68 protein-coding genes and 1 riboswitch (1 of these 69 only partly in view) are annotated in these 52,872 nt (G+C 64.7%); of the genes, 39 read left to right on the top strand and 29 right to left on the bottom strand.

The features are described 5' to 3' along the window. Positions 1 to 274, top strand: partial view of an MFS transporter gene (locus AC6H0R_RS14190; RefSeq protein ID WP_497582019.1) — the final stretch only. The gene continues 1,607 nt to the left of window position 1, outside the view; the window shows 274 of its 1,881 coding nt (coding positions 1,608-1,881); its start codon lies beyond the left edge, outside the window; it ends in the stop codon at positions 272 to 274. A 58-nt stretch (positions 275 to 332) separates the two neighbouring features. Here AC6H0R_RS14190 and AC6H0R_RS14185 read toward each other — a convergent pair whose 3' ends face one another. The 27 genes from AC6H0R_RS14185 to AC6H0R_RS14055 all read right to left on the bottom strand — a co-directional run bounded on the left by AC6H0R_RS14185 (position 333) and on the right by AC6H0R_RS14055 (position 22,837). Next, positions 333 to 467, bottom strand: a complete 135-nt coding sequence (locus tag AC6H0R_RS14185; protein WP_497582018.1) for an entericidin A/B family lipoprotein — start codon at positions 465 to 467, stop codon at positions 333 to 335. Between the two features lie 364 nt (positions 468 to 831). Continuing rightward, positions 832 to 1,152, bottom strand: a complete 321-nt coding sequence (locus AC6H0R_RS14180; protein ID WP_497582017.1) for a hypothetical protein — start codon at positions 1,150 to 1,152, stop codon at positions 832 to 834. A 142-nt stretch (positions 1,153 to 1,294) separates the two neighbouring features. After that, positions 1,295 to 2,512 (bottom strand): glycosyltransferase family 4 protein, encoded by a 1,218-nt coding sequence (locus AC6H0R_RS14175; protein WP_497582016.1) that lies wholly within the window; start codon positions 2,510 to 2,512, stop codon positions 1,295 to 1,297. After that, positions 2,509 to 3,648, bottom strand: coding sequence for a non-hydrolyzing UDP-N-acetylglucosamine 2-epimerase (gene wecB / locus AC6H0R_RS14170; protein WP_497582015.1), 1,140 nt, complete (start codon positions 3,646 to 3,648; stop codon positions 2,509 to 2,511). The genes AC6H0R_RS14175 and wecB overlap by 4 nt, the downstream gene beginning before the upstream one ends. Then, a complete protein-coding gene (locus tag AC6H0R_RS14165; protein WP_497582014.1) occupies positions 3,645 to 4,538 on the bottom strand; it encodes a dTDP-4-dehydrorhamnose reductase family protein in 894 nt (297 codons plus the stop codon). The genes wecB and AC6H0R_RS14165 overlap by 4 nt, the downstream gene beginning before the upstream one ends. Before the next feature lie 4 nt (positions 4,539 to 4,542). After that, complete coding sequence (locus tag AC6H0R_RS14160) at positions 4,543 to 5,577, bottom strand: polysaccharide biosynthesis protein (protein ID WP_497582013.1); 1,035 nt, start codon at positions 5,575 to 5,577, stop codon at positions 4,543 to 4,545. Beyond that, positions 5,577 to 6,755, bottom strand: a complete 1,179-nt coding sequence (locus AC6H0R_RS14155) for a glycosyltransferase (protein WP_497582012.1) — start codon at positions 6,753 to 6,755, stop codon at positions 5,577 to 5,579. Before AC6H0R_RS14155 ends, AC6H0R_RS14160 begins: the two co-directional genes overlap by 1 nt. Then, entirely contained in the window at positions 6,752 to 7,648 is an 897-nt protein-coding gene (locus AC6H0R_RS14150) for an NAD-dependent epimerase/dehydratase family protein (RefSeq protein ID WP_497582092.1), read from the bottom strand. Before AC6H0R_RS14150 ends, AC6H0R_RS14155 begins: the two co-directional genes overlap by 4 nt. Positions 7,649 to 7,658: 10 nt before the next feature. Further along, positions 7,659 to 9,041, bottom strand: coding sequence for a hypothetical protein (locus AC6H0R_RS14145; protein WP_497582011.1), 1,383 nt, complete (start codon positions 9,039 to 9,041; stop codon positions 7,659 to 7,661). A 47-nt stretch (positions 9,042 to 9,088) separates the two neighbouring features. After that, positions 9,089 to 10,015, bottom strand: a complete 927-nt coding sequence (locus AC6H0R_RS14140; RefSeq protein WP_497582010.1) for a glycosyltransferase — start codon at positions 10,013 to 10,015, stop codon at positions 9,089 to 9,091. Further along, positions 10,012 to 11,340 carry an oligosaccharide flippase family protein gene (locus AC6H0R_RS14135; protein ID WP_497582009.1) on the bottom strand — a complete coding sequence of 443 codons (1,329 nt, stop codon included), beginning with the start codon at positions 11,338 to 11,340 and terminating at the stop codon, positions 10,012 to 10,014. Before AC6H0R_RS14135 ends, AC6H0R_RS14140 begins: the two co-directional genes overlap by 4 nt. Before the next feature lie 448 nt (positions 11,341 to 11,788). Then, a complete protein-coding gene (locus tag AC6H0R_RS14130) occupies positions 11,789 to 11,923 on the bottom strand; it encodes an entericidin A/B family lipoprotein (protein WP_497582008.1) in 135 nt (44 codons plus the stop codon). Between the two features lie 330 nt (positions 11,924 to 12,253). Next, positions 12,254 to 12,640 (bottom strand): acyl-CoA thioesterase, encoded by a 387-nt coding sequence (locus tag AC6H0R_RS14125; RefSeq protein ID WP_497582007.1) that lies wholly within the window; start codon positions 12,638 to 12,640, stop codon positions 12,254 to 12,256. Between the two features lie 139 nt (positions 12,641 to 12,779). Beyond that, entirely contained in the window at positions 12,780 to 13,412 is a 633-nt protein-coding gene (locus tag AC6H0R_RS14120) for a phage virion morphogenesis protein (RefSeq protein ID WP_497582006.1), read from the bottom strand. Between the two features lie 120 nt (positions 13,413 to 13,532). Beyond that, positions 13,533 to 14,867: a phage minor head protein gene (locus tag AC6H0R_RS14115; RefSeq protein WP_497582005.1), complete on the bottom strand. Its 1,335-nt coding sequence runs from the start codon at positions 14,865 to 14,867 to the stop codon at positions 13,533 to 13,535. 175 nt (positions 14,868 to 15,042) lie between these two features. Then, on the bottom strand, positions 15,043 to 16,515 hold the full coding sequence (locus AC6H0R_RS14110; protein WP_497582004.1) for a DUF935 domain-containing protein: 1,473 nt from the start codon (positions 16,513 to 16,515) through the stop codon (positions 15,043 to 15,045). Continuing rightward, complete coding sequence (locus AC6H0R_RS14105) at positions 16,508 to 18,130, bottom strand: hypothetical protein (protein ID WP_497582003.1); 1,623 nt, start codon at positions 18,128 to 18,130, stop codon at positions 16,508 to 16,510. The genes AC6H0R_RS14110 and AC6H0R_RS14105 overlap by 8 nt, the downstream gene beginning before the upstream one ends. Continuing rightward, positions 18,130 to 18,696: a DUF3486 family protein gene (locus AC6H0R_RS14100; RefSeq protein ID WP_497582002.1), complete on the bottom strand. Its 567-nt coding sequence runs from the start codon at positions 18,694 to 18,696 to the stop codon at positions 18,130 to 18,132. The genes AC6H0R_RS14105 and AC6H0R_RS14100 overlap by 1 nt, the downstream gene beginning before the upstream one ends. A gap of 5 nt (positions 18,697 to 18,701) precedes the next feature. Further along, positions 18,702 to 19,007 (bottom strand): hypothetical protein, encoded by a 306-nt coding sequence (locus AC6H0R_RS14095; protein WP_497582001.1) that lies wholly within the window; start codon positions 19,005 to 19,007, stop codon positions 18,702 to 18,704. Further along, positions 19,004 to 19,336, bottom strand: coding sequence for a hypothetical protein (locus AC6H0R_RS14090; RefSeq protein ID WP_497582000.1), 333 nt, complete (start codon positions 19,334 to 19,336; stop codon positions 19,004 to 19,006). Before AC6H0R_RS14090 ends, AC6H0R_RS14095 begins: the two co-directional genes overlap by 4 nt. After that, a complete protein-coding gene (locus AC6H0R_RS14085) occupies positions 19,320 to 19,850 on the bottom strand; it encodes a hypothetical protein (protein ID WP_497581999.1) in 531 nt (176 codons plus the stop codon). The genes AC6H0R_RS14090 and AC6H0R_RS14085 overlap by 17 nt, the downstream gene beginning before the upstream one ends. Further along, complete coding sequence (locus AC6H0R_RS14080; protein WP_497581998.1) at positions 19,844 to 20,563, bottom strand: transglycosylase SLT domain-containing protein; 720 nt, start codon at positions 20,561 to 20,563, stop codon at positions 19,844 to 19,846. The genes AC6H0R_RS14085 and AC6H0R_RS14080 overlap by 7 nt, the downstream gene beginning before the upstream one ends. After that, on the bottom strand, positions 20,560 to 20,712 hold the full coding sequence (locus AC6H0R_RS14075) for a hypothetical protein (protein ID WP_497581997.1): 153 nt from the start codon (positions 20,710 to 20,712) through the stop codon (positions 20,560 to 20,562). Before AC6H0R_RS14075 ends, AC6H0R_RS14080 begins: the two co-directional genes overlap by 4 nt. A 1-nt stretch (position 20,713) precedes the next feature. Beyond that, positions 20,714 to 21,043, bottom strand: coding sequence for a putative holin (locus AC6H0R_RS14070; RefSeq protein WP_497581996.1), 330 nt, complete (start codon positions 21,041 to 21,043; stop codon positions 20,714 to 20,716). 94 nt (positions 21,044 to 21,137) lie between these two features. Further along, positions 21,138 to 21,461, bottom strand: coding sequence for a hypothetical protein (locus AC6H0R_RS14065; protein ID WP_497581995.1), 324 nt, complete (start codon positions 21,459 to 21,461; stop codon positions 21,138 to 21,140). Between the two features lie 62 nt (positions 21,462 to 21,523). Then, entirely contained in the window at positions 21,524 to 22,234 is a 711-nt protein-coding gene (locus AC6H0R_RS14060; RefSeq protein ID WP_497581994.1) for a hypothetical protein, read from the bottom strand. 57 nt (positions 22,235 to 22,291) lie between these two features. After that, complete coding sequence (locus tag AC6H0R_RS14055; protein ID WP_497581993.1) at positions 22,292 to 22,837, bottom strand: helix-turn-helix domain-containing protein; 546 nt, start codon at positions 22,835 to 22,837, stop codon at positions 22,292 to 22,294. Between the two features lie 122 nt (positions 22,838 to 22,959). Between AC6H0R_RS14055 and AC6H0R_RS14050 the strand changes: the two genes are divergently transcribed. The 18 genes from AC6H0R_RS14050 to AC6H0R_RS13965 all read left to right on the top strand — a co-directional run bounded on the left by AC6H0R_RS14050 (position 22,960) and on the right by AC6H0R_RS13965 (position 32,583). Further along, complete coding sequence (locus tag AC6H0R_RS14050; protein WP_497581992.1) at positions 22,960 to 23,151, top strand: DNA-binding protein; 192 nt, start codon at positions 22,960 to 22,962, stop codon at positions 23,149 to 23,151. A gap of 106 nt (positions 23,152 to 23,257) precedes the next feature. Continuing rightward, a complete protein-coding gene (locus AC6H0R_RS14045; protein ID WP_497581991.1) occupies positions 23,258 to 23,722 on the top strand; it encodes a hypothetical protein in 465 nt (154 codons plus the stop codon). Continuing rightward, on the top strand, positions 23,722 to 24,030 hold the full coding sequence (locus AC6H0R_RS14040) for an IclR family transcriptional regulator (RefSeq protein WP_497581990.1): 309 nt from the start codon (positions 23,722 to 23,724) through the stop codon (positions 24,028 to 24,030). The genes AC6H0R_RS14045 and AC6H0R_RS14040 overlap by 1 nt, the downstream gene beginning before the upstream one ends. 32 nt (positions 24,031 to 24,062) lie before the next feature. Next, complete coding sequence (locus AC6H0R_RS14035; protein WP_497581989.1) at positions 24,063 to 24,962, top strand: hypothetical protein; 900 nt, start codon at positions 24,063 to 24,065, stop codon at positions 24,960 to 24,962. Between the two features lie 6 nt (positions 24,963 to 24,968). Further along, positions 24,969 to 26,726 carry a transposase family protein gene (locus AC6H0R_RS14030; protein WP_497581988.1) on the top strand — a complete coding sequence of 586 codons (1,758 nt, stop codon included), beginning with the start codon at positions 24,969 to 24,971 and terminating at the stop codon, positions 26,724 to 26,726. Positions 26,727 to 27,025: 299 nt separating this feature from the next. Beyond that, positions 27,026 to 27,925 (top strand): ExeA family protein, encoded by a 900-nt coding sequence (locus tag AC6H0R_RS14025; RefSeq protein WP_497581987.1) that lies wholly within the window; start codon positions 27,026 to 27,028, stop codon positions 27,923 to 27,925. Between the two features lie 2 nt (positions 27,926 to 27,927). Further along, a complete protein-coding gene (locus AC6H0R_RS14020) occupies positions 27,928 to 28,260 on the top strand; it encodes a hypothetical protein (RefSeq protein WP_497581986.1) in 333 nt (110 codons plus the stop codon). After that, positions 28,257 to 28,514: a hypothetical protein gene (locus AC6H0R_RS14015; protein WP_497581985.1), complete on the top strand. Its 258-nt coding sequence runs from the start codon at positions 28,257 to 28,259 to the stop codon at positions 28,512 to 28,514. Before AC6H0R_RS14020 ends, AC6H0R_RS14015 begins: the two co-directional genes overlap by 4 nt. Next, on the top strand, positions 28,507 to 28,851 hold the full coding sequence (locus tag AC6H0R_RS14010) for a hypothetical protein (protein ID WP_497581984.1): 345 nt from the start codon (positions 28,507 to 28,509) through the stop codon (positions 28,849 to 28,851). The genes AC6H0R_RS14015 and AC6H0R_RS14010 overlap by 8 nt, the downstream gene beginning before the upstream one ends. Before the next feature lie 13 nt (positions 28,852 to 28,864). Then, positions 28,865 to 29,485 (top strand): DUF3164 family protein, encoded by a 621-nt coding sequence (locus AC6H0R_RS14005; RefSeq protein ID WP_497581983.1) that lies wholly within the window; start codon positions 28,865 to 28,867, stop codon positions 29,483 to 29,485. Position 29,486: 1 nt separating this feature from the next. Beyond that, complete coding sequence (locus AC6H0R_RS14000) at positions 29,487 to 29,939, top strand: hypothetical protein (RefSeq protein ID WP_497581982.1); 453 nt, start codon at positions 29,487 to 29,489, stop codon at positions 29,937 to 29,939. After that, positions 29,939 to 30,631 carry a DUF2786 domain-containing protein gene (locus tag AC6H0R_RS13995; protein ID WP_497581981.1) on the top strand — a complete coding sequence of 231 codons (693 nt, stop codon included), beginning with the start codon at positions 29,939 to 29,941 and terminating at the stop codon, positions 30,629 to 30,631. The genes AC6H0R_RS14000 and AC6H0R_RS13995 overlap by 1 nt, the downstream gene beginning before the upstream one ends. A 4-nt stretch (positions 30,632 to 30,635) precedes the next feature. Then, positions 30,636 to 30,884, top strand: coding sequence for a hypothetical protein (locus AC6H0R_RS13990; RefSeq protein WP_497581980.1), 249 nt, complete (start codon positions 30,636 to 30,638; stop codon positions 30,882 to 30,884). Between the two features lie 2 nt (positions 30,885 to 30,886). After that, the gene (locus AC6H0R_RS13985; protein ID WP_497581979.1) at positions 30,887 to 31,264 is read left to right on the top strand and encodes an ASCH domain-containing protein; all 378 of its coding nucleotides are present in this window, start codon (positions 30,887 to 30,889) and stop codon (positions 31,262 to 31,264) included. Continuing rightward, positions 31,261 to 31,602: a hypothetical protein gene (locus tag AC6H0R_RS13980; RefSeq protein WP_497581978.1), complete on the top strand. Its 342-nt coding sequence runs from the start codon at positions 31,261 to 31,263 to the stop codon at positions 31,600 to 31,602. The genes AC6H0R_RS13985 and AC6H0R_RS13980 overlap by 4 nt, the downstream gene beginning before the upstream one ends. Further along, positions 31,599 to 31,727: a hypothetical protein gene (locus AC6H0R_RS13975; RefSeq protein ID WP_497581977.1), complete on the top strand. Its 129-nt coding sequence runs from the start codon at positions 31,599 to 31,601 to the stop codon at positions 31,725 to 31,727. The genes AC6H0R_RS13980 and AC6H0R_RS13975 overlap by 4 nt, the downstream gene beginning before the upstream one ends. Before the next feature lie 5 nt (positions 31,728 to 31,732). Next, positions 31,733 to 32,164: a regulatory protein GemA gene (locus AC6H0R_RS13970; RefSeq protein ID WP_497581976.1), complete on the top strand. Its 432-nt coding sequence runs from the start codon at positions 31,733 to 31,735 to the stop codon at positions 32,162 to 32,164. Further along, entirely contained in the window at positions 32,161 to 32,583 is a 423-nt protein-coding gene (locus AC6H0R_RS13965) for a Mor transcription activator family protein (RefSeq protein WP_497581975.1), read from the top strand. Before AC6H0R_RS13970 ends, AC6H0R_RS13965 begins: the two co-directional genes overlap by 4 nt. A 101-nt stretch (positions 32,584 to 32,684) precedes the next feature. On the opposite strand, the gene AC6H0R_RS13960 is transcribed toward AC6H0R_RS13965, so the two are convergent. Beyond that, on the bottom strand, positions 32,685 to 33,221 hold the full coding sequence (locus AC6H0R_RS13960; RefSeq protein ID WP_497581974.1) for a hypothetical protein: 537 nt from the start codon (positions 33,219 to 33,221) through the stop codon (positions 32,685 to 32,687). Positions 33,222 to 33,288: 67 nt separating this feature from the next. Between AC6H0R_RS13960 and AC6H0R_RS13955 the strand changes: the two genes are divergently transcribed. The 19 genes from AC6H0R_RS13955 to AC6H0R_RS13865 all read left to right on the top strand — a co-directional run bounded on the left by AC6H0R_RS13955 (position 33,289) and on the right by AC6H0R_RS13865 (position 50,815). Next, on the top strand, positions 33,289 to 34,284 hold the full coding sequence (locus AC6H0R_RS13955; RefSeq protein ID WP_497581973.1) for a hypothetical protein: 996 nt from the start codon (positions 33,289 to 33,291) through the stop codon (positions 34,282 to 34,284). A 41-nt stretch (positions 34,285 to 34,325) separates the two neighbouring features. Continuing rightward, on the top strand, positions 34,326 to 35,285 hold the full coding sequence (locus AC6H0R_RS13950) for a major capsid protein (RefSeq protein WP_497581972.1): 960 nt from the start codon (positions 34,326 to 34,328) through the stop codon (positions 35,283 to 35,285). A gap of 75 nt (positions 35,286 to 35,360) precedes the next feature. Further along, a complete protein-coding gene (locus tag AC6H0R_RS13945; protein WP_497581971.1) occupies positions 35,361 to 35,882 on the top strand; it encodes a ComEA family DNA-binding protein in 522 nt (173 codons plus the stop codon). Between the two features lie 43 nt (positions 35,883 to 35,925). Further along, positions 35,926 to 36,294, top strand: coding sequence for a DUF2190 domain-containing protein (locus AC6H0R_RS13940; RefSeq protein WP_497581970.1), 369 nt, complete (start codon positions 35,926 to 35,928; stop codon positions 36,292 to 36,294). Positions 36,295 to 36,302: 8 nt separating this feature from the next. Next, entirely contained in the window at positions 36,303 to 36,806 is a 504-nt protein-coding gene (locus tag AC6H0R_RS13935; RefSeq protein WP_497581969.1) for a gp436 family protein, read from the top strand. Then, entirely contained in the window at positions 36,803 to 37,288 is a 486-nt protein-coding gene (locus AC6H0R_RS13930; RefSeq protein ID WP_497581968.1) for a phage tail terminator protein, read from the top strand. Before AC6H0R_RS13935 ends, AC6H0R_RS13930 begins: the two co-directional genes overlap by 4 nt. 11 nt (positions 37,289 to 37,299) lie before the next feature. Beyond that, positions 37,300 to 38,094, top strand: a complete 795-nt coding sequence (locus AC6H0R_RS13925; protein WP_497581967.1) for a phage tail tube protein — start codon at positions 37,300 to 37,302, stop codon at positions 38,092 to 38,094. Positions 38,095 to 38,219: 125 nt separating this feature from the next. Next, a complete protein-coding gene (locus AC6H0R_RS13920) occupies positions 38,220 to 38,744 on the top strand; it encodes a DUF6631 family protein (protein ID WP_497581966.1) in 525 nt (174 codons plus the stop codon). Beyond that, positions 38,744 to 38,878, top strand: coding sequence for a hypothetical protein (locus AC6H0R_RS13915; RefSeq protein WP_497581965.1), 135 nt, complete (start codon positions 38,744 to 38,746; stop codon positions 38,876 to 38,878). The genes AC6H0R_RS13920 and AC6H0R_RS13915 overlap by 1 nt, the downstream gene beginning before the upstream one ends. Before the next feature lie 2 nt (positions 38,879 to 38,880). Continuing rightward, positions 38,881 to 41,931 (top strand): phage tail length tape measure family protein, encoded by a 3,051-nt coding sequence (locus AC6H0R_RS13910; RefSeq protein WP_497581964.1) that lies wholly within the window; start codon positions 38,881 to 38,883, stop codon positions 41,929 to 41,931. Then, positions 41,932 to 43,155: a hypothetical protein gene (locus AC6H0R_RS13905; protein ID WP_497581963.1), complete on the top strand. Its 1,224-nt coding sequence runs from the start codon at positions 41,932 to 41,934 to the stop codon at positions 43,153 to 43,155. Continuing rightward, the gene (locus AC6H0R_RS13900; RefSeq protein WP_497581962.1) at positions 43,155 to 44,183 is read left to right on the top strand and encodes a hypothetical protein; all 1,029 of its coding nucleotides are present in this window, start codon (positions 43,155 to 43,157) and stop codon (positions 44,181 to 44,183) included. The genes AC6H0R_RS13905 and AC6H0R_RS13900 overlap by 1 nt, the downstream gene beginning before the upstream one ends. Before the next feature lie 6 nt (positions 44,184 to 44,189). Further along, complete coding sequence (locus tag AC6H0R_RS13895) at positions 44,190 to 45,911, top strand: hypothetical protein (protein WP_497581961.1); 1,722 nt, start codon at positions 44,190 to 44,192, stop codon at positions 45,909 to 45,911. Then, a complete protein-coding gene (locus tag AC6H0R_RS13890) occupies positions 45,901 to 46,722 on the top strand; it encodes a phage/gene transfer agent baseplate hub protein (protein WP_497581960.1) in 822 nt (273 codons plus the stop codon). Before AC6H0R_RS13895 ends, AC6H0R_RS13890 begins: the two co-directional genes overlap by 11 nt. A gap of 10 nt (positions 46,723 to 46,732) precedes the next feature. Continuing rightward, the gene (locus tag AC6H0R_RS13885) at positions 46,733 to 46,966 is read left to right on the top strand and encodes a hypothetical protein (protein ID WP_497581959.1); all 234 of its coding nucleotides are present in this window, start codon (positions 46,733 to 46,735) and stop codon (positions 46,964 to 46,966) included. A 2-nt stretch (positions 46,967 to 46,968) separates the two neighbouring features. Continuing rightward, entirely contained in the window at positions 46,969 to 47,202 is a 234-nt protein-coding gene (locus tag AC6H0R_RS13880; RefSeq protein WP_497581958.1) for a hypothetical protein, read from the top strand. After that, on the top strand, positions 47,192 to 49,753 hold the full coding sequence (locus AC6H0R_RS13875) for a hypothetical protein (protein ID WP_497581957.1): 2,562 nt from the start codon (positions 47,192 to 47,194) through the stop codon (positions 49,751 to 49,753). Before AC6H0R_RS13880 ends, AC6H0R_RS13875 begins: the two co-directional genes overlap by 11 nt. A 131-nt stretch (positions 49,754 to 49,884) precedes the next feature. Then, positions 49,885 to 50,088 carry a Com family DNA-binding transcriptional regulator gene (locus AC6H0R_RS13870; protein WP_497581956.1) on the top strand — a complete coding sequence of 68 codons (204 nt, stop codon included), beginning with the start codon at positions 49,885 to 49,887 and terminating at the stop codon, positions 50,086 to 50,088. Continuing rightward, positions 50,054 to 50,815: a DNA adenine methylase gene (locus tag AC6H0R_RS13865; RefSeq protein ID WP_497581955.1), complete on the top strand. Its 762-nt coding sequence runs from the start codon at positions 50,054 to 50,056 to the stop codon at positions 50,813 to 50,815. Before AC6H0R_RS13870 ends, AC6H0R_RS13865 begins: the two co-directional genes overlap by 35 nt. Before the next feature lie 94 nt (positions 50,816 to 50,909). Here the strand turns inward: AC6H0R_RS13865 and AC6H0R_RS13860 are convergent, their stop codons facing one another. After that, a complete protein-coding gene (locus tag AC6H0R_RS13860; protein WP_497581954.1) occupies positions 50,910 to 51,287 on the bottom strand; it encodes an acyl-CoA thioesterase in 378 nt (125 codons plus the stop codon). A gap of 100 nt (positions 51,288 to 51,387) precedes the next feature. Further along, positions 51,388 to 51,592: riboswitch (cobalamin riboswitch) on the bottom strand. 238 nt (positions 51,593 to 51,830) lie between these two features. On the opposite strand from AC6H0R_RS13860, the gene AC6H0R_RS13855 reads away from it, so the two are divergent. Beyond that, the gene (locus AC6H0R_RS13855; RefSeq protein WP_497581953.1) at positions 51,831 to 52,736 is read left to right on the top strand and encodes an FkbM family methyltransferase; all 906 of its coding nucleotides are present in this window, start codon (positions 51,831 to 51,833) and stop codon (positions 52,734 to 52,736) included. Positions 52,737 to 52,872: the final 136 nt, after the last annotated feature.

Raw genomic sequence — 52,872 nt, 5'->3', positions numbered from 1 at the left:
AGGCCACATCACCGAAACGGGTGAGCTGCAGCGCTTTCGCGGTGGTATCGCACGCATTGTCGAACGCACGCCGGTGCAGGTGGTGCCAATGGCCTTGCGGGGTATGTGGGGCAGTTTCTTCAGCCGCAAACATGGTCCGGCCATGACGAAGCCTTTCCGGCGCAAGCCGTCGTCGCGTGTGGAGCTGGTGGTGGGGGCGCCGTTGTCGGCGGAAGTCGCCACGCCCGAGGTTTTGCAGGCGCTTGTTGCTGAACTCAGAGGGGAGTCTTGTTAGGGCGTGGCGATGAGGGGAAGGGCCAGTCAGTGCGGCCGGCCCGCGTCTTTCAGATTGGCTAGCGGGCAGCGTCCTGAATCTTCTCGCCGCCGCGTTCGATGTCCTTGCCGGCGCCTTCCATCGTGTTGCAACCGCCGATCACAAAGGCTGCTGCCAGCAGGGCCAGCGTCAGTTTCCAGGTCTTGTTTTTCATGCTTTTTCCTCTCGGGTTGTCGGGGCCGCTTGTCTGGTGCCTTGGGCAAGAGCCAGCGGATCCCGCCGCAAACCGGCGCTCTCGCTGCCGGCATTGCTCTTGGAGCATACCGGACGGCCGGACTATAGGGCGCTGTTGTTGATGGGGTCACCGCGCGGTCTGGGCGAGTGATGTGCCTGTTGAGTGTTGGGTGCCGCCGCATCCATTGGTGGCTACGCTCAAGCGCCTGTCGCAAAGACTGAGCCGGCCCGGGCTGCTCGCCGGTGCCGGCTCGATACTGCATGCGGAATAGGCCGCACCGGAATCTGACTTCCACGCCTGCCTGCCGCCCGACAGATTGTCGAACAGCATCGCTCTGCGCGAATCAACGCAGGTTGATGACGATCGGCGGCACGCGGAATACGACGGCCGGTTCGTAGTAGTGGCGCGGTGCCGGGGTGTAGTAATGGTGCTGATACACCACCTTGGGTGCCGGACGGTAGTAGTGCTGCTTCACGTGATGATGGGATTTGCCGTGCTGGTAGTGGTGACGATCCTTGCGGTCGTGCCTGTGGTCGCGGTGTTCCTTGCGCGGGTGGTCGTAGCGGCGATCATCGCGATCGGCCATTGCCGGCAGCGAAGCGGCGAACAGCGCGCTACCCAGTACCAGCGGCAAGACAAGCTGACGTAGTTTGATGGCTTTCATGGGAGCCTCCTCTCATTGGTCCGCACGGCGGGATGTCGCGCAGCCACAACGCCAGACTAGGGGGCGGCAAGTATCCGGGCTGTAATGGCTCGCTACGGGGTGTTTCCAATGTATCCGTGGCGCGATCAGCGAGACGCGTGGATCAAGGCGCAGCCGTGGTGTCTGGCTCGGTCAGCCATGTTTCGAGGCGATCGACAATAGCCGGGAAGCCGAACTCCCGGTCGTAGTACGCGCGAGCAAATGCCCCCATCCTGACCCGTGCTTCGTGAGGCAGTGCGCGTAAATGCCGGATGTTGGCTGCCAGCGCCCGAGCGTCGCCGGCAGCGCAGGTGAGGCCGGCTTGCGCTTCCTCGACCACGCGCGCGCCTTCGCCATCCAGCATGGCCAAAATTGGCACGCCGGAAGCAAGATAGGTTTGCACCTTGCTGGGGATGGTCAGCGCAAACAGCGGGTCCGGCTTCAGGGAAACCAGCAGCGCATCGGCCCGGGCAAGGAAGTCCGGCATTTCCGCTGCGGGAAACCGGCCGTGGAAGCTCACTACTTGCTGGAGCCCGCGCCTTGCTGCTTCGGCCTGCAGCCAGCCGGCTGCGCTGCCGTCGCCGACGAAATGCCAGCGTACGTCCTCGCCCCTCAGATGCTCGATGGCCGCCAGAACGGCCGGGAAATCCTGTGCCTCGCCCAGATTGCCCAGGTAATAGATGTCGAAGGTGCCGGAATTCTGCCGTGGCTCGGCGGCCGCCTGTCCTGGAGCATGCGTGTCGGCCCAATTGGGCATGTATCGGATTGGCAGCGTCGCGGGAGCGCGCTCGCGCAACTGCGGAATGAATGCGGAGGACTGCACCAGCAGGAGGTCCGTGTGCCGGTAGACCCACGCCATGAAACGCCCGACCACCCCCAGCAGTGCGCGAGAGCGAATGGCCCTGACGGCGCGGAGGGATTCGGGCCACAGGTCCTGCACCCAGAAGACCCGTCTTGCGCGCTTGAGGCGACCCAGCACCACGGCCGGGAGCCCGATGGTGCCCGGTGATACCTGGAAGGTGAAGATGCAGTCGAACGCCTGCCCGCGCAAGCGCCAGGGGCCGATCACCGATGCGCTCAGGGCATGGCTCAGGTAATTCAAAGCGAGCCGCAGGCGCCCCGTGCCGCGGGGCAGCATGGGGACGCGCACGATGTTGACCTTGCCGTAGCGCGAGAATGTGCCGGGATTGGCGCGAAACGCCTCATCGACCCGGCCGGCCGGGTAATTCGGGATGCCCGTCAGAACGGTGACTTCATGCCCGCGCTCCGCCAGTTCCGCGGCCAGGTCATTGATGCGGAAATTCTCGGGCCAGAAGTATTGGCTGAGGATCAGAATCCTCATCGGCCAGATTCTTTGTGCCAGACCACGCGGTTCACGTAATCGGTGTAGCTGTGCAGGATGCGCAGGACCTTCTCGGATACATTGTCCACGGCGTAGTCGGCGACCATCCGCAGCTGTCTCTCCTGCCCACGCCCTTGCCCTTCGAGAATCGCCAGGCCCTGCTGGATACGCTCGGGGTTGAGGCCCACCATCATCACGGCTGCTTCCTCGAAGCCTTCCGGGCGTTCGTGGGCTTCACGCAGATTGAGGGCGGGGAAGTTCAACAACGAGGACTCTTCGGTGATGGTGCCGCTGTCCGAGAGTACCGCCCGCGCCTCGCACTGCAGGCGGACGTAATCGAGAAAGCCGAGCGGTTTGAGCAGGCGCACCTGCGCTGAGAACTGCAGCCCCAGTCGCTCGATGTGCTTGCGCGTGCGCGGGTGCGTAGACAGGATCACCGGTCTGTTGCTGTCGTCCGCGAGGCTGGAAAGCGTATCGGCGAGTTGCTTCAGACGTTCCGGCGAATCAACGTTCTCCTCGCGATGTGCGCTGACCAGATAGAAGGCCTGCGGTGTCAGTTCAAGCTCGTCAAGCACGCGGGATGCGTCGATCTTGGGGCGGTAATGCGCGAGCACTTCCCGCAGCGGGCTGCCGGTCTTGATTACGCGGTCGGGCGGCAGACCTTCTCGCAGCAGATACTCCCGGGCGATATCGCTGTAGGTCAGGTTGATGTCGGCAATGTGGTCGACGATCTTGCGGTTGATCTCTTCCGGTACGCGCTGATCGAAGCTGCGATTGCCGGCTTCCATGTGGAAGATCGGTACCTTGCGACGTTTTGCCGCGATGGCTGCAAGGCTGCTGTTGGTGTCCCCGAGGATCAGCACGGCATCGGGTTGCTCACGCTCCAGCAGCTCATCGACAGCCGCGATGATCCGGCCTATGGTTGCCGCCGGCGTTGCCTGCGCGGCGTCCAGCAGCACGTCCGGCCGCCGCAGGTCGAGCTGCTCGAAAAGCACCTCGCTGAGTTCATAGTCATAGTTCTGGCCCGTGTGGACCAGGCAATGCTCGCAGTGCCGATCGAGCACGGCGATGATTCGCGACAGGCGAATGATTTCCGGGCGCGTGCCCAGAATGGTCATGACCTTCAGGCGTTTCACGAAAGTCCTCCCGATGTCGCGCGCAGCGGCGCGTAAGTGCTTGCGTAGTCGGTGTGCATGGTCGCGACCAGGCTTTCCCAGTCCGGCGGGGTGTAGTTCAGCGTGTGGCGCAGACGATCCGAGTTGAGGGATCGGTCCAGCCTGGGCTCATGCACTTGCTCGATGCCCGGATCGTGGCCGTACTGGCGGGCCACCATGCGCAGCAGGCGGTGCTTGTCGATCGGCTCGGCGCTCAGGTGGTAGAGCCCCTGCAGCTCGCGACATGGCAACACGCGCTCGACCAGCAGCCGGGCGACTTCCACGGTCGGCAGGCCGGAGAAAACGGCCCCGGCAAAGCCCTTCACGGGCTGATGCTGGCTGAGGAACCAGTCGATCAGGCTCACCTGATGGATTAGCGCGTGGCCGATGATCGAAGTGCGCAGTGTCAGGTGGTCGTCGTAGTCGACCTCGCCCAGGCGTTTGCTGCGCCCGTACAGATCGTCGGCGTCGGAAGCCTCGCTCTCGCGATAGTCGCCGCGCGTACCGGCAAACACGCAGTCGGTCGAGAAGTGGATCAGCCGGGCGTGGAGTGCCGAGCACAGCCGCGCCAGGCGATGCGGCAGCAAGGCGTTCAGTTCGATGGCGGCCACCGCGTCGTTGGCGTTTTCCAGTTGCTTGACCAGGCCGACGCAGTTGATCACGACATCCGGCAGGACGCGCTGCATTAGCGCTTCCAGGGCGCCGTGCCCGTTTACGTCGATGCCTTCATGCAACACGCCTGTCGCAGTGGGGCAGCCCGGCGGCAACGGCGTGCGCAGCGTGCCGTGGACCTGCAAGGCCTGCGCGTCGCTCAACAGCCGGTAGAGGGTGTAGCCGAGCATGCCGCCGGCGCCAACGATCAGTACGCGCATGGCTTCAGTACTCCACCTTTGGCGTCAGTCCTTGCAGTGCAGACCGAATCAGCGGCAGGCCGCGCAACAGCGTCTTGGTTTGTTCGAGATCGAGTTGTCGGGTGCTGTCGGAGCTGTAGTCCTGCGCGGTCGAAATGCTCAACTCTCCCTCTTCGAAGAACTTCGCGTAGTTGAGGTCGCGATCATCCGGCGGGACGCGAAAGTAGTTGCCGCAATCCTCGGCCAGGGCCGTCTCTTCCCGGCTGAGAAGGGTTTCGCTGCGCTTCTCGCCGTGCCGTGTGCCGATGACGCGCACGGGGTGCTCCGGCACGTCGAACACTTCGCATAACGCGCGCGCCAATGTGGCCAGCGTCGTGGCGGGAGACTTCTGCACGTAGATGTCGCCGTTCTGTCCATGCTCGAACGCGAACATCACCAACTCCACGGCTTCCTCCAGCGTCATCATGAAGCGGGTCATCAGCGGGTCGGTGATCGTCAGCGGCTTGCCGGCCAGAATCTGCTGAACGAACAGCGGAATGACCGAGCCGCGCGAAGCCATGACATTGCCGTAGCGGGTGATGCAGACGGTGGTGTCGGCGTCCTCCAGCTGGCGGGCCTTGGCCTTGGCAACCTTCTCCATCAGCGCCTTGCTGATGCCCATGGCACTGACCGGATACACCGCCTTGTCGGTGCTCAGGCAGATGACCCGCCGCACCTTGCAGGCGAGTGCCGCGTTGAGCACATGCTCGGTGCCCAGCACGTTGGTGTGAACGGCCTCCATCGGATAGAACTCGCAGGACGGCACCTGTTTGAGGGCCGCTGCATGAAAGACGTAATCCACGCCGCGCATGGCGTCCAGCAAGCTCTGGTGGTCGCGCACGTCGCCCAGGTAGAACTTGAGTTTGGGGTGCGCGTAGCGCAGCCGCATGTCGTGTTGCTTCTTCTCGTCGCGGCTGAAGATGCGGATCTCACGCAGATCGCTGTGCAGGAAACGCTCCAGTACGGCGTTGCCGAACGATCCCGTGCCGCCGGTAATGAGCAGGCGTCCATCGCAAAACATTAGCTATCCTTTTCTTCCTTCGGGTTGTCGAAGGGGACGTGATGATGCCCCGGGAGCAAGTGCTGGTACAGGCGCAGGCAGTCGTTTGCCAGCAGCGGCCAGGTGTAACGGCGCAGCACCAGATTGCGCAACCTCCGGCCCTGTTCGGGCAGGCAGTCAGTTTGGTTCAGAACGGACGCCAGACCACACGCCAGGCCGTCGACGGTTGCCGGCACCACGCGGCCGCCGCCTTCCCGCTCCAGTTCGTCAAAGCCGCATTGGTCGGTGATGAGCGCCGGAGTGCCCAGCAGCCCGGCTTCCAGAACCACCAACGACATGGCTTCGTGGCGCGACGGAATCACCAGGCAATCCGCCGCAGCCATGAGCTCAAGCTTTTCCCGTCCGCTTACTGTACCCAGCAGTTGGACCCGGTCCTTGAGCCTGAGCGTGAGGATTTGTTGCGCGAGTTGCTGCTGCTGTCCGGCGTCCGGGCCGGCAAGCAGCAGGCGCACGTCAGGGTGTTGCGACGCAACGTCGGCAAAGGCCTCGATCAGCAGATCGGCGCCTTTGATCAGGCTCAGGCGGCCGACGAAGAGCAGCAGCGGGGCGTCTCCCACGGCGTAGCGCGTCCGCGCGCGTTGCGGCGCGATGTCATCCGGTAGCTGCGGATCAACGCCGTTGGGCAGGACGACGACCCGCTCCGGCGGCACACCGTACTCCCGGAAGTGCTCCCTCTCCATGTCAGTAACGGCCATGCAGCACGCCGCGTTGCGGACCAGGCGCGTGCCGATGACGCGGTTGTAGATCCGCTTGATCCAGCGCGAGCGGCCGAACAGCGGCAAGGAGCCGGCCGGGCAGTAGACATAGGGGCGTCCCAGGCGCATGGCCCACCATCCGGCCAACGCACCGAGGCCTCCCCAGTGTCCGGTGATGTGGACGATATCGCTTGAGCGCACCTGTTCCGCGATGCGCCACGGGGAAATCAGCGGGAAGAAGAATCTGCGCCCGATGCTGCGCGGCAAGGTGCAGTGCAGCCCGCTCAACTCGTCGCGGCGCTGACTGGTCAGGCCCTGGCTGGTGGCGAGCAGCGCGGATTGCACGCCGACCGCTTGCAGGGCGCGCGCCAGCTGGAAGCTTCGTTCCGCCGTGCCTCCCCCCAGGGCGGGATCGATGGCGTCGCAGACGAACAGCACCTTCATGCGTTGTCCTCGCGCTGGCCGAATTCCTTGGCGAAGGCCGTGATGGACGGTGCAAGGGCGATGGTGGGGCGAAAGCCTCGCCGGCGCAGCTTGTCGCTCGAGAACCGTTGGCGGGGGTCGATCAAGGACCGGCCCGCCAGCCGCAACAGGCCACCCAGCATGGCGGGAGGCACCGAAGGCCCGGTAGCCAGCCTGGGTGCGCCAAGCAGATCGCTGAGGTAGTCGTCGAGCGGCTGGTAGCGGTCAAGCGGGTCTCCCTCGGCACTGAGGATGAAGGCTTCACCGTTCAGGGGCTCGCCGGACCCGACAAGAAACAACAGGGCCTCCACGACCGCCTCCACCGGGACCAGATGCATCTCCCGGTCACCATGCAGGCATCGCAAGAGCCGGCGCTTCCATGTCGGACCGCGGAGAATGCCGACCGCCAGCTTGCGCAGGTTCTTCGAGCCCGCGCCGACGATGGCGGTCGGCCGCAGGATGCCGAAGTCCACTGCAGGGCCCAGTTCGTCGCGCAGTACTTCCTCGGCCCGCAGTTTCCGGGCTTCGTAGGCATTGCGCGGAGCGCACGGGCTCTTTTCGGTGATGACCCGGTCGCGGCATCGGCCCACGACGGTTGCCGTACTCAGGTGCACGACGCGCTCCACGCCGGCGTCTCGCGCGGCGCGGGCGAGATTGCGCAGCGCGTCGTCCGACTGAGGGTCCACCAGATTGATCAGACACCGACAGCCGTGCAGGCAGGTGTGCAGGCTGTCGGCATTCCGCAGGTCGCCCAGATGGCGCTCGCCCCCGTCCGCCTGCTGGCGGACCAGCAGGTGCAGCGAGTATGCGGGACGTTTGCGCAAGGCGGCGACCAGGTGGTGCCCAACAAAGCCGTCGGCGCCGGTAAGGGCTATCAGTGTGCTCTCAGGAATGGTGAATCCTCCCCGGTTGAGCGAGCGGCAACAGGCGGCTGAGCATCCAGTAGCCCAGCATCGCCAGCAAGGTGTTGATGAAGAACACCAGGGAAAGATACGGAAAGCTCATCTGACACAGCGTGTTGGCCAACAGCAGGCCCAGCCAGGCCACCACCAGCCGGCTGCCGGTGAGGCGCCATGCGATGCCGTCGAGCGCTGTGATCGCCGCAGTCGCGACCGTCATCCCGAGCGCCACCAGCAGAAACGAGCCACTGTAGAAGAGGATGGCCGGCAAGCCCGGTAGCGTCAGGTAAGTGAATCCGGCTTGCTCGACATAGGTGGAGTGGGCGAGGCGCTGGAACAGCGCATTGACCCCGGCGGCCGGATTCTCTGTCAGTCCTGCCGCCAGCAGTTCGGGGCCTCGTGCGTCGCTTGAGGCCACAGACAGCATGGCCTCCAGGCCGATCCAGCGGTCAACGCCCAGCAGCGCAACCTGGCGCAGCATTTGCTCAGGAGGCATGTTCATCTTGTCGGTCGTCACGGGGCCGGCCACTTCATACGTGTTCAAACGCACCATGGATACCAGCGTCAGGCTGAGTGCCAAGGTAGCCACCATGAGGACTGGCCATTTCCACCCACCCTCTCGGTAAAAGCGCGGCAGTGCGATGCGTCCATGTGCCAGGCAGGCCATGGCAAAGGCACTGAACACGAAAAGGCTGCTGGCCCGGCTGGCCAGCGAGACCGACATGACCAGACCGAACGCGCATAGCGCCATGACCGGCAAGCCCAGGCGATCCGGACGGCGTCGCAATTCCCAGTCCGCAATCAGCATGACCACCATGCCGATACCGCAGTATGCGAGCCAATTGACGGCTACGTTGAGCTTCAGCGGCAGCGTCAGGCGCGTATCCACGCCGGTTACATAGAACGCGAAATGAAAGTTCAGTGCATAGAAGATGACGCCGAATACCGCCACGAGTGGCCAGAGCGCTGCGGGTGAGCGCAGGTACCAGTCGGGCGGAGAAGACTCGGCCGCCTCATGCAGGTGTCGCCAGTGACGGCTCAACAGCTGCAGCACGCGGGCCAACATGACACCGAGCGCCGCAGCGCCGGCGGCCGCGAGGGCCGTATTCCATTGTCCCGTGCTTCCGTTGAACGCCCCGGTCGGTTCGATGAACGGATAGTCAAACCACTGATGAGCGACAAACTTGACCCAGAACCCGAGGAACAGGAACAGCGCGAGGAAGCTGTACGCATCCACTCGTGGTCTGGAGAGTGCCAGCAACAGCATGCTGAGGAAGCTGAGGTGGAACAGCGACAGAAGCCACGGATCGGCGCCAAGGCTGAAATAGGTCTTGCCCGCCAGCACAGCCCAGACCGATAGCAGCGGCAAGGCCCATGGCCACATGCGTCGGTGTTGTCCGGGACGCGTTGTCAGAGTCATGTCCCGGCCTTCCTGTGACGTACACGCCATTGGTGGATCAGCTGTCCGAACAGGCCATTGAGCAGCAGTCGCCAGGTCCGGGTGCGCAGCATGACGCCGGGGCTTTGCCCAAGGGCGTCGCCCCAGCACGCCAGCGCGTTCCGGAAGCGTCTGGCACGCAAATGCCCCCTCGCCATCAGGATCGACGCATTGGCTTCCGCCCGGGCCTGCTGCTGGCGGAACCGGGGAGCGATGTCCTTGCGGGAGAAGTAGCTGTCGATCACCTGGCGGTGCTCAGCGACTCTTGCCTCGTCGGCGACCGAGAAAGTCTGGGAGGCCGGGTGAACGCGGAAACTGGCGAGTCTGCGTGGAAGATGGATTCCGTGCCCGCACAATCCCAGGCGCAGCAGAAAATCGTAGTCCGGGATCTGTCTGAGCTGGCGGTTCCAGCCCCCGGCCCGCTGCAGGGCGGACTTGCGGAACAGCATGCCCGGACCGGTCGGGCAGTGGCCGTTGAGCAGAATGTCGGCGTAATCAAAGTCACCCGCCACCACTTCCCGGTACGGCCGTGAGGCTTCATCGATCAGCCAGTAGTCCGGGTAAGCAAGCGCTGCCTGAGGGTTGGCTTCCAGCGCCTCGACCAGCGCGGATATCGCTTCGGGCGCGAGCGTGTCGTCGGCGCTCAGGTAGCCGAGCAGAGTCCCGTTGGCCAGTGCCCAGCCACGGTTGAGCGTTTCCGATTGCCCCAGATTTTCCTGCTGCAACACGCGGCAGCGCTCCGCGAAGCTCTGGATGACGTCCCACGATCCGTCGTTCGATCCATCGTCGATGACGATGATTTCCAGTGCCGGGTAGTCTTGGGCGAGCAGGGAGCGGATCGTTTCCGCGACGAACTCGCGGGCGTTGAATACCGGGACCACGATGCTGACCAGCGGGCGACTCATCGCAGTTGCCTCAAAGTGGTCAGCGGGTGCAGCAGCGCTTGCCACGAGGCGTGCGTCCAGATGCCCCTGGTCTGACGTACGCGCAGCCACATGCCCAGGCTCTGCAAGGCCAGCCCGGCTGCGGAGGCGCAAGCCAGCCCGATGGCGCCATGCGTGTTGACTACCATCAGACCGGCAATGACCGCCAGCAGCCCGGCGCCGAGCGTGATCCACATCATGTCGCTCTGGCGCCCGGTCATCATCAGCGTGTGCGCGGGGGAGCCGGACAGCACATTCACCAACTGGCCCAGCCCCAATATCACCAGGATGGGGGCTGCCGCACCGTATGCGTCACCAAACAACCATGTCAGCAACGACGGCCCGGCGGCCATGAACAACACGATTGCAACGAGTGCCGGCAGGGTGGCAAGGGCCGCGGAGGCGCGCAGCAGCACTTGCAGGGGCGCATGCTCCCCGCGGGTGTAGTACGCAGAAATGACGGGCATCATGGCCGCATTGAGCACGCCAAGCGGGAGCGTCATGAACAAGGTCATTCGCGCCGCAGCGCCATACAGCGCAACAGCGGCAGCGTCGCCGGTGCTCTGCAGTATCCAGATGTCGGCCTGCAGCAGGATCACCAACATCATCTGCGCGAACCACATGGGCGCCGCCATGCCCAGCAGGGCGCGCACATCGCCGTGAATCGCCTTGCCCAACCGGAACACATGGCTGCGCAGGGCGACACCGGCCATAACCACGCTTGCGATCACCGCTGCAATGATGCTGGCCATGACCGTATTCAATGAGGCGGCACCCAGCACATACAGTGTGCTCAGTGCGAGCAGACTCAGCAGCGCACTGCTGGCGCCCCCGAACAGGGCGGCGAGCATGATGTTGTGAAAGCCGCGAAAAATCTCTCCGATCAGGGTCTGGAACGCGAGTAGAACGATCCAGAGCCAGACCAGCGTGAAGGAGACCGAGGAGTCGAGATTGAGCGCCCCGGAGACCAGCGCCCGGCTCTCCGGAATGGCCAGCAAGGCGCCGACCAGCACGGCCGTGCTGGCCACCACCGCAAACGCCATCCGGATGATGCCGGCCGCGCGCTGGGGTTGTGCCTCGGCCAGATCGCGCGAAATCAGGCGGACCACCGCGCTACTCATGCCCCATCCCGCTACCACGGCGAAGATCGAGACAAAGCTGAGCAGGCTGAAATAGCGCCCTGTGTCCTCCTGGCTCAGCTGACGTGTGATCAGCATGGTCACCAGCAAGCCGGAAAGTGCCGAAAGCAATCGAAAGGCGATCGACCACAGGCTGCCGGAGACAACGCCTACGTTTTCCTGATGCACGCCAGTGACTCTTGTGTTCTTGCTCTCATGATCCCGTACCGGGCAAACCCAGGGCGTCGCTTCTGACCGTCGCCGGCCAGCTGCCTGGCATCAAAACAATGTGTGTCCCCTGTACGGGGCTCGCCGCTTTGGGGGCCGGCTTGGCATGTGCGGGATCCGCATGGCGGGTCGCAACAGCGGTTCACGATACATCAGCTTCGCCGGAGCCCGCAGGCGTGAAGGCGCTTGCGTGGGAGAGACGTCTGGTCCCGCAAGGGGTGGAGCACGCAGGTCGTATCGGCGCCGGCCGGATGGTGCCGGATCTGTGTGAGCGTGGAGTGTCGTTGCCGGTGGAGGTCGCCACGCCCGAGGTGTTGCAGGCGCTTGTTTCTGAACTCAGAGGAGAGTCTTGTTTGGGCGTGGCGATGAGGGGAAGGGCCAGCCAGTGCAGCCGGCCCGTGTCTTGCAGTTAGCGGGCGGCGTCCTGAATCTTCTCGCCGCCGCGTTCGATGTCCTTGCCGGCGCCTTCCATCGTGTTGCAGCCACCAATCACGAAGGCCGAGGCCAGCAGGGCCAAAGTAAGTTTCCAGGTAATGTTCTTCATGCTTTCTCCTTTCGGGTTGAATGGTCCCGTTTGTTGAAGCCTTGGGAAGAATCAGCGGGGCACGGTGCGAACCGCGCTTCCCGCCGCCGCACCGCTCCTGGAGCAATGTCGGTTGGTCAGACTATAGAAAGCCACTCTGGATCTGACCACCCCCGAACCCCGCTCCTGTGGCCGCAGGAGGCGTGAGATCCCAAGATTGGCGCGGGATTTCAGGAAGGTCATCAAAATGTTCGCGGATGTAATCGCAGCAGTTGTGGCGTGCTGCCCGGTACCCGTCTGCTCGGACGCACTGCAAGCCGTGCCGGTACGGAATCGGCGCGGCAATACGCTTCATCCGCCCGCCAGCGGCCTTGATTGCCCGTGCTCGTCAATCGCGACGAACACCAGACTGGCCGAAGTGCAGTGCCGGCGCTCTCCGGTTTCCGGATTCTCGGCGTGCATCTGCGCTGCGACCGTCAGCGAACTGCGTCCGGTCTTGACTACCCGCGCATCCACCTCCACCACCTCGCCGGCATGGGCCGGCGCGATGAAGTCCAGGCGTTCGCTCGCCGCCATCACGATGCCGCAGCGCGCATGCCGCGTGGCCGCCGCAAACCCGGCCTTGGCCAACCAATCCATCGCCGGCCCGCCATGCAGGATGCCCCGATGCGTCGTATGCCCGGGAAACACGACCTCCGCCACCCGTACCGTATTGGCCGCTTGCGGTGCGACCGGCACGCAAGGGTTCGGCTAAGAACGACTGAGATATTCACCGGGCACTGAGCGCGATAAATCCGGGATGTAGTGGGACGGGCGGGGATTTATCGGGACGGCTGGTGCAAATAGATTGCACGGGGCGAAAACGCGCGTCGCGCGATCACGTCAGCGGTTCGGCGAGGATCTGAAGGGCGATATCGAGCACCGACTGCGCTGCGTCGGGCTGGATCGTCGCACCGGCCGAACTGCCGGTAAAGGGCAGGTACGGACGCGCCGGGATCGTGATCTTGTACGCGTCGACCGCAGCCCACGATTCGCGGACTCTCTTGTGCGAGTCGCGCGCGAACACTGCGCGGCCCTTCGCGCTTCCCTCGCCACCCTGACGCAAGAGATTGCCTTTGGCGTCGGTCCGCAACCGCACCTTCGTAGAGTAGGCCGGCCGATTGATCTCGCCGCCGACCTGGTGAATGAGCGCGTAGTCGCGCGCCGCGCCGCCTGCACCGATCAATGCGAAGTCAGCGCCATAGTCGGAGCTGACGCTGCTGGCGAGGATGCCTCGATCCTGCAGTATCTTCAGCGTGCTGCTGCCCTTGTTGCGCTTGGTGCGCGAGGCGATCGTTGCACGCGAAAGCGGCGCCCAGTTCGGACGCCCTTGCGCAGCAAAGTTGGCCTCTGTGTGGTGCTCAAGCGCGCCAGCGATTCGCTGAAACAACGGTCGGCCGTCCTGCAGCACCTCCATTGTTTCGTTCAGCTTCGCGCGAACGGCTTCGTCGTTGTACTCAAACTGGAACATGGACTATCCTTCAGCCGTGAGCGCGGTGCGAAACCGGTAGGGACGTGCCCCATCGACCGACGTTAGCGACGCCGAGGCAGCCGATACAAGCCAGAGTGTTGAAAAGCCGCGCTCTCACCCTCATTCCAGCCAGTCCGCCGCATACAGCAGCGCCCCTTCGCGCAACCGGTTCAAGCCTTTCGAGTTGCGCTGCATCAGGTTGTACAGATCCCACATCAGCGAGCCGTCGCGGTTCTCCCGCAGCACCACCATCAGGTCACTCTCGGCCTCGAACACTCCGATGTAGCGCTTGCGATAGGTGCCGTCGTCGTACGCGGTGAGCCACACTTCGTAGGGCTGCCGCAGTGTCTCCAGCGCATACCGGGCGTACCGCTCTCTCGCGTCCTGCCGCCGTTCAACGGCGTGCGGCAGCAGCTCCGGGCGAATAGCGACATCCTCGATCGGTGTCCGGATCACATTCAGTTCGCCGTCCGGAATAAGCACGGCGCGCATGAAGGCCGCTGCCTGTTCGCGCGACTCGGCCTCGGGCAGCAAGCCCGGATCAGCAAGGCGCGGTACCAGAGCAGCCCGCAGGTCCGGCCGGCCAATGTCGGACCACAGGCGCTGACCATCCACCGCCCGCACCAGATCACGCTCACGTCCGGTGATCGGCTCGACCGATGCTGCATCCTGCCGGAACGCTGCCGGATCAAAGCGGCTCCACTCCGATCCCACGTTGTAGTCCCAACCCGGATCAGGCCAGAACACCTTGGCCTTGCCGTCGACGTCGGTGTAGCGCACGCCCTGCAGAGTTGCGGTGTCGCCGGCCTTGTTGATGGCCACCGTCCGCTCCTCGATCTGCCCGGTGCTGTTCTCCAGCGTCACGCCCAGCGCCCTGAATTCCGCCTCCGTCAGCGCCACCACACGGCATCTGCAGCCCCAGCCATTCGGCGGCCACAGGATCTGCCAAATAGGATCGTCCCAGCGCCACACCTTGCCATTGAGCGCTGCATGCGCCGGCCGGGTGCGCCCGTCCATGATGGCCACGTAGCGCCAGTACGGGCGGTCGGCCACGTTCTGCAGATAGCGCTTGTAGCGGCCGCTCATGTAGGCCGTCTGCACGTTGGTCTGATAGATCGTGCGCAGGCGGCGGACGCTCCCAAGCTGAGCACGCGTCAGCTCACCGGTGTCACCGTCGAGCACCTCCTGCGTGCCCCACCACCCGAGATCCTGCAGCCTCGGCCGCAGGGTGCGCTTGAAGTCCTCGAACGTCTGTCCGCGGCCGATGGACTTGGCCACCTCCATCCGGATCGTCCGCAGCACATCCAGCGTGGTCGCCTTGGCGACAGTGAAGCTGCGCGCGTTTGCCTCGCGCCACACGTCGGTGTGATCCCAGGCGAGCTGCTCGCCCTTGCTGGCGAAGTAGCGCACCGCGTCCATGGGCTCAAGATCGAGCCGCGCTCCGATCACGGCCATGCTCGCCCCCCGTGCCCGACATGCCACCCACCGCAGAACCGGCAGCGGTAGGCATTCATGCGGCCGCTCCAGCCCTTGCGAATGGTCAGCTGGTGAATGTGCTGGCGAGCATCGGCTTCAGTGCGGTGCCGCACCTTGCGCGAGCACGACCGGCGCCGAATGCGTCGCTTGCTGCTCACGCTTCCACCTGCCGGCCGTAGGCTTCGGCGCCGAACATCGCCGTAGCGAGCAAATGCTGCAGCTTCGCCTTGTTCATCGACGGGTAGGAAGCCTCTACCGCTGCCAGCGCGTCCTCAAAGTTGTCCGCCCCTTCAATCGCGGCCAGCAGCGGCCCCATCAGATCAGCCATTGCCTCTTGCAATGCCTCCTGTGGAATCGTGTCGACCGCGGCGTCGATAGCCTCCTGCCCATTGCCTGGGGCGCCCTCGGCAAACTGCGTCGGATCGTCACTGCCAACCGGGGGCGGAGGTGGTGCCGGTGTCTTCTTCCTGGTCCAGCCTTCACCGTACTTCGCGCGCACCGCCTCTTCAGACAGCTCGAAGCCCATCTCCGAGACGTTCTTGTCCGTCTCGCTCTCGGCCAGCTTATCCTCATCAGCCGTGACCTCGCGATACACCGTGCACGGCGCCAGCCCGTTGTATTCGCAGATCCACGCGATCAGCGTACGGTTGAGCGTCTCGGACAACAGGTCGCTGTCTGCCTGCGTCAGCTCCAGGCGTACGGATTCACGCTCTTTGCTGGCTGCGGCCAGTGCGCCGCCACCCTTGGTGCGCGGCTCCTGCCCCAGCAGCACCTCGGAAATCCAGTCATCCATGTAGTTGCACAAGGATTCCTGCGAGCTGACCGTGCCATTGAGCTTGCTCTCCAGCAGCTCGATCATCGTGCCCTCGGGCGTCATGATTGCGCCGTCGCTGCTGAACGCCTTCAGCGCCTGGAACAAGGTGCCCTTCTCCGCAGGGCCAGCGCCGCGCGGATACTTGCCCCACGGCGTGGGCGTCCCGAAGCGGTCGTTCATCTTGTTCCAGGCAACGATGCCCTTGCGCTTGAAGAACACAGGCCAGTACAGCTGCTGCCCAAGGCCGGTGCCGTACGGGTTGTCGTCTTCCGGATTCATGCGATGCACGATGAACTTGCGCTCCGGCAGCGGCACGCCCCGGATCATGTTCTCGCGCGTCAGCAACCGCAGCTCGACCGGGGAGGTGTCATCGTCCTGCACATACACAAAGCGGCGCTGAGCCCGTTTCGGCACGTGACCAGGCACCACCTTGCCCTCACGCACCGTCCACACAATCTCAGCCGGCGCCCAGCCCACCAGCAACGCCTCCATCAGGTCCGCGCACAGCCGGTCGAAGTTGAAGCCACTCAGGATGTCCTGCACAACCTCGGCATCCGCGTCGCTCTTGCCGTCGATCGGCTGCACCGTCCATGGCCGGCTGATCAGCGCCAGGATGCGCTTCTGCAGGCCGCTGAAGACCTTGCCGTCGCGCTTCAGATCGCGGTAGATCTGCCAGTTGTTGCCGTGCTCGCCCAGTAGCGCGTCATTCGGGCGCAGCACACCCATGAAGTTGTACTCAAACGGGTCGCGCAGCCGGCTCGCGACTTCGCTGTCGAGCTCCGGCTTCGCCGGTTGATCCGATTTCTTAGCCATGGAGGAACCCTGCTGTCTCGTCTGCAAAGCGCGCGCCCGCGCCGTCGCTCATGAACTCAATGGGAGACGCGAGGTTGAGAGCCGCGCACTCAGCCATCACCAAGCCGATGGCAAAGTCACCGTGGCGGAAAAGCTCCGGTTCCTTGATGTCGCGCGTATTCACCTCCGGCACGCGCGGCACGCCATCAACGTCCTGCACCGCCCGCAGATCCTCTTCAAGGTTCGCGTCGCGTGGCAACTCGTAATCGTCGTCTTCGAATCGCTGCACCATCTTCGGCATGAAGCTGGCGTACCACTTCGCGTTGAGGGTGACCTGCTGGATCATCTCGTGGCCAAACTTATCGGCCGTGTACTCGGCCATCTGCATGCCGGGACCGGTGGCGTCCATTGCGCCGCCTCGCCACATCGGCAACTGCCCGATGAAGTGCCACAGGATCTGTTCCTGCTGGCGGGAGGGGACGTTCTGCAGCTCGATCACGAAGGGCACCGATCGCTTGAGCGTTTGGAGCAGTTGCAGCGGAACGATCTCGGTGAAGTTGCGATGCCGCGCGAAGTCCATTCCGAACACCGTTTGCAGGCGTGGATCGAGTGTTTTCAGGACCGGATCGAGAACGGCCTTGATCCACGCCGCGCAAGCGTCGTCACGTGCGCTGTTGCTCTGCTTTACGAAATCGTCGCTGAGCACCCAGCGCAGCACTGGTCGGCCGGCATACATCGCCCGGTCGATCCATACGCCGGGGATCGAGGCGCCACCACCGTCGCGCGGGATCGCATCCAGTTCCTCGCGCATCGCTGCTTTGCGAGGGCCGTAGGCGTTGCGGATCTTCGAGTACCAGGCCTTCTTCGTCTCGGGCGTTGCGTCCCACCCACGCATCAGGCTTACGCGCTCGAACAAGCCATTGCGCACCGCATCGTCAAACGTCGCGGTATAGACCTTGGCGTCACTGCCGTAGCGGCCTTTCTCGATGTCCTGGCACAGCTGGTTGAACGGGTTCTTGCGCCCGTTGTGGGTAGAGATGACGCGGATCTTGCCGCCCCAGATCAGCAGAGCCACTGCCGCGTCCAGCACCGCCTGGACGTTCTGGTGATACGCCGCCTCGTCGATCACCACGATGCCCTGAAGGCCGCGAATCGACGCCGGCCGCGACGAGAGCGCTACGATCGAGAAGCCCGATGAGAACCGGATGCGGTACGCGCTGATCTGCTGCGTCGAACCGTCATCCTTCTGATCGTCGAACAGGAACTCCTCAATGCGCGAGATTCCCATCGACTGCGCCTCGGCAATCACCCGCGCAAACGTCGCGCAGTAGCCGATGAACTCCAGCCCTTTTTCCTTTGCGTCGGGGATGTAATAGACGTTGTCACCGCCAGCGCTCTTGCGGCTGCTGGCAATCAGCGTGTCGTCGAGCGCCTCGGCGAAGGTAATGCCGGTTCGCCGTCCCTTGGACGCTGCCTTCATTCCCGCGCCAATTGCGCACCACTCGGCCTGGTGCTTCATGAGCACGCCATCAGCGAGCGGATCGAAGTCGGCCGGAATCTGTTTGACCGACGGCGGCAGCTCGTCCCACTCGACAATGCGCACCGTGTCCGCACGTGGCTTGAGTTCTTGGGCCATCAACGGATACCCAGCACTTTGCGCCGCCAGAAATCGACCTGCGCTTCATCCATACCCTGCGCTTTGGCTTCGGCTTGCAGGTTGGCCTCCTGCTCTTCGAGCAGCTTCTTCCGCGCTGCATCCTCGACCTCTGCCTGAAACTTCTTCAGATTCACGCTTGATCGGGTCAGGGTTGCGATGTTCTTGGCCGCGGTGCTCAGCACTCCAACGCGCTCGGCGCTGTCGACCTCTTCGTCGTTGGCCTCCTGCATGTCCAGAATCGCCTCGAACAGTTCGGTCTGGATCAACGCCGTGAGGGCCTCGCTGCGCGCATCTTTGTCGTCGCCGGCCTGTGCCTGGATGATCTTCGCGGCCTCGGTGCTGGCGCGGATCGCAGCCAGCCGCCGTTCCAGCTTCTGGCCGTACCGGCCGACTGCGCTGCGGCTGGGCAGATCCTCCTCGTGCGGAAAGCGTGCCCGCAGATCGTCGATCAGCTCGTCGAGCGTGTGCTTCCCCTCGGCCAGCCTCGATTCGATGTAGGCCTTCACCTCGGCCGGCAGGCGTGTGATGCTGCTTTTGCGTGCCATGGCGGCTACCAGTACTTCTCAGGGCGTCCGATGCCGGGCGAGCAATCGACCGTGTATTCCGCGATGTCCACGCCGTAGCGCGTCAGCTCGCAGAACCATCGTCCGTCCGGTTTCCGGGTCACCTCGACCAACTTCCGGTCGTGCAAGTAATCCAGTTCGCGGCGCAGCTCCAGCTGCGTGCAGTCCGGATACTCCGACTGGGCAACCGAAAGGACCGGCCCTTCAAATGCACCGATCGGTCGCGCGTTGTTCAACGTCAGCAAGATCAGCCAGCGAAGATGTTCTCGGCGTGCCTTCTGTTGATCGATCATTCCCGTGCTCCCTTGAGTGACTGGTTTTCAATCCGCAGTGCCAGCCCGTCGAGCTTGGCCTCGATCACGCTCTGCCCGCGGATGTAGTCTTCGCGCCGAACGTAGTGCAGCGGCATTTCAGCTCGCAGATCGAGCAGTTCGCGCTCGACCCTGCGCCATTCACCAGCCTCGGCGTTCGCCGCCTTCTCCAGGGTGTTGAAACGAGCATCCAGCCGCTTCTCGACCTGGCCGAGCAACAGCCGGCCAAGTGCGGCGCTGGCGCCTAGGAAACAGAGCAGCAGCCCCACCGCAAAGGTGAAGAGCTGCCAGAAGTCAATTTCGATGGACATCGGGTGTCTCGTAGTAGTCGATCAGTGCGTGGTAGCGCCGGACGCACTCGGCGTAGCGGGCGCGGGCGTTGAGTGCCCAGCCGAGCGCGTCGGCATCGGTGGCAACTCGGCCGGCATCCGCACCGTCAGGCTTGCCGACGGCGTCGGGCATTCCTGCGGCGGGCGCGGCTTGTGCGGCGCGGTCGAGCACCCGAAGAGCAGGCTCGCGCAGGCACACAGCGCCAGTCGTGGCAGATTCAATTTCACGGGTCAGCTCCTGTTCGCGCGCCCAGGCGGCGCGGTTGGTGGCGGAGAGAGTGGCGGCCAGCGCATCACCGCGTGCCCAGGCAGCAGCGAATGCGGCACTGCTGGCCTCGGCATCGAGCAGGCGTTGTTCGAGGTGTGCGTTCTGCAGGTCCAGCACCTTGTTGTCGGCCTGCGTCGACGTCAGCCACCAGCTCAAGCCAGCGCCGGCACCGAACAGGCCAAGCTGCAGCAGAAACGGACGGGCGAGCGCCCAGATGATCTTCAGCATGCAGACCTCCCCCAGCCGGCCGCCTCATAGCGCGGCGCGTGCTGGTGGAGAATCCGAAGCGGGTAGTCACGGTTTTCCTTGATTGCCCAGGCGGCACGGCCTGCGTTCACCGTTTCCACCTCGCTCCAGTAGCGGGAGCTGTCGAGCCCCTTACTCGATGCCAGGGCGCGATCACGCTGCACCCAGCCCAGCCCGCCGTTGTAGGCACTCAAGGTCATTGCAAAACGGTCGCAGTCGCTTGCCGTGTGCGTGATGCGGTCCCACAGCCAGCGGTCGTACATCACCAGGGCGCGCAGCGCCCAGGCCGGGTTGCGCGGTTGGCACTCGTCGGTGCTCAAGCGGTGCAGCTCGCACCACCACCGCGCAGTCGATGGCATGAACTGCGCCATGCCCTCGGCGCCGACCCGGCTCACCGCGTCCGTGCGCCAGCCCGACTCCTGATGCACTTGCCCCGCGAACGCCGCTACCGGTGCGCCCAGCCCCCAGTGCGCTTGAGCCTGTCGTGTCAGCTCGCGCCGGTATTGCTTGGCCGCCGCGGGCAGCGGCTGGTCTGCGGTCTGATTGGGTGCTGCATGGGCGCCCATTGAGAAGCTGAACAGCAGCACCGCAATGAACAGCAGCACAAGCACGGCGATCGCGCCGTACAGCGCCGGGTTGGTGCGGATCGGATTGGCCGAGAAGGTGCTGCGCAGCCACTGCTTTAGCGGTGTCATCGCGCACCCCCGGCAATGCTGCTGGCCGTCAGCCATGCCCATAGCGCCGCCGCGAGTATCGCGACCAGCAGCACCCACCGGCGATGCACGACGAGCAACATCAGCACGATGAGCGGCAGCATCCACCAGCGGGCCCATTTGCCGTCCACGTCAGATCCCGACCGCCACGGCCAGCATCGCCGCGCCAATGATGATCGCGCGCCGCAACTGCGCCGCCGCAAAGGCAAGCGCCTGCTCGGTGGTAATGGATAGCCCGCAGCCCGGCGCGCCTGGTGAGGCGCACCAGGCAATGAACCGATCAGGGCGTGCGTAGGGGAAGAGGCTCCGATCGATCCAGTAGGCCACCCAGGCCGCACTGGTGATCAGGCTCAGCTTGTAAAGCGAGAGGGGGAACTGGTACGGCGCGAAAATCGCGACCAGCACAAGCAGAACAATGCTGATGATCAGCCAGTTCCACATGCGAGGGGCGGTACGGGACATGAATGGCTCCTGCAAGTTGAAGGCTATATGCAGGAGCCATGTTGCTATCCGGGCGAGTCAGTTACCCGGTAAAGCGTTTTAGATATCGACAGGGTCAGGGCTTGCGCCCGTACTTCTGAGTGAACTGCTCGGTCATCATCGCGCATGTGCCGCGAATGAACTCACGATTTGCCATGGGGGTGAGTGGGTTGTCCAACTCATCCATGCAACGGTCGATCGCCTTGCGATCAACCTGCATCTGCTGGATGTGTGGGTCGTTGTGGCCCTTGATCGCGAAGAATACGAACAACACGGCAGGAATGCCAACAATCCACATCCACGCCTTGCTCGCGGGCTTCACTCGGGCGCCGCAACCGGGGCAGGCTTTAGCGGCATCGCTGACTTCATGGTTGCATTCTTTGCACGGCACAAGCGCCATCGGTCGCTCCTAGATCGGGGGCCACATCGCAGCCAGAACAACCATATATCGGCTGCGGCTGCTTACCGCAACACCCGACACCCAGCGCTCTCGCAGCGCACTGCGAGCGCGTCGCCATTGGTGCAGTCCACGGTGAAGGTTTCGTAGCCGGAGCCCTGAGCGTTAAGGCGGGCGACGGGATACTGCGCGCAGGCGCGCACTTCGGGGAGCTGTTCGGCGGTGTAGGAGTGGCGCCCGATTTGTTGAGCGCCGCTGCTGCGGGGCGCTGCTGTCATCGCCGTGGGCGCTGCCCCTGCGGGCGCTGCCCCCGCAGGCGCTGATTCCGCCACGATCTGGTCAAGGCCCTCTTGCAGCCGATTGATGTGATGCGGCCCATCCAGCTCGACACGGCGCACCTGACCGAACGGCATCACCGTTTCCGCCCACTGTGAGGCGACCACCTTCACTGCGCCCTGTACCCGGTACATCGTGAAACGGGCCCGCATCTCTGGCGTCGTGGAGTAGGAGTTGCCAATCAGCAACTGCGTCATCATTGCCTCCCCGCCGCTCGTCGTGCGAGAGCACACCACCTGGTTGCTTGTCGCCTCAAGCACCGATGCGCCCTTCTGCGAGCACCAGCCGATCAGCTTGTCGCGGACATCGTCAAGCGACGCATTCTCGAACCGAGCCTCGGCCATTCCCGATTGAGTTGGCTTCAGCAGGGCCTCCTGCGCGCAGCCTCCCAGTAGCGCCAACAGAGCGACAGCCAGCATCCAGCTACCGATCAGGTTCATTCCGGCTCTCCATCCTCGTGAATATGGCAAAACGATACATCAGAGCCGCCGCCTCTATCAGCTATTCCTTTCTTGCATGGCCTTTGCCAATGCCTGTGCGGTCCTCTCAATGGCTTCCTTGCCGACGCGGTCACTTGCCCGGTAGTTGCGAAGCAACTCGGCTTCGAGCGGACTTAAACAGGCCGAGTCCGCAACGCCTGAAGCTGGCTGGGTCAGGGATGCACTCAAGGCCTGTGCAATCAATGCGCCGTCTTGAGCCGCATCACCTGTCATTACTGCCGCGAGACGCGAGCGAGCGAAATCGTCCAGCGGCAGCGCCTCTACAACTGCCCGAACGTGCATCACCCGTTTCATGCGGCTTTCAAACTCGCTGTCGGACTCGTCTTCAGCGTCATCAAACATCTCGCCCTGGCCAGTAATCAACCAGCTCGGGCTGATGCCCAACTTGTCGGCCAGGGCGACCTGCTCTTCCGCTGACCACTTCTGCACCGTACCGCCGGAAAGGCGCTTCACACGCGCCAAGGGCACGCCCAGGACGTCCGCGAGCTCCTGCTGCTTGAGCCCGCACTCCTCCATGATCCTGCGCACAAGTACGGAAATCATACCTTTCCCTTGACGGGTACGTTTTTCGTACCTATCATCCAAAACACACACAAAACAAACAGATTTCACAGGCACGGAAAGCGCCCACGCCCATGAAACCAAACTCATCAGGAGGTCCGGCAATGACCGCCGAAACGTTCAAGCGCCGCCTGCGCAGCCAAGGCAAGACGATCCGCCAGTGGTCCGCGGAAAACGACTTTCCGGCCGAAGCCGTCTATCGCGTCCTCAATGGCGTGGATAAGGCCAACTTCGGTCGCGCCCATGAAATTGCAGTGAGGGCCGGCATCAAATCGCCCGAGCCGCTTGCGGCCTAACTCTGATTTAGGCAGCACGTTGAAGCCATTTTAGCCCCGTGAAAGTGATTTTCACGACGTTCTAAACCGGCATTTGTTTCGCGCCATGAACACAGGGACGTTTCCAATGACCCGCAGAAATTCGAAACCGGTACCCACATCGCTGCGCGCCGCCTTCGAACTGGACAAGGCGCACGCCCTCAAGCGCAAGCGCCTGAACATCGAGCGTATTGCCGAGCTGCTCAGCACCACCCCGGCCACGCTCTACAAGTGGATCGAGACGGATTCCATGCCGGTGCGCGCCCTGATCGCCTGGCAGCACCTCACCGGCAGCAATCACGTCGTGCGCTACCTCGCCAGCCGCGAAGGCGCGGTGGTGATCCAGATCCCGCCTGGGCGCGACGTGACAGCCGAAGACATACACGACCTGCAAATGGTGCTGAGTGCGGCCCCTGGTGCGTTGCTCAAGCTCAAAAAAGGCGAGATCGATCGCAACGAATGCGTGGCCGCACTGACTTCCGGCATGGAGTCGCTCGCATGGCATCGCGCCAACGTCGAGAAATCCCAACAACCCGAACTGGAGCTGAGCTGATGGCCGGCAAATACACCAACTCAAGCCAGCAGCGCGTTCTCAAGCTCGTGCTCGTGCTGTTCGGCGACGTCGTGCGCGGCTACCAGCCCAGCGCCCTTGCAAAGCTGGTGGGCTGCAACCCCAGCGACATCACCCGCGATCTGGACAACCTGCACACCGCTGGCCTCGCCAGCTTCGACGAGCAGACCCAGTGCTGGCGCCTAACCCCGCGCCTGCCGCAGCAGGCCGTCAAGGTCTATGCGGCCATCGGCAGGGCCGAAACGCAGCTCTCCGAAGACCGCTCCCGCTACACGAACCCCGCGTGCTGATGCCCGCACAGACCACCACTCAGGAGACACACATGCCCCGTCGTAAAGCCGAAGCCCCGCCCGCCGCCGATGTTCTGGATGCCGAAGCCGAGCAGCAGACAGGCGCCGCAATGGACGCCATGCGAGATAACGCACTGGCCGTGAGTCAGCAGCAGGCGCATGTGCGCGCGGTGGCCGACCAGGTCGGCTACCAGTTGCCGGGCGAGTACATCGACCCGGATCTGATTCAGCGCGACATCGCCGCAAACATGCGGCGAAGTGTCGAGGCGTGCCTCGAAGTCGGGCGCGGCCTCACTGTGCTCAAAGCCGCCTGCGACCACGGGCAGTTTGGGAGCCGCCTCGACTTGCTCGGCATCGACAAGCACGTCGCCGCACGCTTCATGTCCTCAGCCGCGAAGTTCTCAAAATTGCCGTCAACGGCAACTTTGCAGGCCATCGGCAACCAGACCAAGCTCTTCGAAATGCTGGTCCTCGACGACGAGCAGATCGAAGAGCTGGAGCTCACCGGCCAAACGGGCGAGCTGAGTCTCGACGACATCGCAACCATGTCGGTCAAGGAACTGCGCGCCGCCCTGCGCGAGGCCCGCGAAGACGGCAAGGCCAAAGACGATCTGCTGGCCGAGAAGAACCGCCGACTCGACGACGAGCGCGCCAAATCCAAGCGCATCGCCAACGTCACGCCTGACGAAGAGCTGGCCCAGCTGCAGTCCGAAGCCACCCGCATGGCCAACGACGTGCGCGGCGGGATCATCGGCCAGCTGCGCGCCGCAATGACCGCCCTGAACAACCACGGCGAAACGCGCGACGCGCGCCCTGCGGTCTTCATGGCCGGCATCGTCGCCCAGCTGCAAACGGACCTCACAGCACTGCGTGACGAGTTCGACCTGCCCGACCTGAAAGCCGACGAACACGGCTGGATTGCCCAGGGCTGACCACCCATGAACCCCGCCCTCATCGACGCCCTGTGCGACGTGCGCCGTCGCGCCGAAGCCGCAGGGCACGGCGGCAAAAGCAACGTGTATGACGACGCCTGCAAACGCCTGGGCATGACGTACTCAACGCTGATGCGCCGACTTAAGGATGTGACCGTGACCCAACGCAAACAACGCTCAGACGCTGGCTCCGTAAGCCTGCTGCGCAATGAAGCCGTGATCATCAGCGCCGTGCTGATGGACAGCCTGCGCAAGAACAACAAGCGCCTGATGAGCATCACCCAGGCCGTTGAAATGCTGCGCGCCAATGGCGAGATCCGCGCAGAGGCGCTGGATGAGGCTACCGGCGAAGTGCGACCGCTGTCCGATAGCGCCATCGCCCGCGCACTGCGCAGCTACAACCTGCACCCGGATCAGTTGCTGCGGCCCAGCGCGCATACCGAGCTGCAGAGCCTGCACCCCAACCACGTATGGCAGATCGACGCCTCCATGTGCGTGCTGTACTACCTCGACGCCCGCAACGAGCGCGAGGCCGGGCTGCAGGTCATGCCGCACGACCAGTTCTACAAGAACAAGCCGGGCAACCTCAAGCGTGTCGAGGCCGATCGGGTGTGGTCGTACGAAGTCACGGACCACTACTCCGGCACCATCTTCGTGCACTACGTGATGGGTGCGGAGTCGGCCGCGAACCTTGCCGAATCGTTCATCCGCGCCACCCAGCAGCGCGCGCCAGACCCGTTCTACGGCGTCCCCTTCATCCTCATGATGGACATGGGCAGCGCCAACACGGCCGGCGCCTTCAAGAACCTCGCACGCCGGCTCGATGTGCGCCTCGAAGCCCACATGCCGGGCAACGCCCGCGCCACCGGGCAAGTCGAAAACGCACGGAACATCATCGAGCGCAGCTTCGAGAGTGGCCTGCGCCTGCACCCGGTGGCCAACCTCGACGAGCTCAACGCCGCCGCGCTCAAGTGGATGCGCTGGTACAACGCCACCAAGATCCACAGCCGCCACGGCCGCACCCGCTTTGATGCCTGGATGGACATCCGGGCCGAGCAACTGCGCACCGTTGATGGCGACCTCGCCCGCGAGCTGCTCACCCACACACCCGAAACGCGCAAGGTCAGCGGCACGCTCACCGTGTCATTCAAGAGCGCGGAATACGACGTGCGCGAGGTGCCCGGCGTCATGGTCGGCGAGACGCTCCACGTCAGCTACAACCCCTACAAGCCCGGCACCGCCGTCATCGTCGACACCGCGGCCGATGGCTCCGAGCTGCTGCACACAGTGCCGCAGGTTGAGCGCAACGACGTCGGTTTCCGCACCGATGCACCGGTGATCGGCGAGGAGTACTCCGCCTCGGCCGACAGCGCCGCCGACACCCACCGCAAGTTGGTGGAGCGGGTGGCCACCGACACCGAAACGGACGAAGCCGCAGCCGCGGTGCGCAAGACCCGCGTCGCCTCCTTCGGCGGGCGCATTGACCCGGCCGCAGTCATCGACCAGGCCGACATCCCCACGTACATGCCGCGCAAGGGCACCGAACTGGCGAGCAACGTTGCCAGCCTCGACCGAACACCCGAGCGCGTGCTGACCCACTTCGAAGCCGCCCAGGCGCTGCTGCGCAAAGGCGCAACCCTCAACGCCGACACGCACGCCCGCATTGCCGAATGGCATCCGGACGGCGTGCCGGAATCGCAGATCGACCAACTGCAACAGCGCCTCACCGCCCGCGCAGGTCTGCGCGTGGTCGGCGGCAAATAAGAGGGGAGGAGATGAGACTGCAACTGAAGCGAGTGTTGAGTTCGCTTGGTGTGACGCAGAGCGAGGCAGCCCGTGCGTGCGATGTCAGCCCAGCAACCGTAGCGCAGCTGTGCAACCACGGAATCTGGCCTCGCAAGAACCCGCCGCGAGCAGTGTTCAAGCGCGCCATCGAGGCCTACATCACCGATCTCGGCGCAAGCGTTGAACAGATCGAAACCGCATTTACGGATTGGCCCCAGCCGCGCGGCTACGCGACTGAGGCCGGTGACTCATCCAGCGAACCTGAAGGAGACGAACACATGCTACTACGCAACGAAACCCTGACGCACGCGGCGCTTGAGCATTTCCGGCTCTCGCGATCCCCGTTCATCGACGACATCAATGCGCTGGGGGACGTCTTCACCAGTGCATCCACCCGCCGCGCCCGTGCCGCGCTGATGGACTGCGCTCTCCACCAAGGCTTTGTTGCCCTGGTCGGAGAGTCGGGCAGCGGAAAGACCACCCTGCGTGAAGAACTCGAAGAGCGCATCCGCATGGAGCAGCGCCCGGTCATCGTCATCAAACCCTACGTGATGGAGATGGAGAAGAGCGAGCGCAAGGGCAAACCGATGTGGGCGGGCCAGATCTCGGAAGCCATCATCCGGGAGCTGGACCCCGGCGCCAGCATCCGCAGCAGCACGCAGGCACGCAACAAGCAACTGCGCGACTTGCTCGCCAACAGCCGCAACGCTGGGTACAGCAACCTGCTCGTCATCGAAGAGGCCCACCGCCTGCCCATCAGCACGCTGCGCGCCCTCAAGGGCTTCATGGAACTTAAGGTCGGCCTGTCGCGACTGCTGGGGGTCGTACTCATCGGCCAGCCCGAGCTGGACGAAACGCTCAGCGACAAACTGAGCGAGGTACGCGAGATCGTGCAGCGTTGCGAGCGGCGCGAAATGCTGCCGCTTGACGATGACCTGCAGCCGTACCTCGAACACAAGTTCGGCCGAGTCGGCGCGCAGCTCTCGGACGTCTTTTCCGACGACGCGATCGACGCCATCCGATCGCGCCTGGTGCGCATCCCTCGCGGTGGCGGCATGGCCGAGGCGCGCAGCATTTGCTACCCGCTTGTGGTGAACAACCTGGCCGTACGTGCCCTCAACGCCGCCGCGTCGGTGGCCATGCCGCACGTCACGGCCGACGTGATCCGGGGGTGCTGACCATGATCCATCACCCCGACGTCGTCCCCATGCGCCCGCGCGCCGTGTTGCCGCCCAAGCAGCCGCCCGTCAAGGTGCTCACCGATGCGGCCATTGCCCGCCTGGAGAAGCTCAACGCAGCCGCCCGCACCGTGCGCGCGTGCGGCCTGCGCATCCTCGCGCAGCGCCTCGACGGCATCACGCCGCTGGCCTGCCGCCCGGTGATCAAGATCGCCGCGGCCAACCGCGCGCTGTTCGAACTGGCCAGCCCGCCGACCACCCTCGACACGCCCTCGGGCGTGGTCGTGCATGTCTTTGTCGGCGGCGTTGCCGTGATGTGGGAGGTGCCGCGATGAGCTACTGGCACAAGTCCACGGAGCTGCCTGAATACCCGGTGGTGCCATGCCTGATCGCCGTGCCGCCCAGCCAGGACTGCGAGTTCTGGACGCTGCACAGCCTCTCGCATTGCTGGCACGAGTCGGAAGGCTGCTGGGTCAGCATGGCCAACGAAAGCCGCCTGTATCCCGGAGACGACTTCCGCTGGGGCTACGAGATCGAGTTGTTCACCGAGCTGGAGCATGAAGACGAGGAGGAAGCCGCCCATGTCTGAACCGCTCCCGCTCGCCGATCAGATCCTGCTCGCCATCGCCCAGGCCACCGGCAACGAACCCCGCCGCGCCTTGGACGTGCGCCGGTCGCTTGAAGCCGCCGAGCCGGACTTCTGGAAGGCGCTCGATCTGCTGATCGTCGACAAGCTCGTTGCCACGGCCACGCTGTACCGGCCCAAGCAAGACGCAGCGCCGTGGCTGGCGATCTGGCCCACCGGCAAACCCCCGCAACACCGTGGCCGCTTGAACGGCGAGCACCTCTCGTCGCTGTTCGTGCGCCAGCCCCCCATGTCCATCGCAATCCGTGCCGCCCATGCCCCGCGTGCGCGTGCCGCCTGATCAGGAGCAAACCATGACCACCGAACAAATCACCCCGGCCGGCTTCCGCAAAGACGCACGCGGGCGGCTGATCCCCGAGAGCCAGATCAAACCGATCGACATCGAGCGCGACCGCGTCGTGCTGGAGATCGTCACGGCAGCCAAGGCCATGTCCACCCACCTCGCGGAATTCAAGCGCCGCGCCTTTGACGACATCGGCGCCTTCGTCGATCTGTCGGCCGAGGAATACGGCATCACGCTCGGCGGGGGTAAAGGCAACGTCCAGCTCACCAGCTTCGACGGCCGCTACAAGGTGCTGCGCGCCGTGCAGGAGACGCTGGTATTCGACGAGCGGCTGCAGGCAGCAAAAGCCCTGGTCGATGAGTGCATCCGCGAGTGGAGCGCAGGCGCCCGCCCCGAGATTCAGGCGCTCGTGAACGACGCCTTCCAGACCGACAGGGCGGGCTCCATCAGCACGGCCCGAGTGCTCGGCCTGCGCCGGCTCGATATCCACGACGAGAAGTGGCAGCGCGCCATGGCGGCGCTGTCCGATGCGGTCACCGTGGCCAGCAGCAAGAGCTACATCCGCATCTATGAGCGCGTCGGCAACACAGATGCCTACGCTCCGATTCCTCTCGATATCGCGGGGGCGTGACATGGACACGACCACCAAACCCGTAGGAGAGCTGGTGCCGGCCGATGCGCTCATTCTGCATTCCGACATCGGAAGCGCGACCCTCGGCGACCGAATGTATCGGGTCAGCGCCAACGTCGGCGGCAACCCCATGATCACGTCGCAATCCACCGGCCGGCGCTGGACGGTGGGCTGGCAGCGCTTGATCGAGATCGCGCAGGCCGAGGGCATCGACGACGAGCCAGAGGTGAACGCCGATACCGACATGACCTATTGCGCACTGTTGCTGGTCGGGGGGCACAACGTGTCTGAGGAGGCTGTCGCCTCTTGGTCGCAAGACGAACGCAACGCCGCGTATGACTGGGCGATGGCCAGCCACATCCAAGCCAGCGACAACGATATCGAAGTGCCGCCCATGCCGTCGTGCGTTGCTGCCAGCCTGTGCGTTGCCGCCTACCTCAAAGGAGGTGCGTGATGGACAGCCGAGACGACATCCTCGCCAAGATCGCCAAGTGCATGGCGCTGGCCAAGTCCGGCAGTGAGCACGAGGCCGCGGCCGCGCTGCGCCAGGCGCAGAAGCTGATGCAGATCCACCAGGTCAGCCAGGCCGAAATTCTCGCTGCCGGAGTGACAGAGGCGAAAGCCAAGGCCGGCGCGATTGACCGCCCCGCGCAGTGGGAAAACATGCTCGCCAGCCGCATCGCGCACGTGTTCGGTTGCCGGCTGCTGTTTTCTGCAGGGTGGTGCGAATCGCACTGGCTCTTCATCGGCCTGCCGCCGTCGAACGACGTGGCCGCGTACTCGTTCGAGGTGCTGCTGCGCCAGGCATTGAAGTCGCGCCGTGAGTTCATCGCAACGCAGCTGCGGCGCTACAAGCGCTCCAACAAGTCCCGTCACGCCGACCTCTACAGCGAGGGCTGGGTGCGTGCGGCCTGCGCCCACGTGTCGGCCCTTTCCCCGATCGAGGGCGCGGCCGAGGCCATCCAGGCGCACATGGATCTGAAGCACAGCAAGCTCGGCACCCTCAACACCACCGACCGCAACGCCGGCCGCGAGCTGTCCCGAAAAGGCGAGGCCGCGTTGTATGCCGGCATGCAGGCCGGGCGCGGCGCGCAGCTGTACGGCGGGGTCGGAGCGCCGGCATCACCCAAGCTGATCGGAGGCTGAAGCCATGTCGACCAATCAACTGACCGAAGCCCAAACCATCGACGTGCTGCGCGCAAGCGTGATGAACGTCGCCTGCCTGCTGCCCGACGACGTCGAGATCTTCGTCTTCCGCGAACCCGGCGATCCGCGCGTCCACATCCAGCTCTGCATGCCGGACGGCGACGACATGAACTTCATCTGCGAGCGCACCACGCCCGTCGAGCTCGTGCCCTTCATGCAGGCAATGGGCGGCGTGCCCGCTGGGGAGGGCTGACCATGCCGTCCTACAACTTCAAGCAGCAGTTCGCCGACGCCGTCCGCTCAGGCGCCAAACGGCAAACCATTCGCCAGCGCGGCAAGCGCAAGCCGCCCACGGCTGGCGATATCGCGCACTGCTTTACCGGCCTGCGTACCCAGCAGGTTTCGCGCCTCGGCAAGTTCCCGATCGAGAGCGTCGAGCAGATCTGCATTTCTGCACCTGGTCGCACGGTCAGCATCCCGCGCGACGGGCGCTGGCAAGAGCTGGACGAAGCCGAGCTGCAGGCGCTGGCGCTGGCCGATGGCTTCGCTTCGGTCGATAGCTTCTTCGCCTTCTTCCAATCCGAACACGGCCTGACGTTCTCGGGCTACCTGGTCAAGTGGGGGTACGAGTGATGCGCGGCGAAAAGCTTAGATTCCGCACACCCGTTTGGCGCCCGGATTTCGACTCGGCGCCGCCGGTCGGTGGCGAGGTTGTTGAAGGCACTGTCGTCGCATTCGGGTTGGCGGCGCATCCGGCTCTCGGTGCGATGGGACGCCGAGGCTTCTGGTCAATCAGCGATCCGCAGACAGGGGCATATGTCGTGCACGGCGTCGAGCCCGGCCGCATGTCAGCGGTTGCCGAGCTGGTAAGGATGGCTGCGCAATTTGGCGACTTCCGTGCCGTGCTGGACGTCAAACGCCTGGAGCACGCGGAATCGTTTCAGGTACTCGAACCGGGAGGCACGACATGATGTGGCGCTTCATCTTCCGGCACATGTTCTGCCGCCACGTGTTTCGCATGGTCTACATCGAGTGGGACGGCACGACCTGCTGCGAGTGCGAGAAGTGCGGCAAGTGCAAGCGGGTGCCGCTGTGAGCGCCGTGCAAACCCGCCTCGCCACCGCCCGCGCCGCACAGCACGCCCAGCTGGTACGGCGCGTGCATGCGGCTGCGGGTCACCTCAAGCTCGACGACGACACCTACCGCAGCGCCATCGCCGCACACGCGGCCGGCAAGCGCAGCAGCAAGGATTGCAGCGTGGCCGAACTGGAGGCGCTGCTCGAGCACTTCCACAAGGCCGGCTACCCGCGGCCGGGTGGCAAGGCGCGCAAGCCGCTTTCACGGACTCAAAAGAAGATGTGGGCGCTGTGGCAAGTGCTGGCCGACGCCGGCCGGGTGCGCGACCGCACCATGCGTGGCCTGTTGAAGTGGATCGAGGGCCAGACCGACAACCACGTGCAGGCGCTGGACTTCCTGACGCCGGCACAGGAACACACGCTGATCGAGTCACTCAAGGCATGGAGCGAGAGATGAACGCACCGCGCACCGTGAACGTACCCGCCGAACTGCGCGCACCGCTGGAAGCGCTGTTTGATGACGCGTATCCGGAGCGCCTGCGCGAGGTGGCCATGCACCTCTACACCGGACTGATCGAGTCCGAAGCCCTGCAGGGCATGCCGCACGAGCAGCTCGCGCGCATCGCCCTGGAGCAAACCGAGATCCTGTCGTTCGAGCTGGGGGGCGACAGCTTCTACATGCACCGCGGCCACCGTTACCGGCTGAGCCTGCGTGACCGCCAGATCGCCGAGGAATTCAACGGCCGCAACCACCACGACCTGGCACGCAAGCACAACCTCACGACGGTGCGCATCTACCAGATCATTGCCGAGATCCGCGCCGAGGAATTCAGCAAGCGCCAGGGCAAGCTGCTGCTCGACGAGACCGGATCGTAAATCCGGCCCGTGGTGCCGCTATCGGCCCCCGTCGCGTCCGGATGCCCGCCAAAAGGTACGGAAAACGCACCACGGGCTTTTATAAAAGCTCGCAGGGCCGGTCAGGTGGCTACCGCCTCGACCATTTGACGGGCGGTCAGCAAGAGTTGGATTGCAGCGAACAACGCTACTACCAACGGCAGTGCAAACTCGAAGACTCCTCGCACCATCGCTGCACCTCGAATTACGCTCGCGTCCAACGAGAGCTTCCGCTCCAGCGTCTTGAGGAAAACGTATCGTGGGGAGTCATCCTGCCCCAACTCGGACAGTCTGCTTGTGCGTGGGTGATCCTTAATGTCCTGCTTGATTGCCGCCAGGCTGTCCACCTTCAGCAGCCAGCGCCAGCGCAGAAAATCGGTGGTGGCGTAAAAGATAAAGGCCGTGATGTAGTAGCCCAGGATCAGCGTCAGCATGTGCAGTACTGCAACCTGGTTGGACGATGTCAGTTCGATCCCCAGCCAACTGATTTTTTCTGGTATCAATTCCGCGTACGTGACGAACAGCGTCAGCGCTGAAAGCCCGAGCAGTGATCGCCGTTCTTTTCTGGTCACTTCGGACAGTGGGTCATCCACTGGCAGTAGCTCGTGTTCGCTCTTCATGATCGCCCCGAAATATCTAAAACGCTTTACCGGGTAATCATGCCACCTCGCACGCAAAGTGCGAGGCATGGATAAGGCAACGCTCCCCACCGATATCGAGATCTTCCGCGCCGGCCGTCACGTTGACGACCAGGGCGTGGCGCGTGACTTCACGCGGGCCGATCTTGTGCAGATGGCCGACGGCTACGACCCCGCCATTCACGAAGCGCCGCTGACCGTCGGCCACCCCAAGCACGACCTGCCGGCGTACGGCTGGGCCAAGCGCCTGGTGGTGGCCGGTGACAGCCTGGTGCTGCGCGAGCACCGCGACGTTGAGCCGCAGTTTGCCGAGATGGTTCTCACCCGGCGCTTCCCCAAGCGCAGCACCTCGTTCTATTCCCCCCAGCACCCCAGCAACCCCAAGCCGGGCACGTGGTACGTGCGCCATATCGGTTTTCTTGGCGCTCAGCCTCCGGGCGTGAAGGGGCTCAAGGAAGTTGCGTTCGCAGAAGACGCGGATGCCGTGTGCGTCAGTTTTTCCGAAGCCGGCGAGGACTCCGGCCCAACCACTCAGGAGCACCAGCAAATGGAAAAGGATCAGAAAGCGCTCGCCGACGCTGAAGCGAAGGCCACGCAAGAGCGGGAGCGCGCCGAGAAGGCCGAGGCCGCAGCTAAGGAAGCCACCGACAAGCTTGCGCAGTTCGCCGAGTCGCAGCGCCAGGCAACCCACGCGTCGCATGTGTCGTTCGCCGAGACCGAGGTGCAAGCCGGCCGTCTGCTGCCCAAAGACAAGGGCGCCGCCGTTGCCGTGCTGGACCTGCTGGGATCGAGCGAGCCGGTGTCGTTTGCCGAGGGTGATACGACCAAGAAGGTGCAGCCGGTTGAATGGCTCAAAACGCTGATCTCGGGTGCCAAGCCGGTGGTGCAGTTCGGCGAGTTCGCCAACGGCAACGCGGGCGACCAGGCCGCGCCGGCCGACGAGGCCGAGCTCGACAAGCGCGCCAAGGCCTACGCCAAGGAAAACAAGGTGAGCTACGCCGAGGCGCTGAGCGCCGTGGTGGCCACCTACACGACCAGCGCCTGAGCGCCGGTCACTGACCCCGAATCACACGAGGACACACAATCATGATGACGGCTGACGAAATCCGGCTGAAGCAAAGCGTAGTGCTGACCAACCTGCTGTTGGGTTTGGGTCAGGGCACGATGATTGCCGAGAAGCTGTTCCCCCGCCTGCCGCAGGCGCTGTCGAAAGTGGTGATCGCCCAGGTCGGCGAAGAGCGCTTCCGCAAGTACAACCTGCGCCGCGCGCCGGGCACCGCGACCAAGCGCGTGAACATCAAGTACGACGGCAAGACGTACGAGCTGGACCAGCACTCGATTGAAGTGCCGATGCCGCGCGAACTGATCCGCGAGAGCGAGGAGGCGCGCCGCCTGAACCTGACGGCCAACCTCGACATCAGCCGCATCGCCATGGTCACCGCGAACGACATTCTCGGCCTCGGGTACGAGATCGAAGTGGCCGAGATCGCCACCACTTCGGGCAGCTATGCGTCCGGTCACGTGCTGGCGCTGTCGGGGTCCACCAAGTGGAGCCATGCGGACGGCACCCCGGTGACGGACATCACCGCAGCCGCCGAGACTATCCGCAAGAAAGTCGGACGCCGCCCGAATCACCTCACGCTGTCGGCCGACGCGGCCGTGGCCTTGCGTCACAACGCCGAGGTGAAGACCTACCTCTCCAACACGCAGACGGGGCCGGCGACCATCGACCAGCTCAAGAGCATCCTCAACGTCGATGAGATCGTGGTTGGTGATGCGATTTTCGTCGGCGAAGACGACGAGAGTAATGACGTGTGGGGCAACAACGCGGTGTTGGCCTACGTGCCGCGCATGATCGGCTCGACCGGCGATATCAGCCTCGCGGAACCGGCTTTCGGCTTCACCAACGTGCTGGAAGGTCACCCGTACGCCGAGCAGCCGTACTACGAGGCCGGCGCCAAGTCGTGGATCTACGGCGCGACCTACGAGCGCAAGCCGAACATCGCTTACCCCGGCGCCGCCTTCCTGTTCCAGAACCCGAAGTAATCGACGCCATCCGCAGGCGGGGCGCGGTGCGCCCTGCCGGTCGGAATGCCGCCGCCACCCCATCAGGAGAAGACCATGTCGAAGCAACGCATTGCCCTGGTGTGCATCGCTTTGCACACCGTAGCGGGCCGCATCAACTTGAAGCCCGGCGAAGTGCTGCCGGACAACATCGGCGAACGCCAGCTGGCCGAACTGGAGCGTCTGAAGGCGTTCCGGCTGGAAGCGGCCGAAACGAACTCCTCCAAGGCCTCCGGCAAGCCTGCGGGCGAACCGGGCGCGGCCGGCGGCGTAAACGCCGGCACCAACACCACCGGCGAGAGCGGCAAGGGCTCGGACGGCGGGGGCGCTTCCTCGCCGTCCGCGACGGGCACGCCGCTACCCACGCTGACCGGCGACTCAACTGACGGCCTGACCAACCTGAACACGGCCGATGCCGCCGCATTGCGCGACGCCGGCATGACTGCACCGCAGGCCGCGAAGTTCATCGAATGGCGTGCGGCCCTGGGCCGCCCGCTGGCATCGGTGAGCGAGCTTGCGGACGTGCCGGGCATTGGCGCCCCCACGGTCGCCAAGATCAGCGATCGCGTGACGGTGTAAGCACACCGCCACCTGAAACCCGCTTTCACAGGAGCAAAACATCATGCGTCAGTTCGACAAACAGCACGCCGTCACGAAAGTGCTCACCGCGGCAGTACTGCCGCACCGCCTGATCAGTTTCGCGGGTGCCTATGCGGTGGGCACGGCGGGCGCAGGCGGCGCGACGGACGCCCAGGGCGTGTCGCAAACGGCCGGCGAGATCGGCCAGGCCATCAGCGTTGTCACCGGCTACTCCTACACGGTCGAGGCCGGGGGCGAGATCGCCGCCAATGCCTTCATCAAGCCCGGCACCTCGGGCAAGGCCGTGGCCGGCACGATCGCGGACAACTGCGGCCGTGCGGTGTCGGCCGCTGGGGCCGATGGTGACCTGATCGAGGTCATCCTGCAGCCGCACATCCACCCGACCAGCTAAGCGCCAGCATGCTGACGTACGCCACCGTTGCCGACCTGGTCGCACGCTTTGGTGAGCTGGAGCTGATCCAGCTCACCGACGTGACCAACATCCCGCCCAGCACCATCGACACGCCCCGCGTGGAGGTGAAGCTGGCGGATGCGGCGGCGTTTGTGGATGGCTACGTCGGCCAGGTGTATCGCCTGCCGCTGACCGGATGTGCCAAGCCGGCGACGGTGCCGGGTGGAGAGGTGGAGTACGTCGCCCCGCCCGTGATCACCCGGCTCACCTGCGACCTGGCGCGCTACTACCTGTACGACGATCTGGCGCCGGAGAACGAGGTGTATCGGCGCTACAAGGCGGCAGTGCGCGAGCTGGAGGCCATTGCCAACGGTGGGGCGGAACTGGCATGCCCGTGGGGCGGTTCGCCCGGTGCGCTGATCGGCAGCGATGCACAGAGCGGCAGCGCAGAGACGTACGCGTCCTTCAGCCCGCGCCAGATCACCGACGAGACGCTGCGGGGCTTCGAATGAGCCGCGCATCGTTTCACGCGGCCGAGCAGAGCATCGTCGAGCAGCTCACGGCGGCGATCCAGAGTGGCCCGAACGCCTGGGCGCGTGTGATCGGCACGCGCAAGAACCTCGCCGAAGTCGCAGAAGAGCAGCAGATCGTGCCGGCCGTTTATGTGGTGTACGACGGCTTCGTAGTGCTCGACGCCAACCAGTTCGAGGCCGCAATCGGCCACCGCTGGGTGGTGATCGTGGCGGTGTCGAGCGCAGCGCAACCGCGTGAGGCCGCACCGCTCAACGTCGAGGCTGGCCCGTACATGTGGGACGTGATCGGTGCGCTGCATGGCTTCGTCCCGGCCGGCTCGGAGACGGCGCTGATCCCGACCACGCCGCCGCGCCCCTACTACTCGGACGCGAAGTTTGCGTACTTCCCCACCGCGTTCATCACCACCGTGAAACACAGCATCCGCCGTGGCCCCATGCCCGGCAAACCCGGCAAGGCTTAAGGAGAAATCACATGAGTGCCGTCGACAAGTATTACTTCGGGCAGGGCAAGCTGCTCTCCCGCCTCGTTTCCACGGTTGGCCGCAGTGGCTGGCGCTGGTGGGGCGACGTTTCCACGCTGGAATATGCGCCCTCTGTCGAGACCGTCCGACACCGCGAATCCTTCAGCGGCCAGAAGGGCACGGCGCGCAAGTTCGATCTGCTGAGCGAGGCCATGATCAACGGCACCTTGCACCAGATCGACACCGAAGGTCTGGCGCTGCTGCTCAACGGCACGGTCACCACGATCCCGGCCGGCGTCGTTACCGATGAGCCGCTCGGCACGGTTGCTGTGGGCGACGTCTTCCGCCTCGATCAAGTCGGCATCAGCGGCTTGACGATTGTCGACAGCACCGACCCGACGCCGGCCGAGATCTTCGACCAGGAAGACCCGAACGACAACTTCCTGATCGAGGCGCCCTACGGCGCGCTCGAATGCCTGGCGCTGCCCGACTCGCCCGCCCCGACCATGCCGCTGCTGGCCTCTTACAGCTACGGCGAGTCCAAGCAGCTGGCCTTCCTCAACAAGCCGCCGCAGACCCTGCAGCTGCGCTACGAGGGCATCAACCTCGCCGAAGACGGTGCGCCGGTGGTGGTCGAGTGGTACCGCGTCAGCAGCTCCCTGCTGCAGCAGCTCGCGCTGATCACCTCGGGCACCGACGTGGCCGGTACGCAGTTCTCGCTCGAATCGCTGATCGACTCCAGCAAGCCGGCAAACGGCCCGCTGGGCCGGTTCGGCCGCTTCATCGAAGTCGGCGCCGCGGCGTAACACAGCCCACCCCGACGCCACCTCAGGGCCTGCACCGCAGGCGCCTGGGCTGGCACGGGAGCGGGTACCGGCGCCGGCCTTGTGCCGGCGTCGATCCTTCAATCACTCATTCAGGCGAGGAAGTCATGGCACGCAAGATCGCAACTGCGCAAACCCGCAAGCCCAGCAAGCAGGACACGACCCTTGAGGAGCTCGACACGCTGCACCCGGAACGCGAGGTGCCGATCGGTGACACGAAGCTCGTAGTGCGTGAGTACGGCGCGGTTGAATGGATGCGCCTGCTGCCCTTCGCGCGGCCGCTGATTCACGGCATTGCCCACATGCTGGAGCGCGGCGAGCCGCCGATGTACGAAGAGGTGCTGGAGGTGATCTCTGGGGAGATCGACGCACTGCTGCCGCTCGTTGCGCAGTCGGCCGACATCGATGTGTCGGCACTGGACCACATCAAACCCGACGAGCTCGACCTGCTGCTGATGACCTGGTGGGGGGTAAATGGCCGTTTTTTTATCAGCCGCGCCGTGAATCGGGTGGCCGTCGGCCAGGCGGAGAAGCGTCGCGTCGGACAGTCGGCTGGGGCGAAATCTACGCCACCCTCATCGCCAACGGACACGACCTCGACCGCGTCGGCCGCTACACAGAGCGACAGCTGATGCTGTTCTACCGCGAAGCGATCCGCCGCGAGCAGCGCTTGAGCGCGGACCGCCTGCTGGACGTCAATGCCGGCTTCGCCGGCGGGCAGGCGGCGAAGGATCGCTTGCGAGATCTGACCAAACCTGAGGGCTGAGCATGACTGGCGTTGGGCGTGGTGATCTGACCGTTGCACTGAAGGTTCAGGGCGACGTCTCCGACGCGATCCGCAAGCTTCAGGGTCTCGGCGCCTCGATGGCCGAGGTCGAGCGCGCATCCGAGAAGGCCAGCGAGGTGGCAGGCAGCGCCTTCGCCTCGCTCGGCATCCGCTCGACCGACGACATCCTGTACGACATCAAAGCGCAGCAGCAGGCGTTCGATGCGCTGCGCAACAGTGGCGTTGCATCAAGCGAAGAGATCTCGCGTGCGCAGGCTGCGCTGGAGCGCCGGGTCGAGTCGCTCAATGCCGAGCTGGGCAAATCGAAAGCGCAGGCAGACGCATCCGCTGCGGCCTTTCGTACCATCGGCATCCGCTCGACAGGTGAGGTGGAACGCGACATCCGGGCGCAGCAAACCGCATTTGAAGCGCTGCGCAAGAGCGGCACCGCGTCGTCTGAAGACATTGCCCGCGCGCAGGTGGTGGTGCAGCAGCGCGTGCAGTCGCTCAACGCAGAGCTGGGGCGGCTGCAGGGCCGCAAAGCCGCCGCGACCCTGTCAGCCAAGCAGTACTCGCAGGCAATGCGCATGCTGCCGATGCAGATCACGGACGTGGTCACGTCGGTGGCTTCTGGCATGCCGATCTGGATGGTCGCGATCCAGCAGGGTGGCCAGATCCGCGACTCGTTTGGTGGCATCGGGGCATCTCTGCGCGCCATCGGCTCGATGATTTCACCCGCGGTGCTCGGCATCGGCGCCGTGGCCGTAGTGGTGGGCACGCTGATCGCCGCCACCGTGCAGGGGAGCAACGAGTCCGCGCGCCTGGCAAACGCCATCGTGCTGACCGGCAACTATGCCGGCACGACGTATGGCGAAATGAACCGCCTGGCGGAGAGCATCGACGAAGTCAGCGGTACCCAGCGACAAGCGGCCGCTGCGCTGGAAGCGATCGTCAGCAGCGGCAAGATCGCGCGCACTGAGATGGAGGCGATCGCGTTTGCAGCCGTCGCATTCAGCAGCGCCACGGGGCGGGCCATCGGCGATGTCGTCGGCGAATTTGCCAAGCTGGCAGAGGAGCCATCCAAGGCAGCAGCAAAGCTCAACGAGCAGTACAACTTCCTGAATGCAGCCACCTACGAGCGGATCCGTGTTCTGGAAGAACAGGGCCGTGCGGAGGAAGCCGCCCGAGTTGCCCAAGAAGCATTTGCCAGCACGCTCACCACGCGCGCAACCGAGATCGAGGGAAACCTCGGCACTCTGCAACGCGCATGGCGAAGCGTGAAGGAAACCGCGGGTGAGGCGTGGGACGCGATGCTGGATGTCGGCCGCGCTGAGTCCCTGGATGATCGTCTGGATGCAGCGCGAGAACAGGCCGATCGGGCACGCTCGGTACGCAGCCGTTCTCCCCGTCAGCGTGCGCTGCAGTCTTACCTCGACGCTGAAGTCGAACGTCTGGAGGCAGAGGTAGCCGCCAACCGCCGCCGTGCCGAAGAGGAGGCCGACGAGGCGCGCAGAACGCAGGCGTTCATCGCAGCCTCGGATGCGGTGGCCAAGGCCAACGACGCAGCAGCGTCGAACACCGCCAAGATGAACAAGGCGCTGGAGGAGTACCGCAAGAATCTGGAGAAGATCCGTGCGGCAAATCCGAACAGCGCATTGCTCGACCCGAAGCAGATCGCCGAGACGGAAGCGGCGATCCGCAAGCGCTTCGAGACCAAAAGCACGACCAACCCGGTCGAGCAGGCTTACCAGGCGCAACTGCAGCAGCTGACGCTGGCACGCGTTGAAGCTGAAACGCGTTTGCAGAATGCGAAGGAAGGCACTGCCGCCACCGACGAGCGGGCCACGGCGCGCCTCGAGGCGTGGCTCACGGTCAACCGCAACGCGCTGAAGATGGATGAAGGGCGCGTGGCCACGCTGCGCCGCCTGGCTGAGCAGATCGACGCGGCGAGCGCGGCAACGGTAAAGCTGACCGAAGCCAAGCGCCGCGACGAGCGCATTACGTCCGGCCTGGCCGCGGTGGAAGCGCGCTACCAGCAGATCCTCGGCAACACCGCAGCAGCAGCCGTGGCAGCCGTCGACGAGCGCTGGCGCAAGCTGCGCACGGATCTGACCGAAGCCGGCAACTCCGAAGGCCTGATCCAGCTTGACCGCCTGATCAACGTCGAAAAGGCGCAGGCCGAGCTGGATGATCTGCAAAAGCAGATCGACCGCATCTTCGGGGCGCAGCAGCGTGCGGCGCAGCAGCTCGACATTGAAGTGCAGACGGGCAGCGTCGGCGAGATCGACGCCAAGCAACGTCTGATTGACCTTAACCGGATCACGGCGGAACAGATCGACGGGCTGCTGCCCCGCATGCGCGAGCTTGCTGCGATCACCGGCAATCCGGACATCGCTGCAGGTGTCGAGCAAATCGGGATCGAGGTGGCGCGGCTGCGCATCACTTCAGACGAGCTCGGCACCGCGCTGCGCCGAAGCTTTACCGAGAACTTCTCGTCCGCGCTGGAGAGCCTGGCCAACGGCACGGCATCCTTGCAGGAAGCGGTGACCGGCATGCTGCGCAGCATCGCGCAAGAGATGGCCCGCGTCGCCGCCCAGCAGATCGCAATTCGTGCGGTATCGGCGATGGGCTTCTCCAGTGGTGGCTACACCGGCGATGGCGGCAAGTTCGAGCCTGCCGGTGTCGTTCACCGTGGCGAATTCGTAGCCCGCAAGGAAGTGACGCAACAGCCTGGTGCGCGCACCTTCCTGGAGGACTTCAACCGGCGCGGGATGGCAGCGCTGGATGACTGGTCCAGCCTGGTGCAGCACGCGACCGGGGGGCTCGCCGGCTTTCCAGCGCCGGACGTGGCCGCACCGCGTCTGTCCAGCCAGCGCCTGGTTGAGCCGGCCAGCATGTTCCAGTCAAACACCGAAATTGGCATCCGGCCGATTGTCGCCATCGGCGAGGAGGAGCTGGCCGAAGCCATGAACAGCGCGTCCGGTGACCGGGTGCTGATCGCCCAGGCACGGCGCATGCGCAACGATCTGCGGCAACTGTTGGGAGTGAGCTGAATGTCTTTCGAAGTGGGGTTTACGGACCAGACCGGTCACACCGGTTACGCGCACCGCGAGGTGCTGCGCCGGATCATGGAGCTCGCTTGCGGTCTCGGGCGGGTGGATCCGCCGACGTTAGCTGGCGCGGGCGACGGCGCACTGACGGGGGTGATAAGCACGCCCGACACGGTCACAGAGACCTGGACGGTGGAATGCACGGCGGTGGCCGTGGGTGGGGGCACCTTCAGCGTGACCGGCTCGGTCTCGGGCGCGCAGCCCGCCGCCACGGTTGGCGTGCCGTACAGCAATGATTTCCTGTCCTTCGAGATCCTCGCCGGCGCGGCGGATTTCGAGCTGGGCGACACCTTCACGATCGAGGCCACGGCCAGCGCCAGCACGCTGCCGCCCGAGCAGCGCTGGACGCTGCTCGACTACATCGCGCCGGCGGCGATCGGCGAGCGTCACTACCTCTACCTGAAAGGCCCCGGCCTTTCAGGGGACCGCGAGATCTACGTAGGCTTCCAGAGCTATGAGTCGGTCGCGGCCGATGTGTACAACATCGCGGTGGGCGGCTTCATCGGCCATGTACCGGGCTTGCCCTGGGACAGCCAGCCGGGCGTGCAGACGCGCGGCCTGCCCAATCACAACCAGTTCTGCCGTTACTGGCTGGCGGTGGACGGGCAGCGCATCCTGCTCGGTTACGGCGTGGGATCCCCGGTGGTGTATGAGTCCGGCGGGGTGGGCTTCTTCCTGCCCTACGCGCGGCCGGGCCAGTACGGCTACCCGATGTTCGTCGCCGGCATGCTCAACGGCACACCGAACACCCGCTACAGCGACACTGCCCACACCATGCCGTGGAAGGGCGCGCGTGTGGGCTTTGTGCTGCGCGACCCGTCCGGCACATGGGTGCAGCCCACAGTGTGGCCGTGGAGCAATGAGTACATCGGTGGCGCTTCGCGCCAGCTGCGCGACACAAACGACAACTACCCGGTGCTCTCGCTGCAGCTCTACAGCGGCGGCAGCCTGTGGGGCCAGCTCGACGGGCTGGGCTATGTCAGCAACTTCAACAACACGGTCGAGAGTGTGATCCAGATGGGTGGCACGCCCGTCGCGGACAACCCCGCGTGGAGCGCGCCCGAGCGCGTTGATCAGATCATCGACGCCGGCGGCGTGCCATGGGTCTGCCTGCAGGACGTGGGGCGCACGTCGTTCAATGATTACTTCGCACTGAGGATGCTCTGATGGCTTATTACACGGGGGCATTCACGACGTTTGCGGGGCTGCGCGCTGCGATCATCAGCGCGTGCACGGCCGAGGGGTGGGCGCAGTCGGGCAATGTGCTGCACAAGGGCGATTGCCACGTCGAGCTGGCGGTGGTCTCGCTGGGCGGGACGACCGACTCGCACCTGAACCTCAAGATCGGCAACGGTATTGACGGCGCCAACGAGCTGACCGGCAAGCCCAACGACGTCGGTGTGCGCATGGGCTATGCAAGTGCCGGCACTGCGTCGTTCGGCACGCCCGTGTCGTGGGCCTGGCCGGCGACCTATCACATCCACATCCATGCAGATCCGGACGAGGTGTATGTGGTGGCCGAATACAACGGCGACTATTTCCAGCACTTGATGTTCGGTTGCAGCCCGCTGCCGGGTAACGCCGGCACCGGCAACTGGATGCATGGCACGTGGAGCACGGGCATCGTGGGCGGCGCCACGCATACGCAGCCGTTCTGGGCAGGTGCGTCCGCGTTCGGCGCGTGGGTGGACGGCAACGGAACCAACAGCGCGCAGGCGCGTCACTGCATCCCCGGCCCGTTCTGGCAGATCGACGCTGCCGGATCCTTTGGCGCGGGCGCGACCTCGTACATCCACGGTGCCATCGACAACACCACCGGCGAGCCGGGCTGGAGCGACAATTACACGAGCTTCGAGGGCGTCGGCTCGCCCAACCGCGCGGCCGTGGCCAGCGTTCCGGCGCGGCCCTTGATGTCGGTCCTGCCCAACCTGTGGAACTACGAGACCGTGCTGCTGCCGTGCCAGATCCTCACGCGGCGCCTTGAGGGCAAGACGTCGCTGATCGGTGAGCTGGCGCACCTGCGTATCACGCGCAACGACTACCTCCCGCCCGGCCAGGTCATCGAGTACGGCCCGGACCGCTGGAAGGTGTATCCCTTCTATCGCCGCAATGTTGCTGCGGGCGGCGGCGGGCTGGCGACTTCTGGCAACCACAGCGCCTGTCTGGCGGTTGCCATCCGCTACGACGGGGCCTGATAGCCCATGCCGATCCGACAAGGCTTCGTGCCGGCCGCCGACTACAGCGGCACCTATGCGTCCCCGTATCTGGCCTCGCACCTGGTGAGCCTAGACAACCCCTTCCCGCCGCAGGCCGACGTGCCGCCGATGCAGTCTCCCGGAACGGGGCCGAGCACACACACGATCAACGTACAGACGCCTGGCGCGACGGCGCGGGGCGGTTACGCCCCGCGCAGCTTCGCGCAGGACTACTACGAGCGCATCCACATCACGCCGCGCCGCATCGAGCTGGGCAACCTGGTGTCCGAGCAGGTGCGCGAAGTCGATGTGTGGAACGCTTTCCTGACGCCGCAAACGCTGTCCGAGACGGTGTTGGAGGACGGCGATGGGATCGACGTGCTTGCGCCTGGCGCGCTGCCGCTGCAGTTCCCCGCGCTGTCCGAGAAGACCTGGCAACTCAACATCTCGACGGTCGGCCCGAGCGAACTCGACGCACTGCTGACATTCGAGTGGGCCGGGCTATATGGCATTGCTGTGCAGATCACCGGCGCTCGCATCGTGCCGTGGCTGTTCGTGCATGAGTGGAGCCAGAGCCTGACCGAGCGGCTGGCATGGGCAAGCGACGTGATGCAAAGCATCACAGGCGTGGAGCAGGCGCGCAGCCTGCGCGAGGCCCCGCTGCGCAGCTTCGAGGGGCATACGGTGCTCGACGGCACGGCGGCGACCGCGCTGGACCTGGCAACCCATGCATGGGGGGCGCGCACCTGGGCGGTGCCGATCTGGCCGGACATCGAGTGGCTGAACGACCCGGTGGTGGCGGGTGCATCGAGCATCGCATGCGATACGGCCGGGCGCGACTTCAGGCCGGGCGGGCTCGCCTTGCTGCGCAGCATGGACTTCGAAAACGTGAGCGACTACGAGGTGGTCGAGATCGACGAGGTAACACCGACGGCGATCGAGCTGACGCGCCCGGTTGTCGGCGACTGGCCTGCCGGCACACGCCTCTATCCGGTACGGCTCGCGGACATGAGCGAGCAGCCGGCCATCCTTCGTCACAGCAGCAGCCTTGTGGACGTCGCAGTGCGCTTCGATGTGGTCGAGCCCTGCGACTGGCCGCCCGTTGCGCCCTCGAACACGTATCGCGACCACCCGGTACTGGAACGCCCACCCGAGTGGAGCGAACTGCCGACAGACGAGTTCGAGCGCATGGTGCGCCAGCTCGACAACCCCACCGGCTTTGCGCGTCGTACCGAAACCGCGCCGGTGCCGGCCACCCTGCGCCAGATGCGCTGGATGGTGCATTCGCGTGCGGCGCAGGCGGCGTATCGCTCGTTGCTGTACTGGCTGCGCGGCCGCGTCGGCCGGCTGTGGGTGCCGAGCTTCAATGACGATCTGCAGATCACGGACGTGACCGAAGAAGTCGAGACCGCGCTGGATGTGCGCGCAGTCGGCTATGTCCGCTTCGGAATCGGCCGGGTCGGGCGCCGCGACTTACGCATCGAGCTGACCGACGGGTCCGTGCTGTACCGCCGCGTCGACAACGCAACAGTGCTTGATGCCACAACCGAGCGGCTCGCCCTCGATGCCCCGCCCGGCGTTCAGTTGAGCCAGAGCAACGTGGCCCGGATCTCGTTCATGGAGTTGTCGCGGTCGGCCGCTGACAGCGCCGAAATTGAGCATGTGACGGACAGCGACGGTTTGGCGCTATCCGGGATCGTATGGAGGAGCCTGCGCGATGACGTTTGATGCCTATGAGGCCAGCGCCAACGGTGGCCGCCCGGTGCGGCTCTATGAGTTCCGCTACGGTCTGACCACGTGGCGTTACTGCTCGGGCGACCGGGATGTCACGCTGGGGCTGGATGTGTATCGCGCGCCCAAAGGCGGCGTGCGCGACAAGGGGGTGTCCCAATCGGGTGACTCGACTACCGATCTGCTGACAATCATCGCGCCCGCGGATCTGCCGTTCCTGCAACTGTTCCAGGCCATGCCGCCAGTTGATGAAGTCAGCGTGACCATCCGAACGGTGCATGTCGGCGATACCGAGGCGCTTGTCGAATTCGTTGGCAACGTCTCGGACGTGCAGGCGCGTGGCGTGGATCGGGTGGAGATCCAGTGCCAGGACATTCTGGTCGCGCTTGACGCCATGGGGCTGGCCATCGCCTGGCAGCGCGGCTGCCCGTACTCGGTGTATGACCACAACTGCCAGGTGACCCGCGAGTTGTTCCGGGTTTCGACTACGGTCGCCGAGGTGTCCGGCGTGACCATCACCAGCCCGGCCTTTGCCTTGTTTCCCAACGGCTGGTTCGCCGGTGGCCACGTCGAATGGATCGCCACAATCGGCGCAGTCGAGCGCCGCTTCGTGAAGGCACACACGGGTGTGCTGCTGGTGTTGCTCGGCGGTACATCCGGGCTGGCGGCGGACCAATCGGTGTCGGCCTTCGCTGGTTGTGACGGAACTACCGCGACCTGCCTCGACAAGTTCGACAACCTCGACAATCACGGCGGCTTCCCGAGCATTCCGGGCGAGTCGCTGTTTGACGGCCGACTGCTGTGGTGAGGAGGCGCCCATGATCTGGCAACAACTGATCGTCCTCGCGGCGAGCTACATCATCAGCTACGTGACGCGACCCAAGCCGCAGAACGCCAAGCCGCAGGCGTGGGACGCCTCGAAGCTTCCCAAGAGCGCCGAAGGCACGCCGCAGGCCATCGACTTCGGCACCTGCTGGAGCGAGGAATGGATGGTGCTGGGCTCGGCCAACTTCCGCACTCAGGCGATCAAGAAGAAGAACGGGAAGAAATGAGCATGGAAGGCTTGATCGTGACCACCGAGCATTTGCGCACCATCCCGGGCGGGGGCCGCAAGCCGGGATACTGCCTGCCGGCCTCGCGCGCCTTCTGTGCCGCGCACGGGCTGTGCTGGCGCACCTTCGTGCGCGAGGGCCTGCCGGCCGAGGTGCTGCTGGCCACCGGCGACGCGCTCGCCATTGCGCTGGTCGAGCATGCCCGCGCCTGCGAGGAGGCACACGATGGGCAGTAGCAAGAAGGTCACCGTCGGGTACCGGTACTTCGCGGACGTGCTGATGGGCTTCTCGCGCATGCCGTGCGACGCGTGGCGCGCCATCAAGATCGGCGGCCGCGAGGCCTGGAGCGGCAACCTGACCGGCAACGGCGTCATCGACATCAACAAGCCCAACCTGTTCGGCGGAGACGCTGGCGCGGGCGGCGTGGTGGGCAAACTGCACGTGATGTTCGGCGCGCCGGACCAGGCGCGCAACAGCGCGGTGGTGGCGGCCTTCGGGCCGCTGACGAGTGCGCTGCGCCACGTCAATACGGCCTTCTTCACCGGCCAGCTGTGCGCCATCAACCCCTACCCGGAGCCGTGGATGGTGCAGCGGACCACCATCCTCAAGGGCTGGCAGAACGACGAGGCGTGGTATCCCGCGCGGGCAGTGGTGGCCCCCGACGGGTTGCCTGTGCCGGCGATGAACCCCGCCCACATCCTGGTCAAGGCCATGACGCTGCGCGACGTGGGCGGCGGCCAGCCGATGAGCCGTCTCGATCTGGACGGCAGTTTCACCGCTGCGGCCGATGCGCTGCATGCCGAGGGCTTCGGGCTGTGCCTGCGCTGGAACACGCGGGTGAGCGTGGGCGAGTTCCTGCAACAGGTGTGCGACCACATTGCCGCCAGCCTGTATGTGTCGCGCCGCACCGGTCTGGTAACGCTCGCGCTGGCCCGCGGGGATTACGATGTCGATGATCTGGCGTTGTTTACCTTCGAGACGGGGCTGCTCGAAATTGAGGAGGCCGACAGTCCGGCCGGCGCGGGCGCGGTGAATGAGGTCGTGGTCGAGTGGCGCGATCCGGTGACCAACGAGACGCGCTCGACCGGCTGGCGCAACACGGCGGCCATCGCCGCCTACGGTCGGCGCAGCGAAACCATCCAGATGCCGGGCCTGCCCACGGCGCAGCTTGCCGCCCGGGTGGCCGCCCGCGAGGGCGAGCTGCGCGGCTCGGGCCTCAAGCGTTACAAGCTGGCCTTTGACCGGCGTGCGCGCGACATTACGCCGGCTGGCGTGTTCAGGATTTCCGCGCCGCAGCTGGGCATCGGCGAGGTGGTGCTGCGGGCGGTCAAGGTCGAGGACGGCGGGCTCGAAGACGGCGTGATCCGCATCACCGCCGTGCAGGACGTCTTCGGGATGGACAGCACTACCTATGTGGGCGTGCAGGAAAGCACCCACGTGATTCCTGACCGCAGTGCGGTGCCACCGGCCGCGCGGGCGCTACTTGAGGCCAACTGGCGCGAGTTGGCCGCGCGGCTGAGTGCTCAGGATCTGGCTGCAATCGATGACAACAGCAGCGCCATGACGTCGGTGGCGGCCCGACCCACGCCGCTCGCATTCAATTACACCCTGCTGGCGCGCGTGGGCAGCAACCCGTTTGAGGCGGTGGGTACCGGGGAATGGTGCCCTTCGGCCGTGCTCGCCGCACCGGTCGGGGTGATGGCCGAGGCCATGATCATCGTCTCGGGGCTGGACCTGGACCTCGTTGAGCCGGGCGAAGCGGCGCTGCTCGGCACCGAATGGTGCCGCGTTGAGGCCATTGACCCGGCCGCAGGCACGCTCACGCTGGCGCGTGGTTGCGCGGACACGCCGCCGCGGCCGTGGCCGGCCGGCACGCGCGTCTGGTTTACCGATGCCGGCGCACTGGCCGTTGAACAGGAGTACCTGAGCGAGACCGTCAACGCCAAATTCCTGACCCATACCAGTTCCGATTCGCTCGACGAGGCGCTGGCAAACATCGACAGCATTACCCTGACCAACCGCCAGGCCAAGCCCTACGCGCCCGGCCGCCTGCGGCTCAACGGGCAGGCCTATCCGACCGCGCTGGAGGCCGAGGCGCTGCAGATCGAGTGGGCGCACCGCAACCGGGTGCAGCAGGCTGACCAGCTCATCGATGAGGCGCTGGGTAGCGTCACACCGGAAGACGGCACGACCTATACCGTAGTGGTCGAACAGCCGCCCGGCACCGTCTTTGCCACCCAGACCGGGATCACCGGCACCGCCGCCGCGCCCGTGGCGCCGGCCAGCGGCACCGTGCGCGTGAGCGTTACCGCCCACCGCGACGGGCTGGCGTCCTGGTCGGCCGCGCGCCACGACTTTGACTGGACCTACATCGCCCCCACCTTCGCGGAGCGCCTGCCCACCGCCTTCTCCCAGAGCAGCGTCTACGGCGCCCTGACCGCCACCACCACCAACATGCGAGACGGCGACGGCGCCACCGGCGCCGGCACGGCCAGCACCGGGTGGATCGAAGCGGATCTGGGCGCCCCGGCGGCTGTGTCGCGCGTGCTCGTGGCCGGCGGCAACATGCCCGGCTGGGGCGCCGTTGCAACCTACCTCAACACCGCGACGCTGCAGTACTACGACGGGGCGAACTGGGTCACCGTGCTGACCATCTCAGGCGTGACCGACAGCGGCGCGAATCGCGAGAAGGCTTTTGACTTTACCGAGGTCGTGGCCCAGCGCTGGCGGCTGTACAAGACCGTCTATCTGGCAACGACCGAGTTCCGCCTGTTCGGGGCGGTGTGAAAGACGGGCGGCGTGCCTAGGTGTTAGCGCACCTCGACACGCCCCCAACCTGCAGACAGGGGCTGCAAGCCAGGCAAGGCCCGCCGCTCTCGCGAGAGCGTGCCAAGCCTACCATTTGAAAAGGGCTTGCAATGGATGAAATACGCTGCGGCAACTGCCGTCGACTGCTCGGCCGTGGCCAGGCGGTGAAGCTGCAAATCAAGTGCCCGCGCTGCGGGTGCATGAATCAGTTCTTTGATAACCCGAAGGCCATCGAGCCTCCCCCTCGCGCGACGCGATCGCCGGACAAAGGAGAGCAACATGGCAGGCCCAATCATCCCCTGGATCGGCGGTAAGCGCCGCCTCGCAAAGCACATCATCCCGGTGATGCCAGCGCACACTTGCTACGTCGAACCATTCGCGGGCGGCGCCGCACTGTATTTCATGAAGCCCCCGGTCAAGGCCGAGGTGCTCAACGACATCAACGGCGACCTCGTCAATCTGTACCGCGTCGTGAAGCACCACCTCGACGCCTTCGTTCAGGAGTTCCGGTGGTCGCTGACCAGCCGGCAGATGTTCGACTGGGCAAAGCATGCCGCACCCGCCACCCTGACCGACATACAGCGCGCCGCTCGGTTCTACTATCTTCAGCGCCTGGCATTCGGCGCCAAGATATCCGGGCAGACATTCGGCACCGCCACCACGGCCGGGGCGCGGTTCAACCTGACTCGGGTTGAGGAGGATCTGTCGGCAGCGCACCTCCGGCTGTCACAGACCACCATCGAGCACCTTCCGTGGGCGGTCTGCATCGAGCGATACGACCGCCCACACACGCTGTTCTACCTCGACCCCCCGTACTGGGGAACCGAGGGTTACGGCGTCGAGTTCGGCCTCGACAACTATCAGCGGATGGCCGAGGTGGCCAAGTCGATCAAGGGCCGCATGCTCATTTCCGTCAACGACATCCCCGAGATGCACCGGGCGTTCGCCGGCCTGCACATCGAGCGCCTGGCCATCCGCTACACAGTCGGAGGCAACGGACGGTCGGGCACGTCGAGCGAGCTGCTCATACGCAACTGGTAGACGAGCAAACGACAAGGCCGGCATCAGCCGGCCTTTCGTGTCGCGCAAAATTCTTGTGTACTGTGCAACTCACGGCGCGGCCATTTATCTCGCTTCACGAGCCGCATTTATCGCGGCGCGCTTTATTCGGCTCTGCCGTGCTGACCATCACCGCCCGCCCGGACAGGCACAGCACGCGCGCGCCGGTCAGCAAGTCCTCGGCAAACAGTTGCGCTTCCACGGTTACCGAACGCTCGCCCACGCGTTCAACCCGCCCCAGGCATTCGGTCAGGCTGCCGGCGGGTACCGGCGCATGAAACTGCAACTCGCGCAGCGAGGCCGTCACCAGAGGCCCGCGCAGCGCCTTGCTGCCCAGGATGAAGGCCAGCTTGTCGAGCATCGACAAGGCCGCGCCGCCAAACAGTGTGCCATGGTGATTGCATTGATCCGGCAACACCAGATCGGTCAGGGAAAGCGTCAGGGGAGAAGACATGAAAGGCTCCGGTTGAAGGCGGAGCCGCAAACGGGAACGCGCGCTCCCACGCAAGCGTGGCAACGCAGCCTTCTCGCCAGGGACACCCCGCCCGAACGTGGTTGAAGAATGGCTCCGGGCAGGTCTCCTGACTCTCGGCTTCGCGTTGCACGCCGCCTTCCCGGAAGCTTCCAGTGGCAGATTGGCGTACGACTTGCCGATTACAGTTGCGGGGGCAGTTCCGGCTTGCGGGCGAAGTGCCCGTCACCGGATTCTCTTTTCATGCCCGCCGTGACGGCGGGCAACCTCGGAGTGGCGCAGATCATACCGGGTTGGAGTGCGCGGAGGGTTTTGTCGCACTTGTCTTGCAGGAGCCGTATTTCCGGAGACTTCCCGTAGGATGGTCCGGGCAAGCCGGGGTAAGGCGCCGCAACGGTATGGCAGGCGCCGGAGAAGTTTGGGCGATTGTTCGGATTGAAGCGTGCAACCGTCGGTAGGTCTTTGGCGACTCTGTGCACCTGTTCAGCGGGCTTGGCTCAGTGTCATCCGTTTCAGAGGTTGGTAGTGAAAAAGAAAATAATGACCAGGGTGTTGAAGAGCTCTTTCCGCGAGCCCTTCTGCAGAAACTTTGCCTACAACTACCTCCTCCGCAAGAACTCGGAGCACGCATCCTCCCGCGGTCATCGCATGGCTGTGTACGCCAACGACCTGATCGGGCTGTTCATCTACCTGAACGGTGTGCACGAAAAGGATGAAATCGAAGATCTCCTGCAGCTCATGGCTCTACTTGAGATCGATCTTTCTGCCGCTTCCGTGATCGACGCCGGAGCGAACATCGGAAACCATTCACTTGAGTTCGCCAGGCATTTCGCGAAGGTGCATGCCTTTGAGCCCAATCCGCATACATTCAAGTTGCTGAGCTTCAATGCCGGCTTCCGCCCGAACATTGCGGTGTTCAACCATGGGCTGTCAGACCAGGAAGAGGTCTTGCTGCTGTCGGAAAACATCGTGAATTACGGCGGGTCTTCGGCCGTACTGCCGGTCGACAGCGACTCTCGGGTACGAATTGAAGTCAAACGGCTGGACGATGTTGCGGAAGGGATCCGTGACGTCAGCCTGATCAAGATCGATGTAGAAGGCATGGAGCTCAATGTGCTGAAGGGCGCGGTCGAGACGATCCGCTTGCATCAGCCGATCATTGCCTTTGAACAGCACTCAACAGCGTTTATTGAAGGCGGAGAGACCGCCTCCATAAAATTCCTCAGAAGCCTTGGCTACGAGATGTGCGTGATCGAAACGGATCGAGACAGACAGTCGTGGATTTCAAGACGGCTCAGAAACGTATCCGAGCTTCTCTTCGGACGAAAGGATGTGCGCAGCATCGTGCTGGTGCCGGAGCTTGCCTGCGGCACGTACGACATGATCATTGCCTTGCCCGCAAAGCACGCTGCCAAGGTGAGTGCTGATTGAGTTGTCGCCCGGACGATCTCAGCCTGTGACCTGCTCCCCGTTTTCAGTACCACGCTGAACTTAGTAGAGTCCGTTGTCCGAACAGGAGACGGCAGTGAAGAAGCGTTTTACGGAAGAGCAGATTCTGGATTTTCTG

The organism is Pseudazoarcus sp. NS36, assembly GCF_059703705.1.
Note: the sequence above shows the minus strand (reverse complement) of the source record. Positions and strands in the feature narration are given on the sequence as shown.

What these genes read in the sequence shown, in the direction of transcription:
- AC6H0R_RS14030 (WP_497581988.1), top strand. Translation starts at nt 24,969, where the DNA reads ATGAACCCCGCCCTCATCGACGCCCTGTGCGACGTGCGCCGTCGCGCC.
- AC6H0R_RS14000 (WP_497581982.1), top strand. Translation starts at nt 29,487, where the DNA reads ATGGACACGACCACCAAACCCGTAGGAGAGCTGGTGCCGGCCGATGCG.
- AC6H0R_RS14060 (WP_497581994.1), bottom strand. Translation starts at nt 22,234, where the DNA reads ATGAACCTGATCGGTAGCTGGATGCTGGCTGTCGCTCTGTTGGCGCTA.
- AC6H0R_RS14005 (WP_497581983.1), top strand. Translation starts at nt 28,865, where the DNA reads ATGACCACCGAACAAATCACCCCGGCCGGCTTCCGCAAAGACGCACGC.
- AC6H0R_RS14175 (WP_497582016.1), bottom strand. Translation starts at nt 2,512, where the DNA reads ATGAGGATTCTGATCCTCAGCCAATACTTCTGGCCCGAGAATTTCCGC.
- AC6H0R_RS13940 (WP_497581970.1), top strand. Translation starts at nt 35,926, where the DNA reads ATGCGTCAGTTCGACAAACAGCACGCCGTCACGAAAGTGCTCACCGCG.
- AC6H0R_RS13920 (WP_497581966.1), top strand. Translation starts at nt 38,220, where the DNA reads ATGGCACGCAAGATCGCAACTGCGCAAACCCGCAAGCCCAGCAAGCAG.
- AC6H0R_RS14070 (WP_497581996.1), bottom strand. Translation starts at nt 21,043, where the DNA reads ATGTCCCGTACCGCCCCTCGCATGTGGAACTGGCTGATCATCAGCATT.
- AC6H0R_RS14045 (WP_497581991.1), top strand. Translation starts at nt 23,258, where the DNA reads ATGACCCGCAGAAATTCGAAACCGGTACCCACATCGCTGCGCGCCGCC.
- AC6H0R_RS13865 (WP_497581955.1), top strand. Translation starts at nt 50,054, where the DNA reads ATGGCAGGCCCAATCATCCCCTGGATCGGCGGTAAGCGCCGCCTCGCA.
- AC6H0R_RS14010 (WP_497581984.1), top strand. Translation starts at nt 28,507, where the DNA reads ATGTCTGAACCGCTCCCGCTCGCCGATCAGATCCTGCTCGCCATCGCC.
- AC6H0R_RS14100 (WP_497582002.1), bottom strand. Translation starts at nt 18,696, where the DNA reads ATGGCACGCAAAAGCAGCATCACACGCCTGCCGGCCGAGGTGAAGGCC.
- AC6H0R_RS13900 (WP_497581962.1), top strand. Translation starts at nt 43,155, where the DNA reads ATGGCTTATTACACGGGGGCATTCACGACGTTTGCGGGGCTGCGCGCT.
- AC6H0R_RS14095 (WP_497582001.1), bottom strand. Translation starts at nt 19,007, where the DNA reads ATGATCGATCAACAGAAGGCACGCCGAGAACATCTTCGCTGGCTGATC.
- AC6H0R_RS14165 (WP_497582014.1), bottom strand. Translation starts at nt 4,538, where the DNA reads ATGCGCGTACTGATCGTTGGCGCCGGCGGCATGCTCGGCTACACCCTC.
- AC6H0R_RS13870 (WP_497581956.1), top strand. Translation starts at nt 49,885, where the DNA reads ATGGATGAAATACGCTGCGGCAACTGCCGTCGACTGCTCGGCCGTGGC.
- AC6H0R_RS13995 (WP_497581981.1), top strand. Translation starts at nt 29,939, where the DNA reads ATGGACAGCCGAGACGACATCCTCGCCAAGATCGCCAAGTGCATGGCG.
- AC6H0R_RS13885 (WP_497581959.1), top strand. Translation starts at nt 46,733, where the DNA reads ATGATCTGGCAACAACTGATCGTCCTCGCGGCGAGCTACATCATCAGC.
- AC6H0R_RS13930 (WP_497581968.1), top strand. Translation starts at nt 36,803, where the DNA reads ATGAGCCGCGCATCGTTTCACGCGGCCGAGCAGAGCATCGTCGAGCAG.
- AC6H0R_RS13905 (WP_497581963.1), top strand. Translation starts at nt 41,932, where the DNA reads ATGTCTTTCGAAGTGGGGTTTACGGACCAGACCGGTCACACCGGTTAC.
- AC6H0R_RS14035 (WP_497581989.1), top strand. Translation starts at nt 24,063, where the DNA reads ATGCCCCGTCGTAAAGCCGAAGCCCCGCCCGCCGCCGATGTTCTGGAT.
- AC6H0R_RS14040 (WP_497581990.1), top strand. Translation starts at nt 23,722, where the DNA reads ATGGCCGGCAAATACACCAACTCAAGCCAGCAGCGCGTTCTCAAGCTC.
- AC6H0R_RS13935 (WP_497581969.1), top strand. Translation starts at nt 36,303, where the DNA reads ATGCTGACGTACGCCACCGTTGCCGACCTGGTCGCACGCTTTGGTGAG.
- AC6H0R_RS14020 (WP_497581986.1), top strand. Translation starts at nt 27,928, where the DNA reads ATGATCCATCACCCCGACGTCGTCCCCATGCGCCCGCGCGCCGTGTTG.
- AC6H0R_RS14160 (WP_497582013.1), bottom strand. Translation starts at nt 5,577, where the DNA reads ATGTTTTGCGATGGACGCCTGCTCATTACCGGCGGCACGGGATCGTTC.
- AC6H0R_RS14185 (WP_497582018.1), bottom strand. Translation starts at nt 467, where the DNA reads ATGAAAAACAAGACCTGGAAACTGACGCTGGCCCTGCTGGCAGCAGCC.
- AC6H0R_RS13985 (WP_497581979.1), top strand. Translation starts at nt 30,887, where the DNA reads ATGCCGTCCTACAACTTCAAGCAGCAGTTCGCCGACGCCGTCCGCTCA.
- AC6H0R_RS14105 (WP_497582003.1), bottom strand. Translation starts at nt 18,130, where the DNA reads ATGGCCCAAGAACTCAAGCCACGTGCGGACACGGTGCGCATTGTCGAG.
- AC6H0R_RS13975 (WP_497581977.1), top strand. Translation starts at nt 31,599, where the DNA reads ATGATGTGGCGCTTCATCTTCCGGCACATGTTCTGCCGCCACGTGTTT.
- AC6H0R_RS13895 (WP_497581961.1), top strand. Translation starts at nt 44,190, where the DNA reads ATGCCGATCCGACAAGGCTTCGTGCCGGCCGCCGACTACAGCGGCACC.
- AC6H0R_RS14110 (WP_497582004.1), bottom strand. Translation starts at nt 16,515, where the DNA reads ATGGCTAAGAAATCGGATCAACCGGCGAAGCCGGAGCTCGACAGCGAA.
- AC6H0R_RS14130 (WP_497582008.1), bottom strand. Translation starts at nt 11,923, where the DNA reads ATGAAGAACATTACCTGGAAACTTACTTTGGCCCTGCTGGCCTCGGCC.
- AC6H0R_RS13960 (WP_497581974.1), bottom strand. Translation starts at nt 33,221, where the DNA reads ATGAAGAGCGAACACGAGCTACTGCCAGTGGATGACCCACTGTCCGAA.
- AC6H0R_RS14080 (WP_497581998.1), bottom strand. Translation starts at nt 20,563, where the DNA reads ATGACACCGCTAAAGCAGTGGCTGCGCAGCACCTTCTCGGCCAATCCG.
- AC6H0R_RS13925 (WP_497581967.1), top strand. Translation starts at nt 37,300, where the DNA reads ATGAGTGCCGTCGACAAGTATTACTTCGGGCAGGGCAAGCTGCTCTCC.
- AC6H0R_RS14065 (WP_497581995.1), bottom strand. Translation starts at nt 21,461, where the DNA reads ATGGCGCTTGTGCCGTGCAAAGAATGCAACCATGAAGTCAGCGATGCC.
- AC6H0R_RS14120 (WP_497582006.1), bottom strand. Translation starts at nt 13,412, where the DNA reads ATGTTCCAGTTTGAGTACAACGACGAAGCCGTTCGCGCGAAGCTGAAC.
- AC6H0R_RS13990 (WP_497581980.1), top strand. Translation starts at nt 30,636, where the DNA reads ATGTCGACCAATCAACTGACCGAAGCCCAAACCATCGACGTGCTGCGC.
- AC6H0R_RS14090 (WP_497582000.1), bottom strand. Translation starts at nt 19,336, where the DNA reads ATGTCCATCGAAATTGACTTCTGGCAGCTCTTCACCTTTGCGGTGGGG.
- AC6H0R_RS13875 (WP_497581957.1), top strand. Translation starts at nt 47,192, where the DNA reads ATGGGCAGTAGCAAGAAGGTCACCGTCGGGTACCGGTACTTCGCGGAC.
- AC6H0R_RS13890 (WP_497581960.1), top strand. Translation starts at nt 45,901, where the DNA reads ATGACGTTTGATGCCTATGAGGCCAGCGCCAACGGTGGCCGCCCGGTG.
- AC6H0R_RS14055 (WP_497581993.1), bottom strand. Translation starts at nt 22,837, where the DNA reads ATGATTTCCGTACTTGTGCGCAGGATCATGGAGGAGTGCGGGCTCAAG.
- AC6H0R_RS13860 (WP_497581954.1), bottom strand. Translation starts at nt 51,287, where the DNA reads ATGTCTTCTCCCCTGACGCTTTCCCTGACCGATCTGGTGTTGCCGGAT.
- AC6H0R_RS13955 (WP_497581973.1), top strand. Translation starts at nt 33,289, where the DNA reads ATGGATAAGGCAACGCTCCCCACCGATATCGAGATCTTCCGCGCCGGC.
- AC6H0R_RS14015 (WP_497581985.1), top strand. Translation starts at nt 28,257, where the DNA reads ATGAGCTACTGGCACAAGTCCACGGAGCTGCCTGAATACCCGGTGGTG.
- AC6H0R_RS13950 (WP_497581972.1), top strand. Translation starts at nt 34,326, where the DNA reads ATGATGACGGCTGACGAAATCCGGCTGAAGCAAAGCGTAGTGCTGACC.
- AC6H0R_RS13880 (WP_497581958.1), top strand. Translation starts at nt 46,969, where the DNA reads ATGGAAGGCTTGATCGTGACCACCGAGCATTTGCGCACCATCCCGGGC.
- AC6H0R_RS13945 (WP_497581971.1), top strand. Translation starts at nt 35,361, where the DNA reads ATGTCGAAGCAACGCATTGCCCTGGTGTGCATCGCTTTGCACACCGTA.
- AC6H0R_RS13910 (WP_497581964.1), top strand. Translation starts at nt 38,881, where the DNA reads ATGACTGGCGTTGGGCGTGGTGATCTGACCGTTGCACTGAAGGTTCAG.
- AC6H0R_RS14025 (WP_497581987.1), top strand. Translation starts at nt 27,026, where the DNA reads ATGCTACTACGCAACGAAACCCTGACGCACGCGGCGCTTGAGCATTTC.
- AC6H0R_RS14085 (WP_497581999.1), bottom strand. Translation starts at nt 19,850, where the DNA reads ATGCTGAAGATCATCTGGGCGCTCGCCCGTCCGTTTCTGCTGCAGCTT.
- AC6H0R_RS14140 (WP_497582010.1), bottom strand. Translation starts at nt 10,015, where the DNA reads ATGAGTCGCCCGCTGGTCAGCATCGTGGTCCCGGTATTCAACGCCCGC.
- AC6H0R_RS14115 (WP_497582005.1), bottom strand. Translation starts at nt 14,867, where the DNA reads ATGGCCGTGATCGGAGCGCGGCTCGATCTTGAGCCCATGGACGCGGTG.
- AC6H0R_RS14180 (WP_497582017.1), bottom strand. Translation starts at nt 1,152, where the DNA reads ATGAAAGCCATCAAACTACGTCAGCTTGTCTTGCCGCTGGTACTGGGT.
- AC6H0R_RS14155 (WP_497582012.1), bottom strand. Translation starts at nt 6,755, where the DNA reads ATGAAGGTGCTGTTCGTCTGCGACGCCATCGATCCCGCCCTGGGGGGA.
- AC6H0R_RS13965 (WP_497581975.1), top strand. Translation starts at nt 32,161, where the DNA reads ATGAACGCACCGCGCACCGTGAACGTACCCGCCGAACTGCGCGCACCG.
- AC6H0R_RS14050 (WP_497581992.1), top strand. Translation starts at nt 22,960, where the DNA reads ATGACCGCCGAAACGTTCAAGCGCCGCCTGCGCAGCCAAGGCAAGACG.
- AC6H0R_RS13915 (WP_497581965.1), top strand. Translation starts at nt 38,744, where the DNA reads ATGCTGTTCTACCGCGAAGCGATCCGCCGCGAGCAGCGCTTGAGCGCG.